Source organism: Citrobacter sp. Res13-Sevr-PEB04-36, from assembly GCF_015672735.1.
Classification (GTDB): Bacteria; Pseudomonadota; Gammaproteobacteria; order Enterobacterales; family Enterobacteriaceae; genus Citrobacter.
Window position 1 is genome coordinate 57,672 of the sequence record NZ_JADABY010000006.1, and the last position, 57,671, is coordinate 115,342.

50 protein-coding genes and 2 pseudogenes (1 of these 52 only partly in view) are annotated in these 57,671 nt (G+C 53.3%); 18 read left to right on the forward strand and 34 right to left on the reverse strand.

Annotated features, from left to right (window positions below):
• Positions 1-58 precede the first annotated feature (58 nt).
• The 3 genes from acs (at position 59) to actP (ending at position 4,214) form a co-directional block, all read left to right on the forward strand.
• A complete protein-coding gene (gene acs / locus IMQ48_RS01475; RefSeq protein ID WP_196207613.1) occupies positions 59-2,017 on the forward strand; it encodes an acetate--CoA ligase in 1,959 nt (652 codons plus the stop codon).
• A gap of 236 nt (positions 2,018-2,253) precedes the next feature.
• The gene (locus tag IMQ48_RS01480; protein WP_196207614.1) at positions 2,254-2,568 is read left to right on the forward strand and encodes a DUF485 domain-containing protein; all 315 of its coding nucleotides are present in this window, start codon (positions 2,254-2,256) and stop codon (positions 2,566-2,568) included.
• On the forward strand, positions 2,565-4,214 hold the full coding sequence (gene actP, locus IMQ48_RS01485; protein WP_196207615.1) for a cation/acetate symporter ActP: 1,650 nt from the start codon (positions 2,565-2,567) through the stop codon (positions 4,212-4,214). The genes IMQ48_RS01480 and actP overlap by 4 nt, the downstream gene beginning before the upstream one ends.
• A gap of 47 nt (positions 4,215-4,261) precedes the next feature.
• Here actP and IMQ48_RS01490 read toward each other — a convergent pair whose 3' ends face one another.
• Positions 4,262-5,215: a DUF4431 domain-containing protein gene (locus tag IMQ48_RS01490; RefSeq protein ID WP_196207616.1), complete on the reverse strand. Its 954-nt coding sequence runs from the start codon at positions 5,213-5,215 to the stop codon at positions 4,262-4,264.
• A gap of 242 nt (positions 5,216-5,457) precedes the next feature.
• Here IMQ48_RS01490 and IMQ48_RS01495 point away from each other — a divergent pair.
• Positions 5,458-6,290 (forward strand): annotated as a pseudogene (locus tag IMQ48_RS01495) (Gfo/Idh/MocA family protein).
• Positions 6,291-6,305: 15 nt separating this feature from the next.
• On the opposite strand, the gene IMQ48_RS01500 reads toward IMQ48_RS01495, so the two are convergent.
• A complete protein-coding gene (locus tag IMQ48_RS01500) occupies positions 6,306-6,995 on the reverse strand; it encodes an LrgB family protein (protein ID WP_196207617.1) in 690 nt (229 codons plus the stop codon).
• Positions 6,988-7,398 carry a CidA/LrgA family protein gene (locus IMQ48_RS01505; RefSeq protein ID WP_196207618.1) on the reverse strand — a complete coding sequence of 137 codons (411 nt, stop codon included), beginning with the start codon at positions 7,396-7,398 and terminating at the stop codon, positions 6,988-6,990. Before IMQ48_RS01505 ends, IMQ48_RS01500 begins: the two co-directional genes overlap by 8 nt.
• 101 nt (positions 7,399-7,499) lie before the next feature.
• Here IMQ48_RS01505 and IMQ48_RS01510 point away from each other — a divergent pair, with 101 nt between their 5' ends.
• A complete protein-coding gene (locus IMQ48_RS01510) occupies positions 7,500-8,390 on the forward strand; it encodes a LysR family transcriptional regulator (protein WP_196207619.1) in 891 nt (296 codons plus the stop codon).
• 81 nt (positions 8,391-8,471) lie between these two features.
• On the opposite strand, the gene IMQ48_RS01515 is transcribed toward IMQ48_RS01510, so the two are convergent.
• The 4 genes from IMQ48_RS01515 to soxR all read right to left on the reverse strand — a co-directional run bounded on the left by IMQ48_RS01515 (position 8,472) and on the right by soxR (position 13,550).
• Positions 8,472-8,963, reverse strand: coding sequence for a transposase (locus IMQ48_RS01515; protein ID WP_196207620.1), 492 nt, complete (start codon positions 8,961-8,963; stop codon positions 8,472-8,474).
• Positions 8,964-9,337: 374 nt separating this feature from the next.
• Positions 9,338-10,984, reverse strand: coding sequence for a Na+/H+ antiporter (locus IMQ48_RS01520; protein WP_117343600.1), 1,647 nt, complete (start codon positions 10,982-10,984; stop codon positions 9,338-9,340).
• A 158-nt stretch (positions 10,985-11,142) separates the two neighbouring features.
• Complete coding sequence (ghxP, locus tag IMQ48_RS01525; RefSeq protein ID WP_196207621.1) at positions 11,143-12,492, reverse strand: guanine/hypoxanthine transporter GhxP; 1,350 nt, start codon at positions 12,490-12,492, stop codon at positions 11,143-11,145.
• 599 nt (positions 12,493-13,091) lie between these two features.
• Positions 13,092-13,550, reverse strand: coding sequence for a redox-sensitive transcriptional activator SoxR (gene soxR / locus IMQ48_RS01530; protein WP_196207622.1), 459 nt, complete (start codon positions 13,548-13,550; stop codon positions 13,092-13,094).
• Between the two features lie 86 nt (positions 13,551-13,636).
• Between soxR and soxS the strand changes: the two genes are divergently transcribed.
• Positions 13,637-13,960, forward strand: coding sequence for a superoxide response transcriptional regulator SoxS (soxS, locus tag IMQ48_RS01535; RefSeq protein ID WP_096758702.1), 324 nt, complete (start codon positions 13,637-13,639; stop codon positions 13,958-13,960).
• 2 nt (positions 13,961-13,962) lie between these two features.
• Here the strand turns inward: soxS and IMQ48_RS01540 are convergent.
• Positions 13,963-15,551: pseudogene (locus tag IMQ48_RS01540) on the reverse strand (EAL domain-containing protein).
• Positions 15,552-16,363: 812 nt separating this feature from the next.
• Here IMQ48_RS01540 and IMQ48_RS01545 point away from each other — a divergent pair.
• Complete coding sequence (locus IMQ48_RS01545; RefSeq protein WP_196207623.1) at positions 16,364-16,645, forward strand: YjcB family protein; 282 nt, start codon at positions 16,364-16,366, stop codon at positions 16,643-16,645.
• A gap of 66 nt (positions 16,646-16,711) precedes the next feature.
• Here the strand turns inward: IMQ48_RS01545 and ssb1 are convergent, their stop codons facing one another.
• Entirely contained in the window at positions 16,712-17,245 is a 534-nt protein-coding gene (gene ssb1 / locus IMQ48_RS01550) for a single-stranded DNA-binding protein SSB1 (protein WP_045438572.1), read from the reverse strand.
• 251 nt (positions 17,246-17,496) lie between these two features.
• On the opposite strand from ssb1, the gene uvrA reads away from it, so the two are divergent.
• A complete protein-coding gene (gene uvrA, locus IMQ48_RS01555) occupies positions 17,497-20,319 on the forward strand; it encodes an excinuclease ABC subunit UvrA (protein ID WP_196207624.1) in 2,823 nt (940 codons plus the stop codon).
• A 97-nt stretch (positions 20,320-20,416) separates the two neighbouring features.
• On the opposite strand, the gene IMQ48_RS01560 is transcribed toward uvrA, so the two are convergent.
• The 5 genes from IMQ48_RS01560 to dnaB all read right to left on the reverse strand — a co-directional run bounded on the left by IMQ48_RS01560 (position 20,417) and on the right by dnaB (position 25,727).
• A complete protein-coding gene (locus IMQ48_RS01560; protein ID WP_196207625.1) occupies positions 20,417-20,773 on the reverse strand; it encodes an MmcQ/YjbR family DNA-binding protein in 357 nt (118 codons plus the stop codon).
• A gap of 127 nt (positions 20,774-20,900) precedes the next feature.
• Positions 20,901-21,614 carry an acid phosphatase AphA gene (gene aphA, locus IMQ48_RS01565; RefSeq protein ID WP_196207626.1) on the reverse strand — a complete coding sequence of 238 codons (714 nt, stop codon included), beginning with the start codon at positions 21,612-21,614 and terminating at the stop codon, positions 20,901-20,903.
• A gap of 261 nt (positions 21,615-21,875) precedes the next feature.
• Entirely contained in the window at positions 21,876-23,069 is a 1,194-nt protein-coding gene (tyrB, locus tag IMQ48_RS01570) for an aromatic amino acid transaminase (RefSeq protein ID WP_196207627.1), read from the reverse strand.
• Positions 23,070-23,200: 131 nt separating this feature from the next.
• Positions 23,201-24,280, reverse strand: a complete 1,080-nt coding sequence (gene alr, locus IMQ48_RS01575) for an alanine racemase (protein ID WP_196207628.1) — start codon at positions 24,278-24,280, stop codon at positions 23,201-23,203.
• Positions 24,281-24,311: 31 nt separating this feature from the next.
• Positions 24,312-25,727 (reverse strand): replicative DNA helicase, encoded by a 1,416-nt coding sequence (gene dnaB, locus IMQ48_RS01580; RefSeq protein WP_096758712.1) that lies wholly within the window; start codon positions 25,725-25,727, stop codon positions 24,312-24,314.
• A gap of 61 nt (positions 25,728-25,788) precedes the next feature.
• Here dnaB and IMQ48_RS01585 point away from each other — a divergent pair, with 61 nt between their 5' ends.
• Positions 25,789-26,772 (forward strand): quinone oxidoreductase, encoded by a 984-nt coding sequence (locus tag IMQ48_RS01585; protein WP_196207629.1) that lies wholly within the window; start codon positions 25,789-25,791, stop codon positions 26,770-26,772.
• Positions 26,773-27,073: 301 nt separating this feature from the next.
• Here the strand turns inward: IMQ48_RS01585 and pspG are convergent, their stop codons facing one another.
• The 3 genes from pspG to IMQ48_RS01600 all read right to left on the reverse strand — a co-directional run bounded on the left by pspG (position 27,074) and on the right by IMQ48_RS01600 (position 29,028).
• Complete coding sequence (pspG, locus tag IMQ48_RS01590; protein ID WP_196207630.1) at positions 27,074-27,316, reverse strand: envelope stress response protein PspG; 243 nt, start codon at positions 27,314-27,316, stop codon at positions 27,074-27,076.
• A 133-nt stretch (positions 27,317-27,449) separates the two neighbouring features.
• Entirely contained in the window at positions 27,450-28,448 is a 999-nt protein-coding gene (gene dusA / locus IMQ48_RS01595; protein ID WP_196207631.1) for a tRNA dihydrouridine(20/20a) synthase DusA, read from the reverse strand.
• A 91-nt stretch (positions 28,449-28,539) separates the two neighbouring features.
• Positions 28,540-29,028 (reverse strand): cupin domain-containing protein, encoded by a 489-nt coding sequence (locus IMQ48_RS01600; protein WP_196207632.1) that lies wholly within the window; start codon positions 29,026-29,028, stop codon positions 28,540-28,542.
• Between the two features lie 117 nt (positions 29,029-29,145).
• Between IMQ48_RS01600 and zur the strand changes: the two genes are divergently transcribed.
• Positions 29,146-29,664, forward strand: a complete 519-nt coding sequence (zur, locus tag IMQ48_RS01605) for a zinc uptake transcriptional repressor Zur (RefSeq protein WP_196207633.1) — start codon at positions 29,146-29,148, stop codon at positions 29,662-29,664.
• Between the two features lie 44 nt (positions 29,665-29,708).
• On the opposite strand, the gene IMQ48_RS01610 is transcribed toward zur, so the two are convergent.
• From IMQ48_RS01610 to IMQ48_RS01625, 4 genes are all read right to left on the reverse strand, one after another.
• Complete coding sequence (locus IMQ48_RS01610; RefSeq protein WP_096758718.1) at positions 29,709-29,918, reverse strand: CsbD family protein; 210 nt, start codon at positions 29,916-29,918, stop codon at positions 29,709-29,711.
• Between the two features lie 136 nt (positions 29,919-30,054).
• Positions 30,055-31,374 (reverse strand): MATE family efflux transporter DinF, encoded by a 1,320-nt coding sequence (dinF, locus tag IMQ48_RS01615; protein ID WP_196207634.1) that lies wholly within the window; start codon positions 31,372-31,374, stop codon positions 30,055-30,057.
• A 130-nt stretch (positions 31,375-31,504) separates the two neighbouring features.
• Positions 31,505-32,113, reverse strand: a complete 609-nt coding sequence (gene lexA, locus IMQ48_RS01620) for a transcriptional repressor LexA (protein ID WP_096758720.1) — start codon at positions 32,111-32,113, stop codon at positions 31,505-31,507.
• 109 nt (positions 32,114-32,222) lie between these two features.
• Positions 32,223-32,591 carry a diacylglycerol kinase gene (locus IMQ48_RS01625; protein ID WP_045438520.1) on the reverse strand — a complete coding sequence of 123 codons (369 nt, stop codon included), beginning with the start codon at positions 32,589-32,591 and terminating at the stop codon, positions 32,223-32,225.
• 170 nt (positions 32,592-32,761) lie between these two features.
• On the opposite strand from IMQ48_RS01625, the gene plsB reads away from it, so the two are divergent.
• Positions 32,762-35,182: a glycerol-3-phosphate 1-O-acyltransferase PlsB gene (gene plsB / locus IMQ48_RS01630; protein ID WP_196207635.1), complete on the forward strand. Its 2,421-nt coding sequence runs from the start codon at positions 32,762-32,764 to the stop codon at positions 35,180-35,182.
• 52 nt (positions 35,183-35,234) lie between these two features.
• Here plsB and ubiA read toward each other — a convergent pair whose 3' ends face one another.
• The 5 genes from ubiA to malK all read right to left on the reverse strand — a co-directional run bounded on the left by ubiA (position 35,235) and on the right by malK (position 40,405).
• Complete coding sequence (gene ubiA / locus IMQ48_RS01635; RefSeq protein ID WP_196207636.1) at positions 35,235-36,107, reverse strand: 4-hydroxybenzoate octaprenyltransferase; 873 nt, start codon at positions 36,105-36,107, stop codon at positions 35,235-35,237.
• A 13-nt stretch (positions 36,108-36,120) separates the two neighbouring features.
• A complete protein-coding gene (gene ubiC, locus IMQ48_RS01640; RefSeq protein WP_196207637.1) occupies positions 36,121-36,618 on the reverse strand; it encodes a chorismate lyase in 498 nt (165 codons plus the stop codon).
• 180 nt (positions 36,619-36,798) lie between these two features.
• Positions 36,799-37,749, reverse strand: a complete 951-nt coding sequence (malM, locus tag IMQ48_RS01645; RefSeq protein WP_196207638.1) for a maltose operon protein MalM — start codon at positions 37,747-37,749, stop codon at positions 36,799-36,801.
• Between the two features lie 113 nt (positions 37,750-37,862).
• Positions 37,863-39,218 carry a maltoporin gene (locus tag IMQ48_RS01650; RefSeq protein WP_196207639.1) on the reverse strand — a complete coding sequence of 452 codons (1,356 nt, stop codon included), beginning with the start codon at positions 39,216-39,218 and terminating at the stop codon, positions 37,863-37,865.
• 77 nt (positions 39,219-39,295) lie between these two features.
• Positions 39,296-40,405, reverse strand: a complete 1,110-nt coding sequence (malK, locus tag IMQ48_RS01655; RefSeq protein WP_096758726.1) for a maltose/maltodextrin ABC transporter ATP-binding protein MalK — start codon at positions 40,403-40,405, stop codon at positions 39,296-39,298.
• 371 nt (positions 40,406-40,776) lie between these two features.
• Between malK and malE the strand changes: the two genes are divergently transcribed.
• The 4 genes from malE (at position 40,777) to xylE (ending at position 46,544) form a co-directional block, all read left to right on the forward strand.
• On the forward strand, positions 40,777-41,967 hold the full coding sequence (malE, locus tag IMQ48_RS01660; protein ID WP_196207640.1) for a maltose/maltodextrin ABC transporter substrate-binding protein MalE: 1,191 nt from the start codon (positions 40,777-40,779) through the stop codon (positions 41,965-41,967).
• 186 nt (positions 41,968-42,153) lie between these two features.
• On the forward strand, positions 42,154-43,698 hold the full coding sequence (gene malF / locus IMQ48_RS01665) for a maltose ABC transporter permease MalF (protein WP_196207641.1): 1,545 nt from the start codon (positions 42,154-42,156) through the stop codon (positions 43,696-43,698).
• Positions 43,699-43,854: 156 nt separating this feature from the next.
• Positions 43,855-44,745: a maltose ABC transporter permease MalG gene (malG, locus tag IMQ48_RS01670; protein ID WP_043018069.1), complete on the forward strand. Its 891-nt coding sequence runs from the start codon at positions 43,855-43,857 to the stop codon at positions 44,743-44,745.
• 323 nt (positions 44,746-45,068) lie between these two features.
• A complete protein-coding gene (gene xylE, locus IMQ48_RS01675) occupies positions 45,069-46,544 on the forward strand; it encodes a D-xylose transporter XylE (protein WP_196207642.1) in 1,476 nt (491 codons plus the stop codon).
• Between the two features lie 43 nt (positions 46,545-46,587).
• Here xylE and psiE read toward each other — a convergent pair whose 3' ends face one another.
• Positions 46,588-46,998: a phosphate-starvation-inducible protein PsiE gene (psiE, locus tag IMQ48_RS01680; RefSeq protein WP_096758732.1), complete on the reverse strand. Its 411-nt coding sequence runs from the start codon at positions 46,996-46,998 to the stop codon at positions 46,588-46,590.
• A gap of 140 nt (positions 46,999-47,138) precedes the next feature.
• On the opposite strand from psiE, the gene IMQ48_RS01685 reads away from it, so the two are divergent.
• Together IMQ48_RS01685 and IMQ48_RS01690 are read left to right on the forward strand one after the other, a co-directional pair.
• The gene (locus IMQ48_RS01685; RefSeq protein ID WP_196207643.1) at positions 47,139-47,648 is read left to right on the forward strand and encodes a GNAT family N-acetyltransferase; all 510 of its coding nucleotides are present in this window, start codon (positions 47,139-47,141) and stop codon (positions 47,646-47,648) included.
• A gap of 10 nt (positions 47,649-47,658) precedes the next feature.
• A complete protein-coding gene (locus tag IMQ48_RS01690; RefSeq protein WP_196207644.1) occupies positions 47,659-48,114 on the forward strand; it encodes an acyltransferase in 456 nt (151 codons plus the stop codon).
• A gap of 87 nt (positions 48,115-48,201) precedes the next feature.
• Here the strand turns inward: IMQ48_RS01690 and IMQ48_RS01695 are convergent, their stop codons facing one another.
• The 5 genes from IMQ48_RS01695 to pgi form a co-directional block, all read right to left on the reverse strand.
• Positions 48,202-50,298 carry a YjbH domain-containing protein gene (locus IMQ48_RS01695; protein WP_196207645.1) on the reverse strand — a complete coding sequence of 699 codons (2,097 nt, stop codon included), beginning with the start codon at positions 50,296-50,298 and terminating at the stop codon, positions 48,202-48,204.
• The gene (locus tag IMQ48_RS01700) at positions 50,298-51,035 is read right to left on the reverse strand and encodes a capsule biosynthesis GfcC family protein (RefSeq protein ID WP_196207646.1); all 738 of its coding nucleotides are present in this window, start codon (positions 51,033-51,035) and stop codon (positions 50,298-50,300) included. The genes IMQ48_RS01695 and IMQ48_RS01700 overlap by 1 nt, the downstream gene beginning before the upstream one ends.
• Positions 51,032-51,670, reverse strand: coding sequence for a YjbF family lipoprotein (locus IMQ48_RS01705; protein WP_196207647.1), 639 nt, complete (start codon positions 51,668-51,670; stop codon positions 51,032-51,034). The genes IMQ48_RS01700 and IMQ48_RS01705 overlap by 4 nt, the downstream gene beginning before the upstream one ends.
• Positions 51,671-51,857: 187 nt before the next feature.
• The gene (gene yjbE, locus IMQ48_RS01710; RefSeq protein ID WP_196207648.1) at positions 51,858-52,100 is read right to left on the reverse strand and encodes an exopolysaccharide production protein YjbE; all 243 of its coding nucleotides are present in this window, start codon (positions 52,098-52,100) and stop codon (positions 51,858-51,860) included.
• 469 nt (positions 52,101-52,569) lie between these two features.
• Complete coding sequence (pgi, locus tag IMQ48_RS01715; protein ID WP_196207649.1) at positions 52,570-54,216, reverse strand: glucose-6-phosphate isomerase; 1,647 nt, start codon at positions 54,214-54,216, stop codon at positions 52,570-52,572.
• A 418-nt stretch (positions 54,217-54,634) separates the two neighbouring features.
• On the opposite strand from pgi, the gene lysC reads away from it, so the two are divergent.
• A complete protein-coding gene (gene lysC / locus IMQ48_RS01720) occupies positions 54,635-55,984 on the forward strand; it encodes a lysine-sensitive aspartokinase 3 (RefSeq protein WP_196207650.1) in 1,350 nt (449 codons plus the stop codon).
• 93 nt (positions 55,985-56,077) lie between these two features.
• On the opposite strand, the gene IMQ48_RS01725 is transcribed toward lysC, so the two are convergent.
• Positions 56,078-56,863, reverse strand: a complete 786-nt coding sequence (locus tag IMQ48_RS01725; protein WP_196207651.1) for a nucleotidyltransferase domain-containing protein — start codon at positions 56,861-56,863, stop codon at positions 56,078-56,080.
• Positions 56,864-56,868: 5 nt separating this feature from the next.
• Positions 56,869-57,671, reverse strand: partial view of a slipin family protein gene (locus IMQ48_RS01730; protein ID WP_196207652.1) — the 3' portion only. 325 nt of this gene lie beyond the right edge of the window; the window shows 803 of its 1,128 coding nt (coding positions 326-1,128); the start codon falls outside the window, past its right edge; it ends in the stop codon at positions 56,869-56,871.

Sequence of the window (57,671 nt, forward strand, 5' to 3'; positions counted from 1 at the left end):
CCCTACATTTAACTTTTATGAGACATATTATTAACATCCTACAAGGAGAACAAAAGCCATGAGCCAAATACATAAACACGCTATTCCCGCAAATATTGCGGATCGTTGCCTGATAAATCCGGAGCAGTACGACGCGAAATACCAACAATCTATTACTGACCCCGACACATTTTGGGGTGAGCAGGGCAAAATTCTTGATTGGATGCAACCTTATAGCCAAGTGAAGAACACCTCTTTTGCACCTGGCAACGTGTCCATTAAATGGTACGAAGACGGTACGCTGAATCTGGCAGCGAACTGCCTTGACCGCCATCTGCAGGAAAACGGCGATCGCACCGCCATCATCTGGGAAGGCGATGATGCCACCCAGAGTAAACATATTACTTATCGTGAACTGCATCGCGACGTTTGCCGTTTTGCCAATACATTGCTGGATTTAGGCATTAAAAAAGGCGATGTAGTGGCGATCTATATGCCAATGGTCCCGGAAGCGGCGGTGGCGATGCTGGCCTGCGCCCGTATTGGGGCGGTGCATTCGGTGATCTTCGGCGGGTTCTCGCCGGAAGCCGTTGCCGGGCGTATCATCGACTCAAATTCACGCCTGGTGATCACCGCCGATGAAGGTGTGCGTGCTGGACGCGGCATCCCGCTGAAAAAGAACGTAGATGATGCGCTGAAAAACCCGAACGTGAAGACCGTTGAACACGTCGTGGTCCTCAAACGTACTGGCGGAAAAACGGACTGGCAGGAAGGCCGCGATCTGTGGTGGTCCGACCTTATTGAGAAAGCGAGTCCTGAACATCAACCGGAAGAAATGAACGCGGAAGATCCGTTGTTTATTCTGTATACCTCCGGTTCAACCGGTAAACCAAAAGGCGTGCTGCACACCACCGGCGGGTATCTGGTTTACGCGGCGACCACCTTCAAATACGTGTTCGATTATCATCAGGGCGATATCTATTGGTGTACCGCCGATGTGGGTTGGGTCACCGGGCACAGCTATTTGCTGTACGGCCCGCTGGCCTGTGGCGCTACCACGCTGATGTTCGAAGGCGTACCCAACTGGCCAACGCCTGCGCGTATGTCGCAGGTCGTGGATAAGCATCAGGTCAATATTCTCTATACTGCCCCGACCGCGATCCGCGCCCTGATGGCAGAAGGCGATAAAGCGATTGAAGGCACCGACCGTTCGTCACTGCGTATTCTGGGCTCTGTCGGCGAGCCGATTAACCCGGAAGCGTGGGAGTGGTACTGGAAGAAGATCGGCAACGAAAAATGCCCGGTCGTCGATACCTGGTGGCAGACCGAAACCGGCGGTTTCATGATCACCCCGCTGCCGGGCGCTACCGAACTGAAAGCCGGTTCGGCAACACGTCCGTTCTTCGGCGTGCAGCCGGCGATTGTCGATAACGAAGGCAACCCGCTGGAAGGCGCGACCGAAGGCAACCTGGTGATCACCGATTCCTGGCCGGGTCAGGCGAGAACCCTGTTTGGCGATCACGATCGTTTTGAGCAGACCTACTTCTCCACCTTCAAGAATATGTACTTCAGCGGCGACGGCGCGCGTCGTGACGAAGACGGTTATTACTGGATAACAGGGCGCGTGGATGACGTGCTGAACGTTTCCGGTCACCGTCTGGGGACCGCAGAAATCGAATCCGCGCTGGTGTCGCATCCGAAGATTGCCGAAGCCGCAGTCGTAGGCATTCCGCATAATATTAAAGGCCAGGCTATCTACGCCTACGTCACGTTGAACCACGGCGAAGAGCCGACACCTGAGCTGTACGCTGAAGTGCGCAACTGGGTGCGTAAAGAAATTGGCCCGCTGGCAACGCCAGACGTGCTGCACTGGACCGACTCACTGCCGAAAACCCGCTCCGGCAAAATTATGCGCCGTATCCTGCGCAAAATTGCAGCGGGCGATACCAGCAATCTGGGCGATACCTCGACCCTCGCCGATCCTGGCGTGGTAGAGAAACTGCTCGAAGAGAAGCAGGCTATCGCGATGCCATCATAACCCTAACCGTGAAATGCCCGATGGCACGCTGCTTGTCGGGCCAACAAACCCTACCTCTACCCCTCCCCTGACCGGGAGGGAAAATATAATAACCCTCCCCAAAGGATTTCGCGTTGCAGGAAGGCGGCAAGCGAGCACATCCCCAGGAGCATAGTTCACTATGTAACTGGGATGGGCGAGTGCGGCCAACACACCTGCAGCGTGAAAGACGAAGGGGACCTCTGGAGAGCTCTGCGATGAATGACAATATTTATCAGCGGATAGAAGACAGTGCGCGTTTCAGGGAGTTAGTTGAAAAAAGGCAACGGTTTGCCACCATTCTTTCCATCATCATGCTGGTGGTTTATATCAGCTTCATTTTACTGATTGCCTTTGCGCCTGGTTGGCTGGGAACACCGCTGCATGCGGGAACCAGCGTCACCCGAGGTATTCCGATAGGGGTAGGAGTGATCCTTATTTCCTTCATTCTGACTGGGATCTATATCTGGCGGGCAAACGGTGAGTTCGATCGTCTTAACAATGCGGTACTGCACGAGGTTAAAGCATCATGAAGAGAGTCCTGACGGCGCTTGCCGCCACGCTGCCCTTCGCCGCAAACGCGGCGGATGCTATTAGCGGTGCAGTCCAACGCCAGCCAACCAACTGGCAGGCGATTGTCATGTTCCTGATTTTCGTCATCTTTACGCTCGGTATTACCTACTGGGCATCAAAGCGCGTGCGTTCGCGTAACGACTATTACACCGCGGGCGGTAATATCACCGGCTTCCAGAACGGGCTGGCGATCGCGGGCGACTATATGTCGGCGGCGTCGTTTCTCGGGATTTCCGCGCTGGTCTTTACCTCTGGCTACGACGGGCTGATTTACTCACTCGGTTTCCTGGTTGGCTGGCCAATCATTCTGTTCCTGATTGCCGAACGTCTACGTAACCTCGGCCGCTACACCTTTGCCGATGTCGCGTCTTACCGTCTGAAGCAGGGTCCTATCCGTATTCTGTCAGCCTGCGGTTCGCTGGTGGTGGTGGCGCTGTACCTGATTGCCCAGATGGTAGGTGCCGGGAAGCTTATCCAGCTGCTGTTCGGTCTGAACTATCATATTGCCGTGGTGCTGGTTGGCGTGCTGATGATGATGTATGTGCTGTTCGGCGGCATGCTGGCAACCACATGGGTGCAAATCATCAAAGCCGTACTGCTGCTGTTTGGTGCCAGCTTTATGGCCTTCATGGTCATGAAGCACGTCGGCTTCAGCTTCAACAACCTGTTCACCGAAGCGATGGCGGTACACCCGAAAGGCTCCGCAATTATGAGCCCGGGCGGGTTGGTGAAAGACCCAATATCAGCGTTGTCGTTAGGCCTCGGATTGATGTTCGGTACGGCAGGCCTGCCGCATATTCTGATGCGTTTCTTCACGGTCAGCGATGCTCGCGAAGCGCGTAAGAGCGTGTTCTACGCCACCGGCTTTATGGGTTACTTCTACATTCTGACCTTTATCATCGGCTTTGGTGCGATCATGCTGGTGGGTGCGAACCCGGCATATAAAGACGCGGCTGGCGCGCTGATTGGCGGCAATAACATGGCGGCGGTGCATCTGGCCAACGCGGTGGGCGGTAACCTGTTCCTCGGCTTTATCTCCGCAGTGGCCTTTGCCACCATTCTGGCCGTGGTCGCCGGTCTGACACTGGCGGGCGCTTCCGCGGTATCTCACGACCTGTACGCTAACGTGTTCCGTAAAGGTGCTACCGAGCGTGAAGAACTGCGCGTGTCTAAAATCACCGTACTGGTGTTGGGCGTAATTGCTATCGTGCTCGGCGTGTTGTTCGAAAACCAGAACATCGCCTTTATGGTCGGTCTGGCATTCGCCATCGCTGCAAGCTGTAACTTCCCGATCATCCTGCTTTCCATGTACTGGTCACGACTGACCACGCGTGGCGCAATGCTGGGCGGCTGGTTAGGACTGATAACGGCGGTAGTGCTGATGGTTCTTGGCCCAACTATTTGGGTGCAAATTCTCGGCCACGAAAAAGCTATTTTCCCGTATGAATACCCGGCGCTGTTCTCCATCAGCGTGGCGTTCCTCGGTATTTGGTTCTTCTCTGCCACCGATAATTCCGCAGAAGGTAATCGCGAGCGTGAGCTGTTCCGCGCCCAGTTTATCCGTTCCCAGACCGGGTACGGCGTAGAGCAAGGTCGCGCGCACTAATAGATCTCCTCCCCGACTTCACCGGTCGGGGAGTGTTCGGTACAGATTCAACCTGCGGTAAAACTCGCCACCAGACGGAGTTTTCCATCAATTAGCTTAAACAAATATGACGATGCTCCGTCACAAGACTCTGAGAGACCAGGCCGTTGTTTATTCGCACTGGTACCCTGATAAAGCCTTAAAACGCCCTCGTCAAATTCTCCCATAGCAACCGTGTCGCAGGTTCCATCAACCACGTGACGCTGACCGTTTTCTTCATAATAGAACGTGCCGTCTTCATCACCCGGAAAGTATTTCCGTTTCTGCTCTTGTGCCGATAGCGCGTTTATCCGATGTTCTTTGATTTCCAGAGTGTCAGGGTTAACATCAAGACTGCTCAAGATGTGTAAACCCTTAATAATCTGCGACGCATTTTTATCAAACACCGCCTCGGTAAGCTGATCCGACTGAGATGATTGTGATTCATCGTAAGGAATAAAATCGTCAAGGCTGCCCGGTAATGGGAATACAAAATAAGACTTTAATGCGGCAACGTTTGCCTCACTCAGCGCCTGCTGGAACTGTTGAAACTGAATCAGCGCGCTTTTCTTTTGTTCGGGCGTGTTGAGAGGGGTAACATCTTTCACGTCATCAAGGATGAGCAAGACAGAGGTAAAGTGGAGACCAGTTTGGGCATACATCGTTTTCCCGGTCAGGATGACATCTTTTCCCAGAGAAGGAGCAAGATCGGCGTAATCAGGCTTATTTTTGCCCATCAAAATAAGCTGTACTAGCGGAACACTTTCACTCTCGCCGGTAACATCACACTCAAAAGGTTGATCCAACTTTAGATAATCATAAGTTACCGCTTCATCGCCGTCCTTGATGCTTTCGTAATTTGGCAGGCCGGGTAGCGTCTGTTGTATCAATGTTCCCTGAAGTATCACCTTTTGGTCCTCATCAGGACACCAGGCCATAACGACCTGGCTGAACAGGAGAGCAGATAACCACAAATATTTCACACTGAATATCCTTACACTGGCCAACGGAATTAATCACGATTGTAAAATATGAGCGTAAGGCTAAAAAGCGTTCATGGGAAAATCAGAATATCGACATCTTCCCCGGTCTTTTTCGCTGGGGATCACAGTTTTCTCTCTCCAACGTATCCATCACTGTTGATAGCGCTACAGTACCAAAATTAAATTGAAACACTGTTTTTATTACATAAACACGTTAATTCATTTTGAGAAAAGAGGATGCGATGAAGAAATATGCCCTGGTAGGAACCGGCGGGCGGGCGAGCGGGCCTGTATATCTCAGCAATTGGTGGGCAATGGAAGGAAAACGCCCGGCTGGTCGCCTTTTGCGACACCAACCAAACCCGTATGAACTACGCGAATCAGCTGTTGAAAAATGAGGGGGGCCGCTCCGGTATCCACCTGGAAAGCCGCACAGTTTGAAGACATGATCCGCGAAACCCGCCCCGATGTCATCATCGTGACCACTATGGACCGCACCCACGATGACTATATCGTGCGGGCGCTGCACGCGGGCTGTGATGTGATCACTGAAAAACCGATGACCATCGATGAGAAGCGCGCCCTGCGTATTCTCGATGCCATTGAAGAGACCGGACACGAGGTGCGCGTCGCCTTTAACTATCGCTATGCCCCGCATCACAGCAAGGTACGCGAGCTGCTGATGAACACTTATCTGCCGTGGGAAGGACTGAACGTGGTGTTTAACGGCAGCGAAGGTCGCCTGGAGATGAAGATCGTGGAGAAATCATACGTCAATGCAGGCGGGGCAAGGGAGAACGAAGGCAGCCTGGAAAGCTGTGATATTACCGTTTTCCCGATGTTCGCTGCGCCCTGGCAGGCCGACTTCACGCTGGGCGAAGGTGGCCACGGCGGCGGTGATAACGCGATGCTGGCCGATCTGTTTGGCGAGCCGCGACACGATCCGCCGCAGCGCGCCGCCGACCATCGCGCGGGCGCCATGTCGATCATGACCGGCATCGCCGGGAATCTCTCCATGCAGCAGCAGCGCCCGGTAAATTTTAAAGAGTTTGAACTAATTTCACGGTTGAAATAGCGTCCGGACCGCTGGTCAGAACATCACCCTCGCAACCAACGGTGCCACCAGCACCATCACCACGCCGGAAAGCATCATCACCAGGCTGGCAATCACCCCTTCCTGCTGGCCAAGCTCATAGGAGCGCGCGGTGCCTGCGCCGTGCGACGCCGCACCAAACCCGGCCCCTTTCGCCATTCCTTCACGGATGGAAAGGCGCAAAAACAGCATGTCGCCCACCGCCATACCGAACACGCCGGTGATCACCACAAACAGCGCCACCAGATCAGGTTGCCCACCCAGCGGCTCTGCCGCCGCCAGCGCAAATGGCGTGGTCACCGAGCGTACCGCCAGGCTACGCTGGATTTCATCGGGTAACATAAACAGACGCGCCAACCAAACCGAACTGGTGACAGCCACCAGCGTTGCCGTCACCACGCCCGCCGTCAGCGACATCCAGTGACGCTTAATAACCGCGAGGTTATCGTAAACCGGCACGGCAAACGCGATGGTCGCCGGGCCCAGCAGCCACATCAGCCAGTGCGATTCACCAATATAGTTTTGCCAGGAGATATGTCCGAACACCAGCATCAGCACCAACAGCGCAGGCGTCAGGACCAACGGCATCAGCGGCAATGTCCGAAAACGACGATACAGGCGCTTGTTGGCAAAATAGATACCCAGTGTAATCACCAGACACAGCACGCTTAACTGGAAATTACTCACGGTTTAACCTGCTCATTTCATAGCGATAAACTTTATCAACCACCCACGCCGTGGCGCCGAGCACCAGCAGCGTACTGATGGCAATAACGGCAAAAATGCGCCAGCCATCCACCAGCAACAGGTGCGTATAGTTCACCACGGCGACAACCGCCGGGACAAAGAACAGCAGCATTTCAGCCAGTAGCCAACGGGCGCCTGCACGTATCCAGCTAAGTGGGATAACCCGGCACACAATCAGCGCCAGCATGAGTACCATCCCGACCAGGTTGGCGGGAAGCGGCAAATGCAGCCAGGAGACCAGATATTGGGCAAAAACAAATAAACCTGCGTACAACAGAACCTGAACAGGGATCTGGAGTCGATGAATAACGGCAGGCGTCACGCGGCTTATCGCCACAGCCATGAGGGAATGTCCGTAAAAAATAGAGAGCGCCAGTATAGAGACCCTCCCCCGAGGACTGAAATGAATTAAACTCATTGCAGGCATAGTCTTAAGGAATAATCATGGATATCAGAACGCTGCGATATTTTGTTGAGGTGGTTCGCCAGCAGAGCTTTACCCGCGCGGCGGAGAAGCTGTTCGTCACCCAGCCGACCATCAGCAAAATGTTGAAGAACCTTGAAGACGAGCTGAACTGCACGCTGCTAATCCGTGACGGACGGCGACTGTTGTTGACCGATACCGGACGCATCGTCTTTGAACGCGGCCTGGCGATCCTCGCTGAGTTCCGCCAGCTTGAGGCTGAACTCAGCGATATAAACCATCTGAATAAAGGGATCCTGCGGCTCGGCATTCCTCCGATGGTCGGCATGTTAATGGCTGGCCCCATCAGCCTGTTTCGCCAGCGTTATCCCGGTGTTGAACTGAAAATATCGGAATTTGGCGGCTTAACCGTCCAGCAGGCGGTGATGAACGGGGATCTGGACGTAGCAATGACGGCGCTACCGGTTGAAGAAGAGAGCGGACTGGCAACTTTACCGCTTTTTAGCCACCCACTCTGCGTGCTGATGCCGCGCTCCGGCCAGTGGACAAGCTGTGATTCCATTTCCCCCGAGGCGCTAGCGGAGCACCCGCTGCTGATCTACAACGAAGATTTTGCCCTGAGCCGTCAGTTGCTGGAGCTGTTTAGCCAGCACAACGTCAAGCCGCGTATTGCGGTACGCAGCGGGCAGTGGGATTTCCTGGCCGCCATGGTGCAAGCAGGGGTTGGGATCGCCATTTTGCCGGAACCGATTTGCCAACGGCTGGATAAGCAAACGCTGCGCTGGATCCCGCTGGAGAGTCACTTACGCTGGCAGTTGGGCATGATCTGGCGCGAAGGCGTGTATCTGTCGCACAGCGCCCAGGCGTGGCTGAAATGCTGCGAAGGGTTTTGGTTAACGCAGGAGTCGTAAGTTGCCGGATGGCGGCGTACCCGCCTTATCCGGCCTACAGGCAATTATGCCCATTTCGTAGGCCTGATAAGCACAGCGCCATCAGGCACGTTCACCTGCACGGAGGTCTGTTATCTCACCTGCCCAGCTCTCCGGGTACAACCCCAATTTCACATCACGATGAAACGTTGAAAAAGGCCATAACTTCACCTGTTCCGCCCAACCGTGTTTCACAGGATTAATATAAATGTAATCCACATGCTGGCAATAATCGCGCTCATCACGAATGGTATGTTCCCAAAAGCGAGGTTGCCAGATATGCCTGACGGATAAGGATCGGGTGAAATGCTTTTTAATTTCCCGCCAGCGGGACGAAAAATCAGCGTCATTTTCAGGCAGCGTCCAGATGCAATGCATATGCTCAGGTAAGACGACCCACGCATTGATATGGAAAGGTTTAACCTTGTTTACCTCGGAAATAGCACTGCGAAGATGATAGATTTTTGATGTTAAAAGATGGCTTCTGCGGTCTTGTAGATTCACCGTAAAAAACCATGTCCCACCGTTGATGTAGTGACGCCGATAATCAGACATGTTTCCCCCTTTTCTTAACCGTATGGAGAAAAGAGGGAATCGACAAGACAAACAGATCAGTTCAGGAAAGCGGCTCGCAAATTCCGTAATGATAGATTCGCCGGATGCGGCGTAAACGCCTTATCCGGCCTACAGGCAATTATGCCCATTTCGTAGGCCTGATAAGCGCAGCGCCATCAGGCACAACCTTTGCCGGATGCGGCGCAAACGCCTTATCCGGCCTACAGGCAATTATGCCCATTTCGTAGGCCTGATAAGCGCAGCACCATCAGGCACAACCTTTGCCGGATACGGCGCAAACGCCTTATCCGTCCTACAGGCAATTATGCCTATTCCGTAGGCCTGATAAGCGCAGCGCCATCAGGCACAATCGTTTACTGATTCTCGATCAACAGTGCTTCGAGCAAATCCAGATCGTGCAGCAGTTTCTGCAGCGTTTCATTGCTGATTTCACGGGTGGCGCGCAGATGATACAGCTCTGCACGCTCCGAGCGCAGCGCCGCCAGACGGAAACGCCGTTCAAGGTTTTCTTCCTGCAACGAGCTTTCCGCATCATTACGCCCATCGACACGACGACGCAGGTTACCAATCACCCGCGAGCTCACCTCGGTCAGCAGTTGATTATCAATATTCTCTTCGCTATCCGCAGCCAGACGCTCTTCCATTTTCTGGATGGCCACAATCGCCACTTCCGCCGTCGCGGCGCGGGCAATGCGTATCTCTTTTTGCTGCTGCGAGTGATCCGCCACTTCCAGATGCTGCAGCAGGATCGGCAGCATCACCACGCCAACAAACAGCGAGAACAGAATCACACCAGCGGCAAGGAAGATCAGCTCATAACGAGCCGGGAAGCCGCTACCGTCCGGCAACAATAACGGGATGGAGAGTACACCGGCCAGCGTGATGGCCCCACGCACACCCGCAAAGGATGCGATCAGGATTTCGCGCGTGGTCCACGAGCCAAACTCCATGGGCTTCTTCTTCAGAAAACGCATGCTGAAGTTTTTCATGGTCCACAGCCAGCCAAAACGCACCAGCATCAGTGCCGCATAGATCAGCACGATATCGGTAAACAGCATCCACATTTCGACATTCGGATCGGCGTCTGCCGCCGCCAGCGAAGACTCCAGAATACCGGGTAACTGTAGTCCTAACAGCAGGAAGACCATGCCGTTAAACACGAACTCAAGCATGGCCCAGGTACTGTTTGCACGTAAGCGCATCGCCAAAGGCGCGCGGCGCATAACGCCAGAACGGGTAATCGTCATCCCGGCAGCCACCGCCGCGAGGATCCCGGAAACACCGATATGTTCCGCAATCAGATAAGAGGCAAACGGCAGCAGGAACAGCAGGACAATTTGCGTCGCAGGCTCGTCACCACCCCAGCGGCTGAGAAAACGTAGGGAGCGACCGTACAGCCAGCTGACCACAAAACCCGCCAGGATACCGCCGATTGCCACCTTGAAGAATTCAACCGTCGCGCCGCCGACAGTAAACACCATCGTGCCCATCGCCACCGCGACAGCAAACTTGAGTGAAACCAGGCCTGAGGCGTCGTTCATTAACGCTTCACCCTGCAGGATGCCCATGATTTTCTTCGGTATGCGGCCTTCACCGACGATACCGGAAAGTGCCACGGCATCAGTTGGCGACAGCACAGCTGCCAGCGCAAAGGCAGGGATCAGCGGAATGCCCGGTACCAACCAGTAAATCATAAAGCCAATTCCGACCACCGTGACCAGCACGAGCGCCAGCGCAAGGCCGAAAATCTCTCGCCCATGCTCGAGAAACTCACGCGTTGGCGTCTTCCAGCCATCGGCAAACAGCAGCGGCGGGATAAACAGAACCAGAAACAGTTCAGGGTCGAACTCCACATGCAAACCAAACGTCGGCCACGCCAGCAAGGCGCCGATGGCGATCTGCATAAGGGGTAAAGGGAGTTGGAAGGGCAATACGCGAGTCACTACCCCTGACAGCGAGACCACGAGGGTCATGATGAGTATGGTAAAAAAGATTTCCATGCGTTCCCTGTTTGCGGTGTTTCTTATGATATGTGATGAGAAGCGTCGTGCCTCAATTCTATCTTCTTCAGAGTAACGCAAAAGACAACGAGATGTGTTCCGAAAATAAAAACGGGCGGCAAAAGCCACCCGTTTTCAGGAACATCATGATGTAAGAATCAGATGGCCCAACCGCCGGCATAGAAGGCCACCAGCGCGATGGAAATAACCACGGTACCGATGTTCAGTTTGCGCCATTCGCCGGAAACAATGCGGCCAATCACCAGCGTAGCAAAGCCAATCATAATGCCGGTAACGATGTTACAGGTCAGCACGATGAACACAGCAGTTACCAGACCCGCCATCGCATCCACAAAGTCTGCGAAGTCGATTTTCGCTACGTTGCTCAGCATCAGCAGACCGACATACATCAGCGCTGGTGCAGTTGCGTACGCAGGAACCAGATAGGAGAGCGGGGAGAGGAACAGGATCAGCAGGAACAGCACACCGACGGTTATCGCCGTCAGACCGGTTTTACCGCCCGCTGCCGTACCCGCTGCAGATTCAATATAAACCGCTGCAGGTGCTGCGCCGACCAGACCAGAGAACACGCTGCTCAGGGAGTCGGTGGTTAACGCTTTACCGCCATCAATAATCTGTCCGTCTTTATCCAGCAGATTAGCCTGTCCAGCCACCGCACGAATGGTGCCGGTTGCATCGAAGACGGCGGTCATCACCAGCGCCAGCACACTCGGCAGAACAAGTGGGTTGAGCGCACCCATAATGTCCAGACTGCCGATCAGGGAGTTTCCTTCCGCATCACTCAGAGAAGGCATGGCAAAAATACCGGAAAAATGCACGGCAGGGTCGAAAATCAGGCCAACAACAGAAATACCGATGATGGTCAGCAAGATGCCGCCCGGTACTTTCAGTTTTTCGAGGCCGATAATGACCGCCAGGCCAATCAGCGACATGATCACCGGAAAGGTATCGAAATCACCCAGGGCAACAGGCAGGCCATCCAGCGGGTTCTTGATCACCAGACCAACACCATTTGCCGCAATCAGCAGCAGGAAAAGACCGATACCAATCCCCGTGCCGTGCGCAACACCCTGCGGCAGGTTGCGCAGGATCCAGCTACGGATACCGGTTGCGGAAATAATGGTAAACAGGACGCCCATCAGGAACACCGCACCCAGCGCAACAGGCACGCTAATATGCTGCCCCAACACCAGGCTAAATGCGGTAAACGCCGTCAGCGAGATAGCGCAACCAATCGCCAGCGGCAGGTTGGCCCACAAGCCCATCACAATAGAACCGACACCGGCTACCAGGCAGGTCGCTACGAAAACTGCCGCCGGCGGGAATCCGGCTTTACCCAGCATCCCCGGAACCACAATAACGGAGTAAACCATTGCCAGGAACGTCGTTAATCCGGCAACGACTTCCTGACGGACGGTACTGCCACGGTGCGAAATTTTAAACCAGGCGTCGAGTGAACCGCCGGTACGCGCTGAAGGCGTAGACATAGAAAACATCCCCTGAGAGTTTATTTTTCGTCAATATGCGTGATGGACAATCCACTGCCTGCTAAACGTTTTCTCCATGTGCCAGGTTTGCGTCAAAAGGGGTGTCGCAAAAAAGCAAACGTTTAGCTTCGCGCATAAAAAACGGGTAGTAAAAAAAAGCAAACGATTATCCTGCGATCATACTGCGGTTTTCAACAGAACTTTGCCGCTTTTTATGCATTTCTTCTTATAGCGCACAAGAAATAGCCAACCGATGCGCAAACGTTATCGTTAATGCGCAATCTGACAACAAGTTTCGCTGGGTTATTGCAACATCCACGATGTGTTTCACGGCAAAGTTGCACAAAAAAACGGGTGAAGATGCAGGAAAAATTTCGGCTAAAAAAACACCAATTGACTGGCAATTGTCCTGGGGTGACTTACAATTACCTTATCAACACAGACCGGAACCTCCACTACGTGCTCGACTGAGGGGTGTTGATGTCGGGGGAAACCCTCCCGTGAACCAGCGGGATAGAGTGAAAGACAAAGACCGGAACCAAACTAAAGCGCCCAGTTGTGGCGCTTTAGTTTTATACCCGTCACCTGTTTCAAACTTATCAATCATCTTCCAGCAATCGTGCCCCAGTCCCCTGCTCGCCAAGCTGATCGCCTGGGTTACGCAACGGGCAATCACTGCGTGACAAACAGCCGCAGCCGATACAACCGTCCAGTTCATCACGTAGCGCCACCAGGGTGTGAATACGTCGGTCCAGCTCTTCACGCCATTGCGAAGAAAGCTGCCTCCACTCCTTCGTACTGAGCGAGTGGCCCTCAGGCAATACGCCCAACGCGTCACTGATCGTCGCCAGCGGGATGCCAATGCGCTGAGCAATTTTGATGATGGCAACATAACGTAACACATCACGTTTGTATCGACGCTGATTGCCGCTATTGCGCATGCTGCTGATTAACCCTTTGCTTTCATAGAAATGCAGGGTCGATACCGCCACGCCGCTACGCTTTGCGACTTCCCCAGGGGTGAGCAGCGCTTTAATGCGGGGTAATTTCTTTTCCATAAATCGCTTTACCTCAAGTTAACTTGAGGAATTATACTCGCCCACAGACAAAACGACGAATCGAATACTGAGAAAGAGGCTGCCATATGTCCCATCAGCAAATTATTCAGACACTTATTGAATGGATTGATGAACATATCGACCAACCGCTGAATATCGAAGCGGTCGCGAAAAAATCAGGTTATTCAAAGTGGTATTTGCAGCGAATGTTCCGTACGGTGATGCGCCAAACGTTAGGTGACTATATCCGTCAGCGTCGACTGCTACTGGCCGCCGTTGAACTACGCAATACCGAACGGCCTATTTTTGATATTGCGATGGATCTCGGCTATGTATCGCAACAGACATTCTCACGCGTGTTCCGCCGCGAGTTTGATCGCACACCCAGCGACTATCGCCATCGTCTGTAAGATTATTGCCCGCTCTGCGTCAGTATGGCGGGCGACCGCTGAACCCAGTGCATGAACTCCTGCGGCGGTAATGCTTTCGCAAAGTACCACCCCTGGCAGTACTGTACACCACGCTCGAGCAGCCAGCTGATTTGCTCAGCCGTTTCTACCCCTTCTGCAATTGTCTTCAGGTGTAAACTTTGCGCCATTTCGATGATATGTTCGGCAATCATGTGGCTGGTGCTGTTGGTAGCCAACGTGCTGATAAATGATTTATCGATCTTCAGAATATCGACATTTAACGAAGACAGATTGTGCAGATTGGAATATCCGGTACCAAAATCATCAAATGCGACTTCATAACCCGCCTGACGAAATGCCTGAATGACTGGGGTCATCTTCTGCAGATCAATAAACCCGCGCTCGGTCACTTCCACTTTAATTTGCTGTGAACGTACGGAGTAGTCTCGTGATTTTTCAGCAATCATCGCAATCAGCCGGGATGAATGAAAGTCAGAAGCGGAGAGGTTTATTGAGACGTAAAGCTGAGGGTGCGCCGACAGAAAATAGCCCAGATCGTTGAATACTTCTTCAACCACGTAATCCGTTACCTGTTCAATCATCCCTTCCTTCTCAGCCAGCGGAATAAATTCTGTCGGGCTCATAACCTCGCCTTTGCAACCGGGCCATCGCAGTAGCGCTTCAGCCCCGACGCATTTTCCATTTTTGATATCAATGATCGGCTGGTAATGCAGGCAAAGCTGGCGTTTTTTGATCGCGCGTTTTAGCAAACGGCGAGGAGAATAGTATTGTTGCCGTGTACGCCACCACAAGAGCAGCATCAGGATGCTACAAATCACGCCGAAAGGGAGCGTCAACGTGGCTTGATGATAGAAATTCTGAAGTACGCGATCGCCCGTGGTCGACACAATAATTGCAATTGGCCGCTTTTCTGAACGAACGATGGTATAAAAGCGATCGCCCTGCTGGAACGTAGAGGCTTCACCGCGTATACCAGCGGTAATAATTGCGCAACGTTTGCGCCTTCACTGGCAGAGAAAAAGCTATCCGTTACCGTATCATAGACACCCCAGGCGAGATCCGGGTCATCAGACATGACCTCGCTATAGGATAAAGGGTTGATGACGACAACATAGTTTCCTCTTTGCATATACGTCATTCTGTAGCCAGAAAAAAACGGCGTATCGCGATAGTAATAGATGGAGATGTCCGGAGTCCGCTTATAGTCAGCGGTAGGCATAATATATGAGACTGACGGCACCATCGACGTGGAGCACAAAAAATGATCAGCCTGCGCATAAATGAGATCGCTAATATATAAACGCCCACGAATAATATTCAACATACTTTTTTGATGCGCCGGGCTACATATCTTCCCTTGATACAGTTGCGCCATATCACGCGCGAGATCGGCTTGCTGGATCACCAGTTCCGTTTTATTGAGAGCCAATTGAGCAAAAGTGCGGAGTTGATTGCGAGTTTCGGACATCGCCCTGACGTGAGCAAACCATAACGCTAATACTACGGGGAGTAATACCACCGTTAACGTTCCGAGGAGTCTCAGCGTCTTACGTCGCGCACTGTGAGTCATATCAACCCTATTTCCCTGTATCGTATATGCCAGTACCTATCAAGGCAGGATGCTATTTACCCTAAATAATTCAGGTTGCAGGACAAAACGCACCGCGTTTTGAACAGCGCTTGCACTGGCCCCGGAGGGGTGAGGCCTTTAGGCCAAATCACGCGGCAAGGGAGTGACAAATTCGTCAGGAACGAATTTGACCAGCTCAAGGCTGGCCTCCGGTGAGGGACATGAATGTCCCTCATTAATCCCCAGGAGCTTACTAAAGTAAGTGACTGAGGAGAACAAGCGCAGCCAACGCACATGCAACTTGAAGTATGACGGGTATAAACGCCGGCTAGTTAAGTTGCATGAATCTATCAACATTAGCAACCGCCGTCTCTATGTAAAAGTCTGATAATAGTGGATGACGATATTCTTTTTCCGTAAGGCAAACTTAAAGTTAAGCTTATTTTAAAATAGCACACTCCAAAAGTCGTAATGTTTTATACGCGCTATACTGGCTCCGCATAAAAGATTCATTAATTTTTTTAAAGATTAATTTAGGATAAAGATAACAAGCAGTGTAAATACACCTTCAATTACGGATAATTCATTATCTGTTTACGCCCTTATAACCACACAATAATAAAGGAAATAAATCAACAAAAATAGCGCCCTGAACTGGTGAACAAACGAGCAGATGTGATATAGTTCACAAAAACAATGTAACAGAAACAGTGTTTCATTGATGAGTATACCCTCCGATAGCCAGAGTGCCACACCTGTTGTGAACACCCCCGTGCTGTCCTGAGTATCAAGACTTTCTGAGGACGTTTTTCATGGCAACAATAACAACTGGCGTAGTTCTTCTGCGGTGGCAACTGCTGAGCGCGGTGCTGATGTTTTTAGCCAGCACGCTCAATATCCGTTTTCGTAAATCAGATTATATTGGCCTGGCCGTCATCAGTAGCGGTTTAGGGTTGGTTTTTGCCTGCTGGTTTGCAACGGGATTGCTCGGCATCACCCTGATGGACGTATCCACTATCTGGAATAATATCCAATCTGTAATGGTAGAAGTAATGAGCCATACACCGCCAGACTGGCCGATGGTGTTGAACTGATAAGAAGACGGAACGGGATTACCCCGATACTGGGGTAATCCTAATTTACTGAGGAACGCAGAAGGATTAGAACGGAATATCGTCGTCAAAGTCCATCGGCGGTTCATTAGACGGCGCTGCCGGAGCAGACTGCTGCGGACGAGACTGCGCACCACCGCTGAACTGGTTGCCACCCTGCGGCTGCTGAGGCTGACCCCAACCACCCTGCTGACCGCCACCTGCATTACCCCCTGCCGGTGCACCGCCGCCTTGACGACCACCCAGCATTTGCATGGTGCCACCGACGTTCACAACAACTTCAGTGGTGTACTTCTCAACACCAGACTGATCGGTCCATTTGCGGGTACGCAGCTGACCTTCAATGTAGACCTGAGAACCTTTACGCAGATATTCGCTGGCCACTTCTGCCAGTTTGCCAAACAGCACAACACGGTGCCATTCAGTCTGCTCTTTCATCTCACCGGTCGCTTTATCACGCCAGGATTCGGAAGTAGCCAGCGTAATGTTGGCAACTGCGCCACCATTCGGCATATAGCGTACTTCCGGGTCCTGGCCCAGATTACCGACGAGAATCACCTTGTTTACGCCTCTGCTGGCCATGATCGTGTCTCCTGAAAAACGTTTCTTAATAAGTGTAAGCGCGGGATTGTAGCATTTCCAATAGCGCTTTTACTACGTTGCGAGATGGATTCCAGTAAACAACTCCAGCCAGACATTGTTGCACAGACACCTGCGTTTTGCATTCCAATACTGTATATCCATTCAGGTCAGGTTGTGTCATAATTAACCGTTTGTGATCGCCGGTAGCACCATGCAGCCAGGCAAAAAAGCGTTTAATCCGGGAAAGATGAATGGATAAGATCGAAGTTCGGGGCGCCCGCACCCATAATCTCAAAAACATCAACCTCGTCATCCCGCGCGACAAGCTGATTGTCGTGACCGGGCTTTCGGGCTCAGGCAAATCCTCGTTGGCTTTCGACACCTTGTATGCCGAAGGACAGCGTCGTTACGTTGAATCGCTTTCCGCGTATGCGCGTCAGTTCCTGTCGCTGATGGAAAAACCGGATGTCGATCACATTGAGGGGCTCTCTCCTGCCATCTCAATTGAACAAAAATCGACATCCCATAACCCGCGATCCACGGTAGGTACCATTACTGAAATCCACGATTACCTGCGCCTGCTATTTGCCCGCGTAGGTGAGCCGCGCTGTCCGGATCACGACGTACCACTGGCCGCACAGACCGTCAGCCAGATGGTGGACAATGTGCTGTCGCAGCCGGAAGGCAAGCGCCTGATGCTGCTGGCACCGATCATCAAAGAGCGCAAAGGCGAACACACCAAAACGCTGGAGAACCTGGCAAGTCAGGGTTACATCCGCGCCCGTATTGACGGTGAAGTGTGCGACCTGTCCGATCCACCAAAGCTGGAGCTGCAAAAGAAACACACCATTGAAGTGGTGATTGACCGATTTAAGGTCCGTGACGATCTGTCGCAGCGTCTGGCGGAGTCCTTTGAAACCGCGCTGGATCTCTCCGGCGGTACAGCGGTCGTCTCCGATATGGACAACCCGAAAGCAGAAGAGCTGCTTTTCTCCGCCAACTTCGCCTGCCCGATTTGCGGCTACAGCATGCGCGAGCTGGAACCCCGCCTGTTCTCGTTCAACAACCCGGCGGGCGCGTGTCCAACCTGCGACGGTCTCGGCGTACAGCAGTATTTCGATCCTGACCGCGTGATCCAAAATCCGGAGCTGTCGCTGGCTGGCGGCGCTATCCGTGGCTGGGATCGCCGTAACTTCTATTACTTCCAGATGCTTAAGTCACTGGCGGAGCATTACCAGTTTGACATAGAGGCCCCATGGGCCAGCCTGAACCCAACGGTGCATAAAGTGGTGCTGTACGGTTCCGGCAAAGAAAATATCGAATTCAAATATATGAACGACCGCGGCGATACTTCCGTACGTCGACACCCGTTTGAAGGCGTGCTGCACAATATGGAACGTCGTTATAAAGAGACGGAATCCAGTGCGGTACGCGAAGAGCTATCGAAGTTCATCAGCAACCGACCGTGCGCCAGCTGTGAAGGCACTCGCCTGCGTCGTGAAGCGCGCCACGTGTTCGTTGAGAACACGCCACTGCCCGCCATTTCAGATATGAGCATCGGTCATGCAATGGATTTCTTCAACAATCTCAAGCTTGCCGGTCAACGGGCGAAGATTGCGGAGAAAATTCTTAAAGAGATTGGCGATCGTCTGAAGTTCCTGGTTAACGTCGGTCTGAACTACCTGACGCTGTCACGCTCTGCCGAAACGCTCTCCGGCGGTGAGGCCCAGCGTATCCGTCTGGCAAGCCAGATTGGTGCTGGCCTGGTTGGCGTAATGTACGTACTGGATGAACCGTCTATCGGGCTGCACCAGCGCGATAACGAGCGCTTGCTGGGTACGCTTATCCATCTGCGTAATCTGGGTAATACCGTGATTGTGGTTGAGCACGATGAAGATGCGATTCGCGCCGCTGACCACGTGATCGACATCGGCCCGGGTGCTGGCGTCCACGGTGGACAGGTGGTGGCGGAAGGCACACTCGACGACATCATGGCGGTACCTGAGTCACTCACTGGCCAGTACATGAGCGGCAAGCGCAAAATTGAAGTGCCTAAACAACGCGTGCCCGCTAACCCGGAAAAAGTGCTGAAGCTCACCGGCGCGCGCGGCAACAACCTGAAAGATGTCACCCTGACGCTGCCGGTTGGCCTGTTTACCTGTATTACCGGCGTATCGGGTTCCGGTAAATCGACGCTGATTAACGACACGCTGTTCCCGATTGCCCAGACCCAACTCAACGGCGCCACGCTGGCCGAGCCGGCACCTTATCGCGACATTCAGGGGCTGGAGCATTTCGATAAGGTTATCGACATCGACCAGAGCCCCATTGGTCGTACGCCACGTTCCAACCCGGCAACCTATACCGGCGTATTTACCCCCGTCCGCGAACTGTTTGCTGGCGTGCCGGAATCACGTGCGCGCGGCTACACGCCGGGGCGCTTCAGCTTTAACGTGCGCGGTGGACGTTGCGAAGCCTGCCAGGGCGACGGCGTGATCAAAGTCGAGATGCACTTCCTGCCGGATATCTACGTACCGTGCGACCAGTGCAAAGGCAAGCGCTATAACCGCGAAACGCTGGAGATTAAGTACAAGGGCAAGACTATCCACGAAGTTCTGGATATGACCATTGAAGAGGCTCGCGAGTTCTTTGATGCCGTTCCGGCGCTGGCGCGTAAGCTGCAAACTCTGATGGACGTAGGTCTGACCTACATTCGTCTGGGGCAGTCCGCAACGACCCTGTCCGGCGGTGAGGCCCAGCGCGTGAAGCTGGCGCGTGAGCTGTCAAAACGCGGTACCGGACAAACGCTGTACATTCTCGATGAGCCGACCACCGGTCTGCACTTTGCGGATATTCAGCAGTTGCTGGACGTGCTGCACCAGCTCAGGGATCAGGGCAACACTATCGTGGTCATTGAGCATAATCTGGATGTAATTAAAACGGCTGACTGGATTGTCGATCTCGGCCCGGAAGGCGGTAGTGGCGGAGGAGAAATCCTGGTTGCCGGTACGCCGGAAACGGTCGCTGAGTGTGAAACCTCACACACCGCCCGCTTCCTCAAACCACTGCTGTAGTTACTCATGCCCGATGGCGCAAGCTATCGGGCCTACAGGATAGACGTATTGGCTTGTAGGCCCGATAAGGCGCTTGCGCTGTATCCGGCAAAAAGGCTCAAAACTGCGCCAGCGACCTGCGTTTATCTTCCGGAAGCGTATTGATAGCTTGTTGATAAGAGGCGTCCACCAGATAGTAAATTTGTGAATCCGGCAGCGAGCCATCCAGATACACCGTACTCCAGTGCGCTTTATTAAGATGCCTGCTTGGCCGCACATCGCTATGCTGCTGGCGCAATAACTCGGCCAATTCAGGGCTGGTTTTCAGCGACACCGCAGGGCGCTCTTCCACCTCTTTTACCATCGCAAAAAGCACATCTTCGACTTTAATTTGCGTAGCCTTCCAATCGCTGTGCACGCTCTGTTCGGCACCTGTTTTCGCCATGCAGTATTGCAGCAACTCCGAGTTCGTCATCTTTATTCCCCTTACCAGCAACTCGCCTAATGAGAACATCTTTTACTCAGTGTGCAGCAAGTCTGCCAAAGGTAAAAGTCAGTAACGCAAATTTGTTTAAAAAACCACCAATAAAGAACCTGTACCCTCAGTATTCTGAGTTTACAATCACCTCTTCACCATACGCCCCGGCCTGCGGCAGCGGCTTATAGGTCGAGTTGGAGGCGCGTAAAATGCGAATACCGCGGATCCCAACGTCGCGTGCAGCAGTGATGTCATTGTCGGAATCGCCGTAGAACATGCGGATGTTTTTATCCTGCAACCACTGCGTTTTGGTGTTCTGTCCGGCTTTATCACCGGCGAAGATAACCGGATTCATGTTGGCTGGTGGAATATGAAAGTTATCGGACAGCGTTTTGGACACCGTTTCAGTTTTTGTCGGGCTACGCCCCGTGACAAAAAAGATGCTGTCGCCGCGACGAACATGCATATCAATCAACTGACGCGCCACTTCTTTTGGAATACTAAATTCATCCCAGCCGTTGTTCATTTTCTCCCAGAACGCTGGATTCTTCAGGTAATCCTCATTATCCGGGGAGTAAGTTTTTTTACCACGCCAAAAACCCGGGCTGGAAAAAAGAACGGTGTCATCAATATCGAATCCGACGGCCATCGGCGGACGTCCGGTCAGGCTATTTTCAATCTGGGCAACAGAGACCCAGTGAACTGGAGACTGCTCAGCGAGTTTTGCAACGTTGGTGCCTGGATTAAGCTGAGGAGGGGAAGAAACTAAAGCCAGAGCGGAATGATTAAACGTGAATAACAAGCAAACGGCACTGAGTGCCAATGTGATCTTGCGCATATTTTTCCCTAAGTAGTCAGTTAGTTATCATTTTTTTATTAACAACTGGTCAAAAAACTACCTGACCTTACCCCCTGGGGAAGGTGAAAGGAAGGGGTTTCTCTCGTTTTGTTACAGAAAAAGAGGATGATCACACAGAAAAAGCGTGCCTGATGGCGCGACGCTTATCAGGCCTACAAACGAAAAATCCAATGCTTTGTAGGCCGGATAAGGCGTTTACGCCGCCATCCGGCAACACTGTGCGAGAAATGACAAATCCGGTTACATGACAGCGGCAAACGCTTTTGCCACACGCTGGACGTTACCGTGATTCAACCCAGCAACGCACATGCGGCCGCTGGCGATCAGGTAAACCCCGAACTCATCGCGCAGACGATCGACCTGGGCGACACTCAATCCGGTATAGCTGAACATGCCACGCTGTTGCAGCAGGTAGTCGAAGTTGCGGCCCGGTATCTCGGCATGGAGAACATTGACCAGCTCCTGACGCATCGCCAGGATGCGGGTGCGCATCGCTTCCACTTCCGCCAGCCAGTTGGCTTTAAGCGCGTCATCGCCCAGTACGGCGGCAACTACCTGCGCCCCAAAGTTAGGCGGGCTGGAGTAGTTCCGACGCACGGTGGCTTTTAACTGCCCCAGAACACGGCCTGCAGTCTCGGCGTCTTCACACACCACGGAGAGACCGCCAACACGCTCACCGTATAAAGAGAAAATTTTAGAGAATGAGTTGCTGACCAGGGCGGGTAATCCGGCGCTGGCAATGGCGCGGATCGCATAGGCGTCGTCTTCCATTCCCGCCCCAAAACCCTGATAGGCAATATCAAGGAATGGGATCAGATCGCGAGCCTGCAGAATCTCAATAACCGCATCCCACTGCGCAGGCGTCAAGTCCGCACCCGTCGGGTTATGGCAGCATGGATGCAACAGTACAATGCTGCGTGCGGGTAAAGTCTTTAACGTTGCCAGCAAGTCGTTGACGCGTACGCCGTTGGTCGCGCTGTCATACCAGGGGTAAGTACTTACTTCGAATCCAGCCCCTTCAAAAATCGCGATGTGGTTTTCCCATGTCGGATCGCTGACCCAGACGCCGGAATCAGGGAAATAACGCTTCAGGAAATCAGCGCCTACTTTTAGCGCACCTGATCCCCCCAGCGTCTGAATCGTCGCCACGCGCTGTTGCTGGAGAACCGGGTGTTCTGCGCCAAACAGCAGTGGCGCAATGGTGTGGCGATAGCTGTTCAGACCTTCCATCGGCAAATATAGCGAAGCACCCTGCGGCTTAGCATTGATCCGGGCTTCCGCTTCGGTCACGGCATTAAGCTGAGGGATTATCCCGTCTTCGTTGTAATACAGACCGATGCTGAGATTCACTTTGTCACGACGTGAATCTTCCTTGAAGCGCTCCATGAGCGATAAAATCGGGTCGCCAGCGTAGGCGTCAACTTTTTGAAACACGTGGTGGTTCTCCAGGTTTACAGGCAGGGGATAAGAACACAATAAACCGGAAGCGAGAGAAGATCGAGAGGATGTTGAGAGGATTATTGCCGGATGGCGGCAGAACCGCCTAATCCGGCTGACAACCAGATTCAGTCCACGTACTTCATCGCTACCCTTGATGTCAGGCGCGTGATAAGTTCGTAAGCACTTACTTTCGTTATTTCAGCAATGCGTTCAACGGGAAGACCATCGCCCCACAGAATCACCGGCTCACCGGCTTTCTCCTGTGATTCAGGCCCCAAATCAACACAGATCATGTCCATTGCCACACGACCAACAATCGGTACTTCCCGACCATTGACCAATACCGGCGTGCCGGACGGCGCCGCCCGCGGATACCCGTCGCCATAGCCCATCGCCACCACGCCCAGACGCGTGTCGCGCTCGCTTTCCCATGTTCCGCCATAGCCAACAGGTTCGCCCGCTTTGTGTTCGCGCACGGCGATCAGACTGGAGGTGAGTGACATCACCGGCTGGCAGCCAAAATCAGTCCCCATGGAATGGTTCTCCAGCGGCGATACGCCATACAAAATCAGCCCCGGACGCGCCCAGTCAAAGTGAGACTGTGGCCACAGCAAAATGCCACCAGACGCGGCAATAGAACGCTGCCCCGGCTTACCTTCACAAAAACGATTGAAGATATCGAGCTGCTTTTCCGTCGCGCCACATTCGGGTTCGTCTGCACGTGCAAAGTGGCTGACAATGTTGACCGGCTGACGCACGTTTTTACATTGGGTCAAGCGCTGATAAAACGCCTCAGCCTGCTCCGGACGCACGCCCAGACGGTGCATTCCGGTATCGAGCTTCATCCAGACAGTGACAGGTTCAGCAAGTTCCGCCGCTTCCAGCGCCGCAAGCTGCTCCTCATTGTGCACGGCAGTATGCAGTCGCTGTGCAGAGATGTTCGGCAGATCGGAGGCATCAAAAAACCCCTCCAACAACAGGATGGGTTGCGTGATCCCACCCGCGCGCAGCCGCAGGGCTTCTTCAAGACGAGCGACACCAAAAGCGTCCGCATCAGGGAGCGTTCGCGCGGTCTCTAACAGACCATGGCCGTAAGCGTTCGCTTTCACGACCGCAACCAGTTTACTGGCAGGTGCCAGTTCACGCAGACGTTGCAGGTTGTGTCGCAGAGCGCGGCGGTTAATGACAACAGTTGCCGCTTGCATTTGTGTTCCTTAATAAATGGACGACGGAGCGTTACTCATCGTCATACTGTGGTCCGGCATAATTATCGAAGCGTGACCACTGGCCGTTAAACGTCAGGCGCACCGTACCGATTGGGCCGTTACGTTGCTTACCAATAATAATTTCCGCGATGCCTTTTAAGTCGCTGTTTTCGTGATAAACCTCGTCACGATAAATAAACATGATTAAGTCGGCATCCTGCTCGATAGACCCCGATTCACGGAGATCCGAGTTGACCGGACGCTTGTCGGCGCGTTGTTCCAGAGAGCGGTTAAGCTGCGACAGCGCCACCACCGGCACATGAAGTTCTTTTGCTAATGATTTCAGCGAGCGCGAAATTTCAGCAATTTCCAGCGTACGGTTGTCGGAGAGCGACGGCACCCGCATCAGCTGCAGGTAGTCGATCATAATCAGTCCGATACCGCCGTGTTCACGGGCGATACGGCGTGCGCGCGAACGCACTTCCGTTGGCGTCAGACCGGAGGAGTCATCAATGTAGATGTTTCGTTTCTCCAGTAAGATCCCCATGGTGCCGGAAATTCGCGCCCAGTCTTCGTCATCCAGTTGACCGGTACGGATTTTAGTCTGGTCTACACGCGACAGCGATGCCAGACAACGCATCATGATCTGTTCTGAGGGCATTTCAAGACTAAAGATAAGCACTGGCTTATCCTGCAACATCGCCGCATTTTCGACGAGGTTCATCGCAAACGTCGTTTTCCCCATCGACGGACGCGCAGCGACGATAATCAGGTCTGACGGCTGTAGACCAGCGGTCTTTTTGTTGAGGTCATCATAGCCGGTATTCACCCCGGTGACGCCGTCATGAGGCTGCTGGAAAAGCTGTTCGATGCGCGCGACGGTGGCGTCGAGCACCTCGGTAATATTTTTTGGGCCTTCGTCTTTATTGGCGCGACTTTCGGCAATTTTAAAGACGCGGGATTCCGCGAGATCCAGCAGGTCTTCACTGGAACGCCCTTGCGGATCAAAACCGGCCTCAGCGATTTCATGGGCTACTGAAATCATGTCGCGGACTACGGCACGTTCGCGGACGATATCCGCATAGGCGCTTATGTTCGCCGCACTTGGCGTATTTTTAGATAACTCAGCCAGGTAAGCAAAACCGCCGACGCTGTCGAGTTGTCCCTGCACTTCCAGCGACTCGGCCAGGGTTATCAGATCGATGGGTTTGCCCATCTCCTGCAGACGGTGCATTTCGGTGAAGATATGCCGATGTGGACGGGTGTAAAAATCTTCCGCAACGACACGCTCGGCAACATCGTCCCAGCGTTCGTTATCCAGCATTAAACCGCCCAACACCGACTGTTCCGCTTCAATCGAGTGCGGCGGTACTTTCAGCCCGGCGACCTGCAGATCGCGGTCACGAGCATCAGTCTGTTGTTTGTTGAAGGGTTTATTTCCTGCCATAGTGAATGGAGTTACCGAGATAATGATTGGGTCGAAAGATTACCACATTTCTGGAGGAAGCATGGCAACACGTATTGAATTTCACAAGCACGGCGGCCCTGACGTACTGAAGGCTGTGGACTTTACGCCCGTTGATCCGGCCGAGCATGAAATCCAGGTCGAAAACAAAGCGATTGGCATCAACTATATCGATACCTACATCCGCAGCGGACTGTACCCGCCCCCTTCTCTGCCCAGCGGACTCGGCACCGAAGCGGCCGGCGTGGTTAGCAAAGTCGGTAGCAAAGTAACCCACATCAGCGTTGGCGATCGCGTGGTCTACGCCCAATCTATGCTCGGCGCCTACAGTTCCGTACATAATGTCCCCGCCGATAAAGCCGCCATTTTACCGGATGCCATCTCGTTTGAGCAGGCGGCCGCGTCCTACCTGAAAGGGTTAACCGTTTTCTATCTGTTGCGTAAAACCTATGAAATCCAGCCTGATGAGCCGTTTCTATTCCATGCCGCCGCAGGCGGCGTCGGTCTGATTGCCTGCCAGTGGGCAAAAGCGTTGGGGGCGAAGTTAATTGGCACCGTCGGCAATGCGCAAAAGGCGCAAATTGCATTGCAGGCCGGCGCATGGCAGATGATTAACTATCGCGAAGAGAGCATTGTCGAACGGGTTAAAGAAATTACGGGCGGTAAAAAAGTCCGGGTTGTTTATGACTCGGTGGGTAAAGACACCTGGGAAGCCTCACTGGACTGCCTGCAACGCCGGGGATTGATGGTAAGTTTTGGTAATTCTTCCGGACCGGTGACCGGCGTTAACTTAGGTATTTTGAACCAAAAAGGTTCTCTGTATGCCACCCGCCCTTCTCTGCAAGGTTACATCACCAACCGCCATGAATTGACCGAAGCCAGTAATGAGCTGTTTTCACTGATTGCCAGCGGCGTGATTAAAGTCGATATCGCGCAAGGTCAGACGTTTGCGTTAAAAGATGCCCAGCGAGCGCATGAAGTACTGGAAAGCCGGGCCACGCAGGGCTCGAGTTTGCTGATCCCATAATGCTCCGACTTCCCCTAAATAATTCAAACCGCAGGAAGGCGGCAATTGAATGAATCCCCAGGAGCTTACTGGAGTAAGTGACTGGGGTGAATGAAAGCAGCCAACACACCTGCGGTTTGAATTATGACGGGGAAAGAAAGAATTAGGGCTTCCCGCAGGAAGCCCTTTCTTTTTTTAGTTCGGCTGTATGTAGGGTACAGCTCGATGAATTTGTTAACCGCGCAATAGTGACAGATTTGATAATCAATTCCTATTTGGTTCTAAGGGCAATGTTGCAGGTTGTGACGAACCACTCAATACCTTAGTAAAACCGGCGGCTATTGCGCTGATACTGTGGGACTTTTGGCGCTTTTATGGCCTTGATAACCCACACTACAGCGACAGCCAGTAGCAACCATGGCAAGAGTTTAATCATCAACGCAAACATGCCGCCGAGGAACATCACGGCAGTCGCCACCATCAGCGCGGCCAGAATCCCCAACAGTGACACGCCGGTGACCATCAGCATGACAAAAAAGCCAATCACAAAAAGTAGTTCCAGCATGATGCTCTCCCATAATGAATTTCTGCTTAATCCATTACAAAAATCATGCCAAAATTAATACATTGATTTATAAAGAAAACGCCCCGCGACAGTGCGCAAGGCGTGGTGAAATTGACTAACTTTTGGTGAATAATTAACGTTTATCTGCCACCAGCTTTAACGCATGTTCCAGCACGTTGATATCCGCGCCAGCTTTGTGCGCATTTTCGCTCAGGTAACGACGCCACTGACGCGCGCCCGGAATGCCCTGGAATAACCCCAGCATATGACGGGTAATATGTCCCAGATACGTTCCCTGGCTCAGTTCCCGTTCAATATACGGGTACATGGCACGCACCACGGCAACAGGATCCACGTCGGCGCCCGTTGAACCAAAAATTTCGCGATCCACGGACGCCAGAATACCTGGGTTTTGATAGGCTTCACGCCCCACCATCACGCCGTCCATATGATCAAGGTGCGCTTTCGCTTCTTCCAGCGATTTAATGCCGCCATTGATCGACATGGTCAGCTGCGGGAAATCGCGCTTCAGCTGATATACACGTTCATAATCCAACGGCGGGATCTCACGGTTTTCTTTCGGACTCAGCCCGGAGAGCCAGGCCTTGCGCGCATGGATGATAAACATCTCACATTCCCCTTTGCTGGAGACCGTGTTGATGAAATCACACAGAAATTCGTAGCTGTCCTGGTCATCAATGCCAATACGAGTTTTGACCGTGACCGGAATCGACACCACATCACGCATCGCCTTAATGCAATCAGCAACCAGCTGTGCATTGCCCATCAGGCAGGCACCAAACATCCCGTTCTGTACGCGGTCAGAGGGGCAGCCCACGTTGAGGTTTATCTCGTCATAACCCCGCGCTTCCGCCAGCTTCGCGCACTGAGCCAGTGCAGCCGGGTCGCTACCGCCAAGCTGTAAGGCTATTGGATGCTCTTCGTCGCTATACGCCAGATAGTCGCCTTTACCATGAATGATTGCCCCGGTGGTCACCATCTCCGTATAGAGCAGCGTCTGGCTGGACAGTAAGCGTAAAAAGTAGCGGCAGTGTCTGTCCGTCCAGTCGAGCATCGGCGCGATAGAAAAACGATGAGCAGGAAAAGCGGTGGACTGAGATTCAGGCAGCATGGCGAATAATTAAGCATCCGGTTAAAAATGGGGCGCCACTATAGCATAGACCGCGACGATAGTGAGCCACATCGTCGCGGATCTCCTCACGCTATTTCGCCCCGGGCTTTCCATCGTGGGAACCAAAAAACTGCGGTGGATGATCTACCCAGCGATCTTCTCGCGTGGCCGCATACACCGGGTTGAGTGGGTAATAGATACGGTTGAATTTTTTATTCGCCTCGCCAACCACCAGCAGTCGCACCTCTTCACTGGTGTTGTTGATAAAGGTGTGACACACACCGGTTCCCGCCGGAAAGCCAACGCTGTCGCCCGGCTCAAGTTTCCATAAGTAACCGTTAATCCAGGCCTCCGGATACCCTTCCAGCACGTAGATAAACTCTTCTTCGTCGCTTTCAGCGTGAGGATATGACGTGCGACGCCCTGGAGGCAGGCGTTCATGGTGAATGCCGAGGCGACCCAAGCCCAGCTTGCGAGCAAGCGGCGCACCGATAGAAAACAGCTCATCGCTGCCTGGATAGGTGGAGTCGTCAGCCCCCTCCACCTCACGCCAGTGGCGAATACAGTCCGGTCTTTTCATTTTATATTTTCCAGTATTGCGATGCGTCAGGTATAGCACACGTCGGGGGATCTCGGCGTTTTATACAGAACATGATAAAGTAAGGGATTAACCTTCCACGCAAATCGAGGCGCTAAAATGGAAAGAACCCCTACGCAGGAGTTGCTGGCTCACGCTGAAAAACTCTGTGCGCAACGTAACGTGCGACTCACGCCGCAACGCCTCGAAGTGCTGCGCCTGATGAGCCTCCAGGAAGGGGCGATCAGCGCCTATGACCTGCTGGATCTGTTGCGAGAAACCGAGCCACAGGCCAAGCCGCCAACTGTTTATCGTGCGCTCGATTTTCTGCTCGAACAAGGTTTTGTCCACAAGGTGGAATCTACCAACAGCTACGTGCTCTGCCATCTGTTCGATCAGCCCACCCACAGTTCAGCGATGTTCATTTGCGACCGCTGCGGCGTGGTGAAAGAAGAGTGTGCGGAAGGTGTGGAAGACATCATGCATGCGCTAGCGGCCAAAATGGGCTTTGCTCTGCGTCATAACGTAATTGAAGCGCATGGGCTGTGTCAGGTCTGTGTGGAAGTTGAAGCCTGCCGTCACCCTGGCGACTGCCAGCATGATCATACGATTCAGGTAAAAAAGAAGGTCGGGCGTTAAGCGAGAGAACGTACATCCTTGTACATTCAGGCGGGAGGGGATAATTACCAACGGTAGTCGTTGCGGGTTTCCCAATCCTTCACTTCTTTCTCCGCCTGATCTTTCGCATAACCGTAACGTTCCTGGACTTTACCCACCAGTTGGTCACGCTTACCTTCAATGACCGTCATATCATCATCGGTCAGTTTGCCCCATTGCTCTTTCACTTTACCTTTCAACTGCTTCCAGTTACCACCGACTTCGTCTTTATTCATCATCAAATCCTCATCGTTAGGTTGTGAATAGCGAGAGTGCTGCGCCCAGGCATGCTATGTTTTTGCTGGACGTGAGAATAAGTGTAGTCAGTGATTCTGATATTTTTTTATTATTCGGAATTTTTAACCATCCAGGTCAGGTAAACCAGGTACCATTTCGCCAGTGACGCCGCCAGATAAAGGCCAGCGAAAGCCCGCGCAGCGACAGAAAAACGGCGAGTGCCAGCCACAAGCCGTGGTTTCCCAGCAGCGGTAACGTGGATAAGGTTAATGCGAATCCCACAGCGGCAATCGCCATGCTATTACGCATTTCCGCAGCACGCGTTGCGCCAATAAACATGCCGTCCAACAGGTAACACCAGACACCCACCAGCGGTAACACCACCTGCCAGATCAGGTAACGATCGGCCAGGTGCTGAATCTGCGGCAGTGAGGTCAACGACGCAATAATGTGTTCGCCGAACAGGGCATAAACCAGCGAAAACAAAATAGCCACAATACCGGACTGCCGACAGGCCGCCCGCCAGACGTCCAGTAACTGGCTACCATCTCGCGCCCCATAGGCCTGGCCCGAATGCGCTTCCACGGCATAGGCAAATCCATCCAGCGCGTAGGCGGTAAAGGTTAGCAGGGTCATCAGAACGGCATTAACCGCAATAATATCGCCTCCCAGACGAGCACCCAGCACCGTGATAGCGCCAAAACAGAGCTGCAGCAACAGCGAGCGCAGCATGATGTCACGGTTAAGCGCCATCAAACGGCGGAAGTTTCCACGCCATGACCGTTTCAGCATATCCAGAGAAACACCTCGCAGGTGGAGAACCTTGCGCACCATTAGCAGGCCAATTAACAACGTGGCATATTCGGCAATCACCGTCGCCAGCGCGGCGCCCTGCACGTTCATATGCAGCCCCATCACCAGCCATATATCGAGCACAATGTTGAGGATATTGCCGACAATCAGCAGGATCACCGGCGCCCGCGCGTACTGAACGCCCAGTAGCCAGCCGAGCAGCACCAGATTCGCCAGTGAGGCAGGCGCGCTGAGCCAACGGATTTCAAGGAAGCGCCGAGCCTGTTCCAGCACCGCTTCGCTCCCCCCCACGATGTGTAGCGCCAGATCGATAATCGGCGTGCGAAATAGCGCGATTACCGCCCCAGCCCCCAAGGCCAGAATCAGCGGTTGCACCAGCGCACGAGCCAGCGCCTGCGGATTTTTTGCGCCAAATGCCTGAGCCGTCAGGCCGGTGGTACTCATGCGTAAAAAGAGCAGTAGCATGAAGAGAAAACTGGTCGCCGTCGCCCCCACGGCGACACCACCCAGATAGACCGGGCTATCCAGATGACCAATCACAGCCGTATCTACCAGTCCCAGCAGGGGAACGGTGATATTGGAGAAAATCATTGGCAGGGCAAGGTGCCAGAGCGCTTTATCAGAGGAGGTAAAGAAAGGCATACAGGAGAGCCTGAGAAGACGTTAGACGTACTGAAAAAGTTGTGTAGGCCCGGTATGCGTAACGCAACCGGGCACGTTGCCGGATGACGACGTAAACATCTTATCCGGCCAACAGGAAATCAACAGACCATTACAGCCATTCGCCGTTACGGATAACGCCGACGGCCAGTCCTTCAATGGTGAAATTCTGCTCACGCAGGTCGACAACGATCGGTTTAAATTCGCTGTTTTCTGGTAGGAGTTCGACTTTATTACCCTGTTTTTTCAGCCGTTTAACCGTCACTTCATCATCGATACGGGCAACAACCACCTGGCCGTTGCGCACGTCCTGTGTTTTATGCACAGCCAGCAGATCGCCATCCATAATACCGATATCTTTCATCGACATACCGCTGACGCGCAGCAGGAAATCGGCATTAGGTTTGAACAGAGAAGGATCAACCTGATAGTGACCTTCGATGTGCTGTTGTGCCAGAAGCGGTTCACCTGCAGCAACGCGGCCTACAAGCGGTAATCCTACTTCTTCTTCGTGCAGCAGACGAATACCACGCGATGCGCCAGAGACGATTTCGAGCACCCCTTTACGCGCCAGCGCTTTAAGGTGTTCTTCAGCCGCGTTTGGGGAACGGAACCCCAAACGCTGCGCGATCTCCGCACGCGTCGGTGGCATACCTGTCTGGCTGATGTGATCCCGAATGAGATCAAACACCTCTTGCTGCCTGGCCGTTAACGCTTTCATTCCGCCCCCTGGGTGTATATACAGTTATGCTGTGAGTATATACAGCTAAAGGTGATTTTGGAACCGCAAACTGCACAAAAAACAGGAGATTTATGAAGTTGTGGAATCCTTATCGAAAATGCGACCACAACAGGATGCCCCAGGTGATCAGGGCGACAAAAATAGACAGCAGAACGGCTGCAGACCCCATATCCTTTGCCCGACCGGAAAGTTCGTGATACTCCGATCCAATACGGTCGACCACCGCTTCAATAGCGCTATTTAAGATTTCAACGATCATCACCAGCATCACCGAGCCAATCAACAGCACGCGGGTAATGGCGTCAACATCTAGCCAGCAGGCGATGGCGACGCCCAGCAGTACGGCAACGCTTTCCTGACGAAATGCCGCTTCATTTATCCATGCAGCGCGAAAACCTTTCCAGGAGTAGCCTGCAGCTTTGATAATTCGAGTGAATCCAGTGGTATTATTGGCCATCAAAAGAACCTTTTTACATTATTAGCGTCAATGTCATTATAACGTTACCCCGTCTGTTACAGGGTGTGGCAAAGCAGCGCGAAGTATGACGGGATACACCAGAAATTCACTAAACTTTCTGATATCCTTGCAGCGCATTTGCATTATTAACCAGAGGCTTTACATCGTTTATGTCCGGCTGGCCACGAATTTACTACAAATTACTGAATTTACCATTAAGCGTCCTGGTAAAAAGCAAGTCTATTCCGGCAGAACCTGCCCCGGAGTTGGGACTCGATACGTCTCGTCCCATTATGTACGTCCTACCGTACAACTCAAAAGCAGACTTGCTGACGCTGCGTGCCCAATGTCTGGTGCACGATCTCCCCGATCCCCTGGAACCATTGGAGATAGACGGGACTTTACTGCCGCGCTACGTGTTTATTCACGGCGGTCCACGTGTGTTCACCTATTACACGCCAAAAGAAGAGTCCATTAAGCTGTTCCATAACTATCTCGATTTGCATCGCAGCAATCCTGAGCTGGATGTGCAGATGGTGCCAGTTTCGGTGATGTTTGGCCGCTCGCCTGGGCGTGAAAAAGGCGAGGTCAACCCACCGCTGCGCATGCTGAACGGCGTACAGAAATTCTTCGCCGTTTCCTGGCTCGGTCGCGACAGTTTTGTCCGCTTCTCACCGTCGGTCTCTCTGCGCCGCATGGCAGACGAACACGGTACGGACAAAACCATCGCGCAGAAACTAGCTCGCGTGGCGCGTATGCACTTTGCCCGCCAGCGTTTAGCCGCCGTCGGTCCGCGCCTCCCTGCCCGCCAGGATCTGTTCAATAAGCTGTTGGCCTCAAAAGCGATCGCCCGTGCGGTGGAAGATGAAGCCCGCAGTAAAAAGATCTCCCACGAAAAAGCGCAGCAAAACGCTATTGCGCTGATGGAAGAGATCGCTGCCAACTTCTCCTACGAGATGATCCGCCTGACGGACCGTATTCTGGGATTCACCTGGAACCGACTGTATCAGGGGATTAACGTTCACAATGCAGAACGTGTACGCCAACTGGCGCACGACGGGCATGAAATTGTCTATGTCCCTTGCCACCGCAGCCATATGGACTACATGCTGCTGTCGTACGTTTTGTATCACCAGGGGCTGGTTCCACCGCACATTGCGGCCGGGATCAACCTGAACTTCTGGCCGGCTGGCCCGATTTTCCGCCGCCTGGGTGCGTTCTTTATTCGCCGTACCTTCAAGGGCAATAAGCTCTATTCCACCGTCTTCCGCGAATACCTCGGCGAGTTGTTCAGCCGTGGTTATTCGGTTGAGTACTTTGTCGAAGGTGGGCGCTCACGTACCGGTCGTTTGCTGGATCCGAAAACCGGCACGCTGTCGATGACCATCCAGGCGATGCTGCGCGGTGGCACGCGTCCGATCACCCTGGTGCCGATTTACATTGGCTATGAGCACGTGATGGAAGTCGGCACCTACGCGAAAGAGTTGCGTGGCGCGACGAAAGAGAAAGAGAGCCTGCCGCAGATGCTGCGTGGCTTAAGCAAGCTGCGTAATCTAGGTCAGGGCTACGTAAACTTTGGCGAACCGATGCCATTGATGACCTACCTGAACCAGCACGTACCGGAGTGGCGTGAGTCTATCGATCCTATCGAGTCGATTCGCCCTGCCTGGCTGACGCCGACGGTGAATAACATTGCCGCCGATCTGATGGTGCGCATTAACAACGCCGGTGCGGCCAACGCCATGAACCTGTGCTGTACCGCGCTGCTGGCCTCTCGTCAGCGTTCTCTGACCCGCGAGCAGTTAACAGAGCAGCTTGATTGCTATCTCAGCCTGCTGCGCAACGTACCGTATGCTTCAGATGCGACAGTTCCTGCGCAAAGTGCCAGTGAACTTATCGATCACGCCTTGCAGATGAACAAGTTTGAGGTCGAGAAAGATACCATCGGTGACATCATCATTCTGCCGCGCGAGCAGGCGGTATTGATGACTTACTATCGCAACAATATTGCGCATATGCTGGTGCTGCCGTCACTGATGGCAGCGATTGTCACCCAGCATCGCCGGATTTCACGTGCCGCATTGCAACAGCATATTGACGCGCTGTATCCGATGCTGAAAGCCGAGCTGTTCCTGCGCTGGGAGCGCGATGAGCTTGCTGGGGTGATCGACGAACTGGCTGGAGAAATGCAGCGTCAGGGTCTGATTACGTTGCAAAACGACGAGCTGCAAATCAACCCGGCACGCTCCCGTACGTTACAACTGCTGGCAGCAGGTGCGCGCGAGACTCTGCAGCGCTACGCCATCACCTTCTGGCTGCTGAGCGCGAACCCGTCTATCAACCGCGGTACGCTGGAGAAAGAGAGCCGCACCGTCGCTCAGCGTCTTTCCGTATTGCACGGCATCAATGCGCCGGAATTCTTCGATAAAGCGGTGTTCAGTTCCCTGGTACTGACCCTACGTGACGAAGGCTACATCAGCGACACCGGTGATGCTGAGCCGGAAGAGACGATGAAGATTTACCAGATGCTGGCCGAACTGGTGACGTCGGATGTTCGTCTGACCATCGAGAGCGCCACACAGGGCGAGTAAGCATAAAAAAACCGGTCGACATGACCGGTTTTTATTTTATCGCAGACCAAACTCAAAGATGCCAGTAACTCATCGCCAGGCCTAAGAACAGCACCAGGCCCACGTAGTTGTTATTCATAAACGCTTTAAAGCAGGCATCTCGCTCGCGGTTAACGATCAGCTTCTGCTGATACACAAACAGCGCCCCCGCCACCAGCAAAGACCAGTAATAGCCCAGCGCTAGTTCGTTCAGCCAGCCCACCAGCGCCATCAGCACCAGTACGCCAACCTGCAGAAGACCAATAATCAACTTATCATTCTGACCAAACAGGATAGCGGTCGATTTAATGCCAATCTTCAGGTCATCATCCCGGTCGACCATCGCATATTGGGTGTCATAGGCCACCGCCCAAAGAATATTGGCCAGAAACATCAACCAGCAGCTCAGCGGCACCGACTCGCTCACAGCGGCAAACGCCATCGGGATAGACCAGCCAAACGCCGCGCCGAGCACCACCTGCGGCAGGTGCGTATAGCGCTTCATGAAGGGATATACCCACGCCAACGCCAATGCGGCAATCGACAACAAAATAGTCATCGTGTTGAGCGTCAGAACCAGCAGGAAAGCGAGCAGCACCAGCACAACAAACAACGTGCGGGCTTCTTTCTCCGTCACCGCGCCGCTTGGCAGCGGTCGATTCGCGGTGCGTTTGACGTGCCCGTCAAATTTGCGGTCAGCATAATCATTCACCACGCATCCGGCGGCGCGCATTAACCAGACGCCTGCGACAAACACCGCCAGGATCCATAACTGCGGTACCCCTGGGGTCGCCACCCACAGCGCCCATAGCGTTGGCCAGAGCAGCAGTAAGGCACCGATTGGCTTATCCGTACGCATCAAGCGGTGAAACGCCAGCAGCTTATTCTGCGTCAGACTCCACTCCATCTTTATCTTCCTCTCAGTACAACGGCGATGCAGGTAAAAAAAGCTCGGTAAGCATCAGCGGCTTACCGCTTAGCCGCAGTCGGGAACGACGCCCCCACAGCCCTGCATCGCGGCCAATCTCAATAAAATCTCGGGTCAATGTCGATGACGTAAACAGGTAGCGCCCGAGCGGGGTTTTCCCCAGATTCTGCAAGGCCAGTTCAGGGCCACACAATGTGGATTCCGGCACCACGGTACGCCCGGCAAGCCAGGGCTCACCATCCGCACAGAGCAGGATTTCACGTAACCAATAGCGGGATTCTGTTGGCAGCAGCGTCAGTTCTTCAGCCACCTCATTTTGCCCAACAAATCCTTCTCGTATCAACGTTACGCTGACCTGCTTTCCCTGCTGCTCAAAACGTTGGGTCATGGAGTCTTCCAGTAACAACCAGTCAAGCAGTTGGGGGTCCAGCGTCGGGATCGCATCAAAATAACGCAGCGCACGCAGTTGCGTTAACGCAGGGTGTGGCATGCCTTACTCTCCGATTTATCACGTTCAGGCATTGTATCGCAGAAAAGACATTACGGGGTGAGCAAACATGATTAAGTGATCGGCAGAGCAACATAAGTGTAACAAGTAGCATGGAAGGATAAAAAAAGGTGCGCCAGGAGACGCACCAGTTGTTGCAAAATCAGCAATGTGGGGAGACGGTTACCCCTTGCCTTTTACACTGCTGATAAAGGTGGAACGGGCAGATTTGGATCCCAGACGTTCAGCTTCATCAAGCAGCTTCAGCGCTTTATCGACATCGCCTTTCGCCACAGCATCCTTAATCGCCTGGTTAAAATAGCTTTCCGTGTCGTTCAGCATCGGCTCGCTTTTCTGCGGCGCAGGCGTTGCGACCGGGGCAGCTGCCACCGCAGCCGGAGCCGCATAGGCCGCTGCCGGTGCGGCAGTGTTGCCCACCGTCACCGGTCCCGGACCTGAAGAGCCAAACAGCGGCCCGACCAGCACGCTGGAGGATGAGCTGGTTTTAACTTTCAGTTTCAGCAGGCCATCGGTGGTATGACGGGCGATCGGATCTGGAATATCCGGTACGGCGTTACCCACGCCCTTGGCATAGGCTTTTGCCGGGTCAAGCAGAGTCGTGGTCTGCTGGAGGTCTTTCTCGGTGGTGAAGACCAGAACATAGAGCTTCTGCTGGCCAAGCGCTGGCGTCAGGCGCATCACCCCTTCCAGACGATCCGCGCTCATCACGCCGGGCTCCTGGTAGGTGAAATAGCTGCTGGGGAAGAAGGCAGATGGCGTCATGTTCTGATCAAGAATCAGTACGTTTGGCGCAAAGACGCTGGTTTGTTTGTTCACTTCACTGGAGAGCGTCAGGGTCAGCTCACCAATATTGGCCGGTACGCTATAGGCGGCAACCGGACCGCTAATTCCCGCCACATCCAGACGCTGACCGGCGGTCGCAAGCTGTGTGGACTGTACCTTGGATTGATCAACAGGCGTCCAGGCTAATTGTTGCAGTGCGGAAGTGGGGATCGTGGGTGCGCCGGTGGTGTTCTGCGGCACAAAATTCACATCGGCCAGGCTGATGCCAGGCGCACTGGCAAATAACCCTGCAGATAAACAAAGGGCAACGAGACTTTTCTTCATTTTCATTGTTATCACCTCAGATAGCATGGGTTCAGCGGTGGCCAGGCAATAGCGCGCTAAACCTTCAGTAAGAGGGGCTTGCGCCCCTCTTTCGGTCTTTACGTCAGATTAATGCCGGATTACCACCAGATTTCCATCTGGGCACCAAAGGACCACTCGTCGCTGTCGCCACGGCTGGTGGTGCTGAGACCAGAGTTGGTTGCTGCCGCAAATTTGGTTACGTCGTTACCATTTTTGACGTAGCCCCATTCTTCATCCCATTTGGCATAAGTTGCGAAGACACGGATTGCCGGACGAGACCAGATGCTGTCGCCCGCCTGCCATTGTTGCGCCAGGGTAATTTTGTACTGGCTGTTGCGATCGCCAGTCTGCTGCGATTTGACGTTGTCGTAGCCGACTTCCATCAGGGTGCTCATGATCGGCGTCCATTTGTACATCGGACGGATACCTACGGTGTACCATTCGGTACCCAGGTCGTTATCCATGTCGAGGTTTTGGTACATACCGACATACATCAGGTCCCATTTGTCGCCCAGCGAGATAGCACCGTGGTCCAGCACGCGGAACAGGCTACCGTTGTTATTAGTGAAGTTATTGGCGACATTTGAAGTAGAGCCGTCTGGATTGGTAATTGTTCCAGTAGAAGAACCGTAAGAGCCCTGGTTCAGGCCTTTGCCCTGCGTGGTCATAGAGTCTGTCGCGTACTGAACAACAAACTTGTTATAGCCTTTCAGCATGCTCTGAGTATGTTCGGCGGTGAACATCCAGCCATCTTTTGATGCACCGTCTGCCAGGCTGTAGTCATCGGTGGTGTTAGCACGACCGTAGTCCACACCCAGTTCCAGCATACCGTCCGGGTTAATCGCCATTTGCGCTAAACGCACGTCAAACACGTCGTTGGCGGTGTCTTTGGTACGGTCATAAATATTCTGGCTGCTGAACGCGTAAGAGCCGCCCGCTTCCTGAGAACGGGTCGCTGCCAGCGCCAGTTTACCGAAGCCCAGATCGATATTTTCAATACCGGCACCAGGACCTGAAATATCCCAGTAGTAGAAGTCGATCATGTGGACGTCATGACGCTGATAGAAGCGCTTACCGGCCCAGATGGTGGAACCTGGCAGCCATTCAATCAGGTTTTTACCCTGCACGTTTGCTTCACGGAATGCCGGGTCAGTTCCTTCCCAGTCATTCTGCTGTGCGACGGAGTAGGCGACGTTGGTATCGAAGTAGAAGCTCTTATCGCCCTCTTTCCACACTTCCTGGCCCAGTTTAATTTCCGCATAGGTTTCACATTCGTTACCAAGACGGTATTTACTTTGTGCACCGGTTGCCTGGAAACACTGTTGTTCGCCGCCACTACCCGTCCAGCCGATACCGGAACGAGCATAACCATGAAAATCCACAGCCATTGCCTGAACAGACATAATGCCTGCTGCTACAGCAACCGCCAGAGGGAGTTTGCGCAGAGTAATCATCGTTCTATCTCCTGAGATCATTGCTTTTCTTTGAACGCTTCACCTTGACGGATTTGCGTTTTTTTTAATGGGACACCTTAAACGCCCGGCTCTTGATGCAACCGACGACATGCAGTGCCATCTTCACGGAACAGATGGCAACGCTCTGGCGGCAGGCCGATAGCGAATGTGGCACCCTCTTCTACCAACACCACGTCATTCTGGCGGTACACCAGGTTTTGACGGATGGCGGGGATCTGGATATGAATTTGCGTTTCGTGACCCAACTGCTCGACCACCTGAACTTCACCTTCGAGAGTGACGTCAGCGATATCGCTGGGCAGCAGATGTTCCGGGCGAATACCTAAGGACATGTTGGCGCCAACCTGCACAGCACGGCTTTCTACCGGGAGCCAGATTTGCTGGCGGTTAGGTAATTCAACCTGCACCTGATCGATTGCGGTTGCGGTGACTTTTACCGGCAGGAAGTTCATCTTCGGTGAACCAATAAAGCCCGCCACAAAGCGGTCCGCCGGGTAGTGATACAGCTCCAGCGGCTTGCCGACCTGCGCGACGCGGCCTGCATCCAGCACCACGATTTTGTCGGCCAGCGTCATCGCCTCGACCTGATCGTGGGTGACGTAAATCATCGTGCGACCCAGACGTTTATGCAGGCGGGAGATTTCAATGCGCATCTGCACACGCAGTGCCGCATCAAGGTTAGAAAGTGGTTCATCGAGCAGGAACACGCGCGGTTCGGCCACCAGCGTACGGCCAATCGCCACACGCTGGCGCTGACCGCCAGAGAGCGCTTTTGGCTTACGTTCGAGCAGGTGTGCCAGTTGCAGGACTTCAGCAACCTGATTCACACGCTGGTTCATGACGTCTTTTTTTGCACCGGCCAGTTTGAGGCCGAAGGACATGTTCTCGGCGACGGATAAATGGGGATACAGCGCGTAGGACTGGAAAACCATGCCCACGCCGCGTTCGGCGGGCGGGATGTCGTTCATTCGGGTGTCCCCGATAAACAGGTCGCCGCTGGTGATGGTTTCTAACCCGGCGATCATACGCAGCAAGGTCGACTTACCGCAGCCTGACGGTCCGACAAATACCACGAACTCTCCTTCATGGATGTCGAGATTGATATCCTTCGATACCACCACGTCACCCCAGGCTTTCGTTACATTTCGCAGCTGTACGCTCGCCATGCCCTTCTCCCTTCGTTACAACCTGTCATCGACAGCAACATTCATCATGGGCTGACTATGCGTTATCCATTAGGAGCGTGAATCCTCCACCCCCCAGCTTTTTTATGGGGGAGGAGGCGGGAGGATGAGAGAGTCGCGTCTGAGACCCGGGCCGTACGCCGCCAAGGAATTTCGTGATGTTGTCCGCAAAAATCAGTGGGTTTTTATGTGCTCCAGCACGCATTACTCACATTTCTGTAACACAGATCACATAAAGAATGGGTGGGGCGTAGGGGTAAGGAGGATGGAAAGAGGTTGTCGTATAAAGAAACTAGATACCGTTAAGCCACCTCTGTGTATCCAAGCGCACATCACCAAAAAGGATGGGGAATATGAAAATCAAAACTGGCGCACGCATCCTCGCATTGTCTGCATTGACGACGATGATGTTTTCCGCCTCGGCTCTCGCCAAGATTGAAGAGGGCAAACTGGTTATCTGGATCAACGGCGACAAAGGCTATAACGGCCTCGCTGAAGTGGGTAAAAAATTCGAGAAAGACACCGGCATCAAAGTCACCATTGAACATCCAGATAAGCTGGAAGAAAAATTCCCGCAGGTTGCCGCGACCGGTGACGGCCCGGACATCATCTTCTGGGCGCATGACCGTTTTGGCGGCTATGCGCAATCTGGTCTGTTGGCTGAAGTTACGCCAGACAAAGCGTTCCAGGACAAACTGTTCCCATTCACCTGGGATGCCGTACGTTACAACGGTAAGCTGATCGCCTACCCGATCGCCGTTGAAGCACTGTCGCTGATTTACAACAAAGACCTCGTGCCAAATCCACCGAAAACTTGGGAAGAAATTCCGGCGCTGGATAAAGAGCTGAAGGCGAAAGGCAAATCTGCCCTGATGTTCAACCTGCAAGAACCGTACTTCACCTGGCCGCTGATTGCTGCCGACGGCGGATACGCGTTCAAGTTTGAAAACGGCAAATACGACGTCAAAGACGTGGGCGTGGACAGCGCTGGCGCGAAAGCGGGTCTGACCTTCCTGGTCGATCTGATTAAGAACAAACACATGAACGCGGATACCGACTATTCCATCGCCGAAGCAGCCTTTAACAAAGGCGATACTGCGATGACTATTAACGGTCCGTGGGCATGGTCGAACATCGATAAGAGCAAGGTGAACTACGGCGTAACGCTGCTGCCAACCTTCAAAGGCAAAGCGTCTAAACCGTTTGTCGGCGTACTGAGCGCCGGTATTAACGCCGCCAGCCCGAACAAAGAACTGGCGAAAGAGTTCCTCGAAAACTACCTGCTGACCGATCAGGGTCTGGATGAAGTGAACAAGGACAAACCGCTGGGTGCCGTCGCGCTGAAATCCTTCCAGGAAGAGTTAGCGAAAGATCCACGTATCGCGGCCACCATGGGTAACGCCGAGAAAGGCGAAATCATGCCGAACATCCCGCAGATGTCTGCATTCTGGTATGCCGTTCGTACCGCAGTGATCAACGCCGCTAGCGGTCGTCAAACCGTTGATGCTGCGCTGAAAGATGCACAAGGTCGTATCACCAAGTAATACGGTTTCCCTTATTTCTTAGGGAATCAGGTTTATTGAATACGTTGTTACACGAAATCATTCGCGCTACATCGAGGCGGCAAGGATGCAAATCCCCAGGAGCTGACAAAAGTCAGTGACTGGGGTGCGCATTCGCAGCCAACAAAGAGGTAGCGTGAAGGATAAAGTGTAAAGAGGAAGATCCCCATGGATGTCATTAAAAAGAAATACTGGTGGCAAAGCGACACGCTGAAATGGTCAGTGATGGGTCTGCTGGGTCTACTGGTGGGCTACCTTGTTGTTTTGATGTACGCTCAGGGGGAGTACCTGTTTGCCATCATGACGCTTATTTTAAGCTCTGCTGGCCTGTATATTTTCGCCAACCGTAAAGCCTATGCCTGGCGCTATGTCTATCCTGGCGTGGCTGGTATGGGGCTATTTGTTCTGTTCCCACTCATTTGCACCATTGCGATTGCCTTTACCAACTACAGCAGTACCAACCAGCTGACCTTTGAACGCGCCCAGGAAGTCCTGATGGACCGTTCTTATCAGGCGGGTAAAACCTACAACTTTGGTCTGTATCCGGCGGGTTCGGAGTGGCAACTGGCCCTCACCGACGGTGAAACAGGTAAAAATTATGTCTCCGACGCCTTTAAATTTGGCGGCGAGCAGAAACTACAACTGAAAGAAGCCGAAGCGCTGCCAGCAGGTGAACGCGCCACGCTGCGTATCATCACGCAAAACCGCCAGGCGCTGACCCAACTGACCGCCGTGCTGCCGGATGACAGCAAGGTGATTATGAGCTCGCTGCGCCAGTTCTCCGGTACGCAGCCGCTGTACACGCTTGCTGATGACGGCACGCTCACCAACAATCAGAGCGGCGTAAAATACCGTGCCAATAACGATATTGGTTACTATCAGTCACTCGCGCTAGACGGTAACTGGGGTACGGAGAAACTCAGCCCGGGCTATACCGTCGCCATCGGCTGGGATAACTTCACTCGCGTCTTTACCGATGAAGGCATTCAGAAACCGTTCTTCGCGATCTTTATCTGGACCGTCGTCTTCTCGGTGCTCACCGTCATTCTGACCGTTGCCGTCGGTATGATTCTGGCCTGTCTGGTGCAATGGGAATCGCTGAAAGGCAAAGCGATTTATCGCGTGCTGCTGATTCTGCCTTACGCCGTGCCGTCGTTTATCTCGATTCTGATTTTCAAGGGGTTATTTAACCAGAGCTTCGGTGAAATCAACATGATGTTGAGCGCGCTGTTCGGTATCAAGCCGGCCTGGTTCAGCGACCCAACCACCGCGCGTTCGATGATTATCATCGTCAACACCTGGCTGGGCTATCCGTACATGATGATCCTGTGCATGGGGCTGCTGAAGGCGATTCCTGACGATCTGTATGAAGCCTCGGCGATGGATGGCGCTGGCCCATTCCAGAACTTCTTTAAGATTACGCTGCCGTTGCTGATCAAGCCGCTAACGCCGCTGATGATCGCCAGCTTCGCCTTTAACTTTAACAACTTCGTGCTGATTCAGCTGTTGACCAACGGTGGCCCGGACCGACTCGGCACCACCACGCCAGCCGGTTATACCGACCTGCTCGTCAGCTACACCTACCGTATCGCCTTTGAAGGTGGCGGCGGTCAGGACTTTGGTCTGGCGGCGGCGATAGCCACCCTGATCTTCCTGCTGGTTGGTGCGCTGGCCATTGTGAACCTGAAAGCCACACGTATGAAGTTTGATTAATTGGAATAACCAGGCGTCATTGGCGCGGGCAGTTTGAGCTCGGCCAGCGCGGAAGAACCGGAGCGTACACGTAGTACGTGAGGATTCTGAGCACTGCCCGAGTTCAAAATGGCAAGCAAAATAGCCTGGAGCGGTATCAAGGGGAGTAAAAATATTATGGCTATGGTTCAACCCAAATCTCAGAAGTTACGTTTATTCGCAACGCACTTAGGTCTGCTGATTTTCATTGCGGCGATTATGTTCCCGCTGCTGATGGTCATTGCCATCTCGCTGCGTGAAGGTAACTTCGCCACCGGCAGCCTGATCCCGGAAAATATCTCCTGGGAGCACTGGAAACTGGCGCTGGGCTTTAGCGTGGAACACGCGGATGGCCGCGTGACGCCGCCACCGTTCCCGGTACTGCTGTGGCTGTGGAACTCGGTGAAAGTGGCCACCATTACCGCGATCGGTATCGTGACCCTCTCCACCACCTGTGCTTACGCCTTCGCCCGCATGCGCTTCCCGGGTAAAGCCACGTTGCTGAAAGGCATGCTGATTTTCCAGATGTTCCCGGCGGTGCTGTCTCTGGTGGCGTTATATGCCTTGTTTGACCGTCTGGGCCAGTACATTCCGTTTATCGGGCTGAACACCCACGGTGGCGTGATTTTCGCCTACCTCGGCGGCATTGCGCTGCACGTCTGGACGATCAAGGGTTATTTCGAAACCATCGACGGTTCGCTGGAAGAAGCGGCCGCGCTGGATGGCGCAACGCCGTGGCAGGCATTCCGCCTGGTGCTGTTGCCGTTGTCGGTGCCGATTCTGGCGGTGGTGTTCATTCTGTCGTTCATCGCCGCGATTACCGAAGTCCCGGTCGCCTCACTGCTATTGCGTGATGTGAACAGCTATACCCTGGCAGTCGGTATGCAGCAGTATCTCAATCCACAGAACTATTTGTGGGGCGACTTTGCCGCTGCAGCCGTGCTTTCTGCTATCCCGATCACCCTGGTGTTCCTGCTGGCCCAGCGCTGGCTGGTTAACGGCCTGACGGCAGGCGGTGTGAAAGGCTAAGTTTCATCGATGTACCCGCCCGGCAACGGGCATGCCACTGCAACCCTCAACTTATGTTATCCCAACCTGTGACTGTTTTTCGGCGCTCTACGGAGCGCCCTTTTTTTATGTAATTTTGCATTGCGGTTACGATTATTTTCTTTCGTGCTCGCCATCACTGCAATTTTATTTCTCGCCTGAGCAGACATTAATTAAACAGAGTGAAGATCACAGAAAAGACAAAACATAATTGCAATGTAAAAAATGATAATTGTCATACCTGCCTGTTAAATCCACCATCACAACACTGATAAAAAGAGCTGTATCTTCTAAGGCAGGTCTGAATGAACACCCAATATAATTCCAGTTATATTTTTTCGATTACATTAGTTGCCACATTAGGAGGACTGTTATTCGGTTATGACACCGCCGTCATCTCAGGCACGGTCGAATCCTTAAATACGGTTTTTGTCGTTCCACAACACTTAAATGAATCTGCTGCCAACTCCCTGTTGGGCTTCTGCGTCGCCAGTGCGCTGATTGGCTGTATCATCGGCGGTGCGTTGGGCGGCTATTGCAGTAACCGCTTTGGTCGTCGCGATTCACTAAAAATCGCCGCGATCCTGTTCTTTATTTCCGGTATCGGTTCCGCATGGCCGGAATTAGGTTTTACCCCTATTAACCCCGATAACGCCGTCCCCGTCTATTTAGCCGGATATGTCCCTGAATTTGTTATTTATCGCATTATTGGTGGTATCGGCGTCGGTTTAGCCTCCATGCTCTCACCAATGTATATTGCAGAACTGGCCCCGGCGCATATTCGTGGAAAACTGGTTTCCTTTAACCAGTTCGCGATTATTTTCGGGCAACTGCTGGTGTACTGCGTGAACTATTTTATTGCCCGATCCGGCGATGCCAGCTGGTTAAATACCGACGGCTGGCGTTATATGTTTGCCTCTGAAAGTATTCCCGCCCTGCTGTTTTTAATACTTTTATATACCGTACCGGAAAGCCCACGCTGGCTGATGGCACGCGGCAGACACGAGCAGGCGGAAGGTATTCTGCGCAAGATTATGGGCAGCAATCTTGCTACCCAGGCGATGCAGGAGATCAATCAGTCGCTGGAGCACGGTCGCAAAACAGGCGGGCGTCTGCTGATGTTTGGCACAGCGGTCATCGTCATCGGCGTTATGTTGTCAATCTTCCAGCAGTTCGTCGGCATCAATGTCGTGCTGTACTACGCGCCGGAAGTTTTTAAAACCCTGGGCGCCAGCACCGACGTCGCGCTGTTGCAGACCATCATCGTGGGCGTAATCAACCTGAGCTTCACCGTGTTGGCGATCATGACGGTCGATAAATTTGGCCGCAAACCGCTGCAAATTATTGGCGCGCTGGGTATGGCCATCGGCATGTTCAGCCTCGGTACCGCGTTTTATACCCAGGCTTCTGGTCTGGTGGCGCTGCTGTCGATGCTGTTTTACGTTGCCGCATTCGCCATGTCCTGGGGCCCGGTGTGCTGGGTACTGCTGGCAGAGATTTTCCCCAACGCGATCCGTGGCAAAGCGCTCGCCATTGCGGTGGCCGCCCAGTGGCTGGCAAACTACTTCGTCTCCTGGACCTTCCCGATGATGGACAAAAATTCGTGGCTGGTTGCCCATTTCCACAACGGTTTCTCCTACTGGATTTACGGTTGTATGGGCATTCTGGCGGCGCTGTTTATGTGGAAATTCGTACCGGAAACCAAAGGCAAAACGCTGGAAGAACTTGAAGAGCTGTGGGAACCCACAGCAGAGAAAGCGAAACCTGCGTCTGCGCAGTAATCAACGAGAACAACACGCCGCAGCCCATGCGGCGCGTTGTTGTTTACTCACGCTTCAGCCGTTTGGAATTACACAGCCACAGCGTGATCACCAGCAGCAGGATCGCTGCGGAATAGATCAGCACGTCCATGGGGGCTTTATGATCGACGATGATCAACCGCACAATCGCCGTGATCCCGATATAAACAAAGTAGCGCAGCGGAAAGTGAAAACCTGACTGAAAGTACTTCACAATCAGCGCAATAAATTCAAAGTAGAGAAAGTAAACCACCAACCCTTCCACCAGCTCATATTTGCTGGTTTGTTCCGGCGCGAACAGCACATCCGCCAGATGCAGCGTCTCTTTGCCGAGGAATACCACCAGGATCAGTCCCAGACTCAGCAGCCCAAGGTTCAACACAGTCTGTAACATCGTGGAGATAAACTCCACGCGCGGACGAGATATCGGCGTCATAGCAGCCCCTCTTGCTCAATGGCGAAGTTCCTGTATAACGCAAAAATGTGACGGAGATCTACATTTTTTGTTTATGTTTTGTGCCGTTCAATAATAGTGCAACAATGATCCCGCCTCTAACATCTTGAACGGAATATAAAATGCTTAAGATTCAAATGGCAACTGCTGATGATGCCAGCCTGTTAAGTTCAATGGGATATACCAGCTATCGACATCATTTTTCACATCTGTGGAAAAAAAACCACGAGCTTGACGCTTATCTTGAGCAAGAGTATTCCCTACCCGCGATCGCCCACAGTTTAGCCGAGGTCGGGACCTTCTGGCTTATCGCCTTTAATGACGAGCCGATTGGTTTTGCGAAATACAGTCTACAACAATCTATTGATCCAGAAGGCCAACCAGGAACGCTACTGCATAAGATCTACCTGATGCCAGGAGAAACCGGTAAGCAGTATGGCGAGCAACTATTTGCCGAAGTTGTCCGCCAGGCCAAAGCGCAAAATGAACAACGGCTCTGGCTTGACGTACTGGCTGAAAATCCCCGTGCGCGGCAGTTTTATGAGCAGCAAGGTATGATATTTGTGAAAGAAATCGCTTTCACTACCGACTCCCAGACCAGCGTTTTGTACGTCATGGAAAAACAGCTTTAAAAGGATGAATATGGTGAATACTCGTCAATCCGCTGTCCGCAACGTTACCGCCGGTGAGAACGTGGTGATTTATGAACCCGCCAATCTCTACGACTGCACATTGGGTGACAACGTTTTTGTCGGGCCATTTGTTGAAATCCAGGGTAATACGCAGATTGGTGCAGACAGCAAAATTCAGTCGCACACCTTCATCTGCGAATATGTCACCCTTGGCGCCCGCTGTTTTATCGGCCATGGCGTGATGTTCGCCAACGATATGTTTCGTGAAGGAAAACCCAACGCCGACCGCAACAGTTGGGGACGAATTATAATTGGCGATGATGTTTCGATCGGCAGTGGCGCGACCATTCTGGCGGTCACTATCTGCGATGGCGCGGTCATCGGTGCGGGAAGTGTGGTGACCAAATCGATCACCGAGAAAGGCGTGTATGCGGGAAATCCGGCAAAATTATTGCGCCGTCTGTAAATTGCCTGATGACGGCGTAAATGGCTTATCCGGCCTGCAATGTAGGTACGGATAAGCGTAGAGACATCCGACTGGCAGACGGCTCGATCAACGGAAATTCACGCTGCGATCGCTGGTCATATCGTACAAACCAAACTTACGCCCAAGCTGCTGACCACCGTCGCGCGTCAACGGCGTCCAGCCAATTGCCGCACGGCTGCGGGTTGGTCCCGAAGAGAAGAGATCCAGCGGCACGGAGACATACACGCCTTTGGTGAAATCACCTTCCCCATACTCATCCGGTGATGCATCGGTGAGGGTTGCATAACCGCCAACCACCACGCCGCTGTCAAAGCGTTTGGCGATTTCCAGGGTTCCGCCTTTATCGCCCGCCAGGTACTGCCCCACGCTGGCTTTCACCAATACATCCTGGGCAAACGACGGATTCCAGTACGCTGTCAGATGTCCGGTTTTCACGCTGTAGTCGGTGAATTTCATCATATCCTGCGCGCTACGCCAGTCACGCTGCTTCACATAGTTGGCGTCAACGCCAAACGCCCAGTTGCTGTCCAGCGGACGGTACAGCACTTCAGCCCCCGCGCCGCCAAACATGGTTTCCAGATAGCCACCGTACACCTGTCCGTAAAACCCGTTGCCGAGTGACTGGAAGTAGTTGGCCTGCAGGTTATTCACATACACATCGTTCTGCACGTAGTCACGGACGTGAGTACGGACCCGCGGCAAATGCGAATCGCTGGGCGGATTAGTGTAGTTAAACTTGTCGTAGTTATTGGCCAGGTTAGCAAACAGGCTGCCGGTCGTGAGCAGATGGTCTGTCACCCACAGATCTGCCGTTCCCATGACGCCCAGCTGATACATATAGAAGTTTTCCGGGCCGCCCACGGACTGATTGAGCACCGGATCGATATGAAAATCAAAGCGTGATTTATCGATATACCAGCCCTGCTCGGTGGTCTGCGGCACCACGGGCTCCACGCGCTTTTGCACCAGCGGTGTTTCATGGCCCAGCGGCTCGCCTTGCAGATGATCCTGCAGACTCGCAACATCTGTTTCGGTGGTGACCTGCGGTAAATTCAGGCGATTTTCCGTAATACGGATCGTACGGATCCCGTCGGGGAGGGAGTTCATTACGATCCGATTTGCCCGCTCGATCCCTTCCCTCGAATCACGGTATTTCACCTGTTCGCCGGTCACATACAGCGTATCGCCCTGCACCTGAATTTTAGGATCCGCCAGCCCGGCGTTGTATTTCAGTAGCGTGAGCTGATTTGCCACCACCGAATGTTGCAGGATGGCATCCTGCGGCTGGGGCTGATATTGCGGTCGCGCGTTGTCGTTATACGTTGGTCGAAGATCGTTGAAGTTCGTGCGTAGCGTGACGCCAAACATAAAGGTATTGCCACGCTCGTAGCTGAGGTTAACGTCGGCCCAATCGGTGACGCGGTAAATGGCGCCGACGTTAAACTTGCTCTTCTGATCCAGCTTGCCGGCAAAATCCTGCTGGTAGTTGTTACCCTCATATTCCAGCTTCAGGCGCAGCGGCTGCCAGGGCGTCTGGTATTCCACGCCGCCAAACAGTGACGCAGGGCCGTGGAACATCTGGCTACCGTCGATGGAGCCCGCCTGTTTATAGCTGTTATCGCGATAACAGAATTTATCGCTGTACGAGCACAGCGGATTACTCACATTGCCGCTGGTACCAAGATATCCCCAGCCGAGGCCAAGCGAGAAATCAAACGGCCCCCAGGCTTTGTTGGCCACGATGTATTCCGCATCAAACAGACCGGTTCCGCCGATATCCCGTGCGCCAACCGCGACCTGCGGCATCCAGTAGCTCTCTTCCCATAATCGCAATTTGAGATCGAACGCTTTGTCTTTATAGGTCTGATCGCCCGAAAATGACTCCACGCTGCTGTATTTTTTGGTGCGCACATCGGTATAACGCAGGGTCGTTTCCAGCCACGGGAACAGTTGCACCGACGCGGAATAGTAGCGGTACTGATCGTTATCGCGGTAGTTGAGGCTCATTTCCCCTTCACGCGCCATCCGCGCGGTTGGCGTTTGCAGCAGCCCCACGCCGCCAAAGTCAGACTGGGAAGGCCCAATCGGCGCAGGGTACGTTTCACCGTGGCAGGCCGTGCTGATACCCAGCGCCAGCAGGCTGAGCAGATAAGTTTTTCTCATTATTCAGGTATCCGCTGGGTCAGAGTGCGAAGAATGTCGGCATTGATTTGATCCGGGGCGCGGCTCCAGACAGAGTCAGACAGCCCAACAAAAATGATGCTGCCGGGCATCGGCTCAACGTGACGTTTATTCCAGTAAGCGACCGGTACTTTTTGCGTGCGCCCATCGGGATAGACCACCCACGCATAGCTGCGATCTGCACCGCTCAGCAGGCTTTTCCCGGCGAGATAGCTGGCAATATCACGCCCGGGCACAAACGGTTGTTTACCCGGATGATTGATCGCACCAAACAGGGTGATTTCCGTTGGCTGCGGTCCAACCCACAGCGTGTAGTTGCCCTGCAACGGCGGATTCCCCTGTTCACTCACCCGCACCGCGTCCGGGTCGAGATTCACCCGCTGTCTGCCGGTTACCTTCAGGGTCTGAATTTGCTGGCGTAGCGTGTTGATAGCGGCTGCATCGTCGCCGCCTTCTTCTGCACTCAGCGCCGCCAGCCGTCCCAACAGCGCCTGTTGCCGGCGCTGCGCCGTAACCGTCGCCAGCTCTTCCCCAATCACCGCCGCTGGCCACCAGCTATTCGCCAGCGTTGGTTGACCCACCAGATCGATAAGATGCTCCGCGCCGGTTAGCGTTTTCGGTTCTGCACTGCCTGAGGTGATCACTTTTACCGTTCCTGCGGCAAAAACAGATGCCGCACAAAGGCTGAAAGCCAGCGCGGTAATCATTCGTTTCATCATGATTTTGCCGCCTTGATCAGCGTGGTTTTCACCAGGAAATAATTCGCCCCCAGATACTGCTCTGACTGGCGAATCATCCCATCACTGTCAACCCAGTAGCGGTTATGCCAGCGAGTCCGATCGGTGGTGACTTCTTCACTCAGCACGCGTACCGGGGTGTCTTCGCTGGCAACCCGAATGCTGTCAGTGCCGTCCCATGTGAAGACTGAACGGGCGGTGGCGTAGCGCACCTGCTTATGCTCGGTCCAGCCCATCGTGCGGGTCCAGGTGACGCCATCAACAATCTGGTTTGGTTTGATAAGCGGGTCTGCCGCCAGATTATTCACCGCAATCAGGTTGTCGCCGCCGAGCAGCGTTTTCACCAGACGCCCGTGTTGCGTCACAAGCATGGCCTGGTCCTGGGTGACCCATTTCTGTTGCCCGTTTTCGGCGAAAGCGAGCACTACAAACAGCTGCGGACCGCCGTTAAGCTGCATGTACTGGCTGGCGTAGGGCATGTTGTGGATATCGTCATCCGTCATCTGTACGCCGGGAGTACCAAACACGCTTTGCCACAGCGAATGACCCAGCCCTTCGGTGGTGGCTGAACACGCCTGTAATAACAGACAAACCAATATGAGCGTGGGTCGCTTCAAGACGCTTCTCCAGAGGGGCAAAATAACCACACCGAAGTGTGGTTAGAATTAATCCCCGTCATTCTTCACGTTGCAGATGCGTTAGCTACGTTCACTCACCCCGGTCACATAGCTATCTATGCTCCCGGGGACTCACTCACTTGCCGCCTTCCTGCAACGCGAATTATTTAGGGGCTACGTACCGGTATTACTGGGTACTGGTGGTCGTGGTGGTGGTGGTTCCGGTATTCGAACCATCGCCACCGCCGGTTGCCGCCAGGGCGACCCCCACCGCGGAGCTTACGGCGCTCACGCTGGTTGCGGAGGAACTTCCTGCCGAAACCGACGCGGCTGCCGACCCTGCCGCCTCCCCCACCTGAACGGGGGCTGCATAGACAGAAGTCGTCGCAAGCGCAGATATAGCCAACAGGCCATACAGTACTTTTTTCATCACAATATCCCTTCATGGTATGAATGGAGATTTACCCAAAAGAATTTCGGGCGAGATCGAGTATACACAACCGAAAGTGTGTAAATTACGCCACGCAGGAATTTAAGATAATTAGAAAAAAGCGGGAATTAATATTATTTAAAATATCTAAATCAATATAAATCAATCACATGAAATAAATCAATAAATAATACAACATCCGTAAAATCTGAAAATCACGGTGTTAAATATAACGTGATAATATTATTTTAGGATTAAGCTCAATTCAATTTCATGTCACGAAGAAGACAAGATGAGTTATCTTATAAAAAAAGCCGATAATAATATCGGCTTTTTTTATAAGTAATCAGCAAATTCATTCGAATTGCAGCAAGGCGGCAAGATCGTTAATCCCCGGGAGCATAGATTACTATGTGACCGGGGTTAACGAACGCAGCCAACACCGCTGCGGTTCGAAGGAAGAAGCTGATTAACGCCAGGACTTATAACGGTTAATCAAACCGTTGGTCGAGCAATCATGGCTGTTAATCTCTTGATCATCGTTCAACTCAGGCAGAATGCGGTTCGCCAGCTGTTTGCCCAGCTCTACGCCCCACTGGTCGAAGGTGAAGATGTTCAGGATAACGCCCTGAGTAAAGATTTTATGCTCATACAGCGCAATCAGCGCACCCAGGCTGTACGGGGTGATTTCACGCAGCAGAATAGAGTTCGTCGGACGGTTGCCTTCGAACACTTTGAACGGCACAACGTGGTCAAGCTGGGCCGGATCTTTACCCTGGTCGCGGTATTCTTGTTCAACCACTTCACGAGACTTGCCAAACGCCAGCGCTTCGGTCTGGGCGAAGAAGTTAGACAGCAACTTCGGATGGTGGTCAGACAGCGGGTTATGCGTGATAGCCGGGGCGATAAAATCGCACGGCACCATTTTGGTCCCCTGGTGGATCAACTGATAGAACGCATGCTGACCGTTGGTCCCCGGCTCACCCCAGATAATTGGGCCAGTCTGGTAATCCACCGCATTGCCGTTACGGTCAACGTATTTACCGTTGGATTCCATGTTGCCCTGCTGGAAGTAGGCCGCAAAGCGGTGCATATACTGGTCGTACGGCAGGATGGCTTCGGTTTCGGCACCAAAGAAGTTGTTGTACCAGATACCGATCAGCGCCAGCAGTACCGGCAGGTTTTTCTCCGCTGGGGTAGTGGAGAAATGTTTATCCATGGCGTGCGCGCCGGACAGCAGTTCAACGAAGTTGTCGTAGCCCACGGACAGGATGATCGACAGACCAATCGCTGACCACAGGGAATAACGACCGCCAACCCAGTCCCAGAACTCGAACATGTTGGCCGTATCGATACCGAACTCACCGACTGCTTTCGCATTGGTGGACAGCGCCGCGAAGTGTTTCGCCACGTGTTTTTCATCACCGGCGGTCGCCAGGAACCAGTCGCGCGCGCTATGGGCGTTGGTCATGGTTTCCTGGGTGGTGAAGGTTTTTGAGGCGACCAGGAACAGCGTGGTTTCCGGGTTCACTTTCTTCAGTACTTCAGCGATGTGCGTACCATCGACGTTAGACACAAAGTGCATATTCAGGTGATTTTTGTACGGACGCAGCGCTTCGGTCACCATGAACGGACCGAGGTCGGAGCCACCGATACCGATGTTCACCACATCCGTAATCGCTTTGCCGGTGTAGCCTTTCCAGCTGCCGGAGATAATCGCTTCAGAGAAGGATTTCATCTTCTCCAGCACCGCATTCACTTCCGGCATCACATCTTTGCCGTCCACGATGATCGGGGTATTGCTACGGTTGCGCAGCGCCACATGCAGCACTGCACGATCTTCCGTACGGTTGATCTTCTCACCGGAGAACATGGACTTGATAGCACCGCTCAGGTCGGTCTCTTTTGCCAGGTCCTGCAGTTTCGCCAGCGTTTCTTCGGTGATGCGGTTTTTGGAAAAATCCACCAGCATCAAATCGTCAAACGTTGCGGAAAACTTGGCGAAACGATCGCTATCTTTCGCGAACAGGTCCGCGATCGTAACGTCTTTCATCTCTTCAAAGTGTTTTTGTAGTGCCTGCCAGGCTGAGGTCTGCGTTGGATTGATGTTTTTCATTAGCAATACTCTTCTGATTTTGAGAATTGTGACTGAGATCGATTGTAACGCCAGTCACAGAAAAGTGTGATTGTTTTAGTGCCGTTGTCCTGGCGTCCATCAAACAGGGGTAAAAAGTATAGATGTTATAAGCGCTGTTACTGAGCGTAAACGCAGCATGAAAAATCCGCATAATCCCAGCATTGACAGTACAGGCCATGCCTTTTATTTATATACATAAAGTCATTCGATATGCGTCAAGGCGGCAAACCTGAGAATCCACAGGAGCTTACTGAAGTAAGTGACTGTTGTGAGCAGGTACAGCCAACGAAGAGGCAGATCGAAGGACGAAATGTAATACGGTATTTGCGCCTGCACCGGTTTCCATTCTGCCTTATGTGCCATGGTCGCTCTATTCATTCCCTGACACGAGGTAGTTATGACTGATGTAGTTGTCTCCAAATTTGGCGGAACCAGCGTCGCGGATTTCGACGCCATGAACCGCAGCGCTGATGTGGTGCTTTCCGATGCTAACGTCCGTTTAGTGGTGCTTTCCGCGTCAGCGGGAATTACTAACCTGCTGGTCGCGCTGGCTGAAGGGCTGGAGGCAACTGAACGCTTCGAGAAACTCGACGCTATTCGTCAGATCCAGTTCGATATTCTGGAGCGTTTGCGTTATCCCAACGTGATCCGCGAAGAGATCGAACGTCTGCTGGAAAATATCACCACGCTGGCAGAAGCGGCTTCGCTGGCGACCTCAACCGCGCTGACAGACGAACTGGTCAGCCACGGCGAACTGATGTCCACCCTGCTGTTTGTCGAAATCCTGCGCGAGCGTAATGTTCAGGCGCAGTGGTTTGACGTGCGTAAAGTCATGCGTACCAACGATCGTTTTGGTCGCGCCGAACCGGATGTCGTAGCGCTGTCTGAACTGGCCACGCTGCAGCTGGCACCACGCCTTGAAGAAGGTCTGGTGATCACCCAGGGCTTTATCGGCAGCGAAAGCAAAGGCCGCACTACTACGCTGGGACGCGGCGGTAGCGACTATACCGCCGCTTTGCTGGCAGAAGCCCTGCACGCCACACGCGTCGATATCTGGACCGATGTACCGGGCATTTACACCACCGACCCGCGCGTGGTGCCAGCCGCAAAACGCATTGATGAAATTGCCTTTGAAGAGGCCGCAGAACTGGCGACCTTCGGTGCCAAAGTCCTGCACCCGGCGACGTTGCTCCCTGCCGTGCGTAGCGATATTCCGGTGTTTGTCGGCTCCAGCAAAGACCCCAAAGCAGGCGGCACGCTGGTATGTAATAAAACCGAGAATCCACCACTGTTTCGTGCCCTGGCGCTGCGTCGCAAGCAAACGCTGCTGACGCTGCATAGCCTGAATATGCTGCACTCTCGCGGGTTTTTAGCGGAAGTGTTCGGCATCCTGGCGCGCCACAATATCTCGGTGGATTTGATTACCACATCCGAAGTCAGCGTCGCACTGACGCTGGATACCACCGGTTCAACGTCCACCGGAGATACTCTGCTGACGCAATCCCTGCTGATGGAGCTGTCTGCGCTGTGCCGGGTCGAGGTAGAAGAAGGTCTGGCATTGGTCGCCCTGATCGGGAACGACCTGTCTAAAGCCTGTGGCGTAGGAAAAGAGGTGTTCGGCGTGCTGGAACCGTTCAATATCCGCATGATTTGCTACGGTGCATCCAGCCATAACCTGTGCTTCCTGGTGCCGGGCACCGAAGCCGAGCAGGTCGTACAGAAACTGCATCATAATTTGTTTGAGTAATATCCGCCGGAATGCCGGATACGGCGAAACACCTTATCGGGCCTACATATTCCCCGTAGGCCCGATAAGCGGCAATGCCGTCGGGCAACACAGTCATGACATCACAGTCTCATATAACAGTCGGTCCAGTTCCCTGACGTCGCCCTCCCGGCTATCCGGAAGAACTGGCGGGATCTCGCCTCGCGCCAGCTCCGCGCAGATAAACGCATGCAGCAGCGGGCGACGCAGTCCATATTCCGCTTCCCCTGCCCGCTGTTTGCGTTCCAGCAGATCGTCTATCTCCCGACGCAGTGGCGCATCCAGCTCGCTCCCCGCCAACAGTTCGGCAAAGCGCATGGGTGGCACGCCTTTTCCCGCTTCGACCCAACGTACGGCCAGCAACGGACGCAGCACGTAGAAGTATTTTTTTAGTCGCACTTCATCGCCTTGCAGATAGCCACGGAAGTTTTTTCGCGCCATCGAATAGTAGTGCCAGCGGGCACGCACAGGCGAAAACCATTTTGGCACCAGCGCTTTCAACGCAGACACCGTCGCGTCATCCTGGTGATAAACCACTGGCGAATCCAGCCACTCGATAAGCGTCGGGTTAGCCCCTTTCAGCAGACCCAGCGCTTTACGCCACTCCCAGCCACACACGTCCAGTTCATCGTCTATGGGCAGTTCAATAACATCGCGCGGCGCTTCCACCCGCAGATACCATTCTGGCGGATGAACGTATAGAAATCGCACGTCGTAATCACTGTCCGGGGAAGCGAATCCCCAGCCACGGCTGCCGGATTCACAGGCGTATAGCACCTTCACGCCATAGCGCTGTTCCACCTTTTTTAGCTGGCGCACTACCCGTTCACGCATCGCGGCGTTCACTCCGTTATTGCTCATTTTACTTATCCTTTTATATTCACCAGACCGTGCAGAACCTGGTCCAGACCGCCAAATACCGAGATTTTATCGATACGCTCCGCCACTCTTTCGAGGGTTTCCAGCTCTTTTAAACGCAGCGCCACCGGGTTGTTTTCCATTACTTTCGCCGTGTTCAACAGCGAGCGCGTGGCGGCCGTTTCTTCACGTCGACGGATGACGTTAGCCTGTGCCGATTTTTCGGCCTCCACCAGCTGCGACAGGATGGTTTTCATATCGCCTGGCAGCACGATATCTTTCACGCCCAGCGAAGCGACCTCAATGCCAAACGGTGTCATGCGGTTTTTCACCTGCGTGCTGACCACGTCGTCAATCACCTGCTTATCTTCCAGCAGTTCATCCAGCGTTCGGGTACCAACCGCCTCACGCAGCGCAAACTGCAGCTCGCGATACAAGTGATCCAGCGGTTTTGTCAGCTGGCCAAACGCCTGTAACACGCCGCTGTAACGCCAGTTCGCCGCCAGATTCAGACGCAGGTTGACCTTATCTTTGGTCAGGATCTCCTGCCCACCGACCTCCAGTACCTGCAAGCGGGTATCAACGACTTCCGCTTCCACCAGATGATTCACCTTCCAGTACGCACTCAGACCCGGCGGCAACAGCGTCTGCGTCTCGCCATCAATTTTCAGCACACCGACGTGCCAGGCCGGAACCTGCACCGTTAAGATCGCGTCACGACCTTTTACCGCACCGCTACGGCGTGGCTGTAACACGGCATTCATCACGTCCGTTGGGACCTGAACCTGACGCGTATCCATGCGTACCAGCG

Bases quoted from the DNA above. Each gene is read 5' to 3' on its own strand.
- acs (WP_196207613.1), top strand. From the start codon at position 59: ATGAGCCAAATACATAAACACGCTATTCCCGCAAATATTGCGGATCGT.
- IMQ48_RS01480 (WP_196207614.1), top strand. From the start codon at position 2,254: ATGAATGACAATATTTATCAGCGGATAGAAGACAGTGCGCGTTTCAGG.
- actP (WP_196207615.1), top strand. From the start codon at position 2,565: ATGAAGAGAGTCCTGACGGCGCTTGCCGCCACGCTGCCCTTCGCCGCA.
- IMQ48_RS01505 (WP_196207618.1), bottom strand. From the start codon at position 7,398: ATGGCTGTGGCGATAAGCCGCGTGACGCCTGCCGTTATTCATCGACTC.
- IMQ48_RS01510 (WP_196207619.1), top strand. From the start codon at position 7,500: ATGGATATCAGAACGCTGCGATATTTTGTTGAGGTGGTTCGCCAGCAG.
- IMQ48_RS01515 (WP_196207620.1), bottom strand. From the start codon at position 8,963: ATGTCTGATTATCGGCGTCACTACATCAACGGTGGGACATGGTTTTTT.
- IMQ48_RS01520 (WP_117343600.1), bottom strand. From the start codon at position 10,984: ATGGAAATCTTTTTTACCATACTCATCATGACCCTCGTGGTCTCGCTG.
- ghxP (WP_196207621.1), bottom strand. From the start codon at position 12,492: ATGTCTACGCCTTCAGCGCGTACCGGCGGTTCACTCGACGCCTGGTTT.
- soxR (WP_196207622.1), bottom strand. From the start codon at position 13,550: ATGGAAAAGAAATTACCCCGCATTAAAGCGCTGCTCACCCCTGGGGAA.
- soxS (WP_096758702.1), top strand. From the start codon at position 13,637: ATGTCCCATCAGCAAATTATTCAGACACTTATTGAATGGATTGATGAA.
- IMQ48_RS01545 (WP_196207623.1), top strand. From the start codon at position 16,364: ATGGCAACAATAACAACTGGCGTAGTTCTTCTGCGGTGGCAACTGCTG.
- ssb1 (WP_045438572.1), bottom strand. From the start codon at position 17,245: ATGGCCAGCAGAGGCGTAAACAAGGTGATTCTCGTCGGTAATCTGGGC.
- uvrA (WP_196207624.1), top strand. From the start codon at position 17,497: ATGGATAAGATCGAAGTTCGGGGCGCCCGCACCCATAATCTCAAAAAC.
- IMQ48_RS01560 (WP_196207625.1), bottom strand. From the start codon at position 20,773: ATGACGAACTCGGAGTTGCTGCAATACTGCATGGCGAAAACAGGTGCC.
- aphA (WP_196207626.1), bottom strand. From the start codon at position 21,614: ATGCGCAAGATCACATTGGCACTCAGTGCCGTTTGCTTGTTATTCACG.
- alr (WP_196207628.1), bottom strand. From the start codon at position 24,280: ATGCAAGCGGCAACTGTTGTCATTAACCGCCGCGCTCTGCGACACAAC.
- dnaB (WP_096758712.1), bottom strand. From the start codon at position 25,727: ATGGCAGGAAATAAACCCTTCAACAAACAACAGACTGATGCTCGTGAC.
- IMQ48_RS01585 (WP_196207629.1), top strand. From the start codon at position 25,789: ATGGCAACACGTATTGAATTTCACAAGCACGGCGGCCCTGACGTACTG.
- pspG (WP_196207630.1), bottom strand. From the start codon at position 27,316: ATGCTGGAACTACTTTTTGTGATTGGCTTTTTTGTCATGCTGATGGTC.
- dusA (WP_196207631.1), bottom strand. From the start codon at position 28,448: ATGCTGCCTGAATCTCAGTCCACCGCTTTTCCTGCTCATCGTTTTTCT.
- IMQ48_RS01600 (WP_196207632.1), bottom strand. From the start codon at position 29,028: ATGAAAAGACCGGACTGTATTCGCCACTGGCGTGAGGTGGAGGGGGCT.
- zur (WP_196207633.1), top strand. From the start codon at position 29,146: ATGGAAAGAACCCCTACGCAGGAGTTGCTGGCTCACGCTGAAAAACTC.
- IMQ48_RS01610 (WP_096758718.1), bottom strand. From the start codon at position 29,918: ATGAATAAAGACGAAGTCGGTGGTAACTGGAAGCAGTTGAAAGGTAAA.
- dinF (WP_196207634.1), bottom strand. From the start codon at position 31,374: ATGCCTTTCTTTACCTCCTCTGATAAAGCGCTCTGGCACCTTGCCCTG.
- lexA (WP_096758720.1), bottom strand. From the start codon at position 32,113: ATGAAAGCGTTAACGGCCAGGCAGCAAGAGGTGTTTGATCTCATTCGG.
- IMQ48_RS01625 (WP_045438520.1), bottom strand. From the start codon at position 32,591: ATGGCCAATAATACCACTGGATTCACTCGAATTATCAAAGCTGCAGGC.
- plsB (WP_196207635.1), top strand. From the start codon at position 32,762: ATGTCCGGCTGGCCACGAATTTACTACAAATTACTGAATTTACCATTA.
- ubiA (WP_196207636.1), bottom strand. From the start codon at position 36,107: ATGGAGTGGAGTCTGACGCAGAATAAGCTGCTGGCGTTTCACCGCTTG.
- ubiC (WP_196207637.1), bottom strand. From the start codon at position 36,618: ATGCCACACCCTGCGTTAACGCAACTGCGTGCGCTGCGTTATTTTGAT.
- malM (WP_196207638.1), bottom strand. From the start codon at position 37,749: ATGAAAATGAAGAAAAGTCTCGTTGCCCTTTGTTTATCTGCAGGGTTA.
- IMQ48_RS01650 (WP_196207639.1), bottom strand. From the start codon at position 39,218: ATGATTACTCTGCGCAAACTCCCTCTGGCGGTTGCTGTAGCAGCAGGC.
- malK (WP_096758726.1), bottom strand. From the start codon at position 40,405: ATGGCGAGCGTACAGCTGCGAAATGTAACGAAAGCCTGGGGTGACGTG.
- malE (WP_196207640.1), top strand. From the start codon at position 40,777: ATGAAAATCAAAACTGGCGCACGCATCCTCGCATTGTCTGCATTGACG.
- malF (WP_196207641.1), top strand. From the start codon at position 42,154: ATGGATGTCATTAAAAAGAAATACTGGTGGCAAAGCGACACGCTGAAA.
- malG (WP_043018069.1), top strand. From the start codon at position 43,855: ATGGCTATGGTTCAACCCAAATCTCAGAAGTTACGTTTATTCGCAACG.
- xylE (WP_196207642.1), top strand. From the start codon at position 45,069: ATGAACACCCAATATAATTCCAGTTATATTTTTTCGATTACATTAGTT.
- psiE (WP_096758732.1), bottom strand. From the start codon at position 46,998: ATGACGCCGATATCTCGTCCGCGCGTGGAGTTTATCTCCACGATGTTA.
- IMQ48_RS01685 (WP_196207643.1), top strand. From the start codon at position 47,139: ATGCTTAAGATTCAAATGGCAACTGCTGATGATGCCAGCCTGTTAAGT.
- IMQ48_RS01690 (WP_196207644.1), top strand. From the start codon at position 47,659: ATGGTGAATACTCGTCAATCCGCTGTCCGCAACGTTACCGCCGGTGAG.
- IMQ48_RS01695 (WP_196207645.1), bottom strand. From the start codon at position 50,298: ATGAGAAAAACTTATCTGCTCAGCCTGCTGGCGCTGGGTATCAGCACG.
- IMQ48_RS01700 (WP_196207646.1), bottom strand. From the start codon at position 51,035: ATGATGAAACGAATGATTACCGCGCTGGCTTTCAGCCTTTGTGCGGCA.
- yjbE (WP_196207648.1), bottom strand. From the start codon at position 52,100: ATGAAAAAAGTACTGTATGGCCTGTTGGCTATATCTGCGCTTGCGACG.
- pgi (WP_196207649.1), bottom strand. From the start codon at position 54,216: ATGAAAAACATCAATCCAACGCAGACCTCAGCCTGGCAGGCACTACAA.
- lysC (WP_196207650.1), top strand. From the start codon at position 54,635: ATGACTGATGTAGTTGTCTCCAAATTTGGCGGAACCAGCGTCGCGGAT.
- IMQ48_RS01725 (WP_196207651.1), bottom strand. From the start codon at position 56,863: ATGAGCAATAACGGAGTGAACGCCGCGATGCGTGAACGGGTAGTGCGC.